The sequence below is a fragment of the Devosia pacifica genome (genome assembly GCF_014652635.1).
Lineage (GTDB): Bacteria > Pseudomonadota > Alphaproteobacteria > Rhizobiales > Devosiaceae > Devosia > Devosia pacifica.
Genome location: NZ_BMZE01000001.1, coordinates 968,867 through 1,022,740, shown reverse-complemented (window position 1 = coordinate 1,022,740; position 53,874 = coordinate 968,867). Strand labels below are relative to the sequence as shown.

The following is a 53,874-nucleotide window of genomic DNA, read 5'->3' as shown; positions in this document are numbered from 1 at the left end:
TGGCAGTGTGAAGTGCGGACTTCGACAGGGAGTAACTGAAATACGCAGGCGCCGGGTGCAGTACCCGCTCATCAATCATATTGACGATGTTTCCAACACATCCGTCCGGTAATTGCGCGGCAAAGTCGCGGCCCAGAAATGACGGGGCTTCGACGTGAACGGCAAAATGGGCGTCCCACAGACCTTCATCAAGGTCGCCAGCGCTGTCGGCGCTGAAGATAGAGGCATTGTTCACCAGAACAGTAATCGGCCCGAACTGTTGAGCCGCGCGCGACATCAGCCCCGATCGCTCGATGCGGTCCGCAAGATCGGCTTGCACCGTGGCTGCGCGACCACCATGCGCTACAATGTGTTCGCGTAGGGCTTCGGCGCCCTCAGCATTCGAGCGGTAGTGGATGACGACCGCATAGCCGGACTCCGCCAGCCGCTTGCACAGTCTGGCGCCGACTCTTTGACCGGCGCCGGTTACCAGCGCCACCTTGTTTCCTATCGAGTCTGGTTGGCTAGAATTCATGGGACTCACATCCGTCTGCATCGACAATTTAGGTGGGAGGATGGCTACCCGCAATGTGGCGTCAGCTCGTGAGCGCGCTCTGAAAGCTCTCCCGCAGAAGGGGCAAGAGCTCGTCATCGAACCAGGGATGCTTTTTTTGCCAGCCGGTGGTTCGCCAGCTGGGGTGCGGAAGTGGCAGGATCTCGGGCAAGAGCCGGCGGAACGCGGCGACGCGTTCTGTCATGGTCTGGCGTTTGGTCTCTGGTAGATACCGGCGCTGCGAATAGCTGCCGATCAGCAGCGTCAGCTTCAACTCTGGCAATAGCGGCATGAGCCGGGGGTGCCATAGCGGCGCGCATTCGGGACGTGGCGGCAGATCGCCGCCTTTCGCGTCGCGTCCCGGATAACAAAATCCCATCGGGATGATGGCGATCTTGGAAGGATCGTAAAAGGTGTCGCGATCGACCTGCAGCCAGTCGCGCAATCTGTCGCCGCTTCTATCGTTCCAGGGGATACCGGTCTCGTGGACCTTTGTGCCGGGTGCCTGCCCGATGATCAGCACGCGTGCGCTGGATTCAGCACGCAGGACCGGTCGCGGGCCCAGGGGCAGCATAGGCGCGCACAGGGTGCAGGCGCGCGCCTCACTCATTACTTCTTCAAGTGTATCGGTCAGTCGAAAAAGCTCGCTATCCAGACGCCGCCGGCGGCGCTGATGGCCGTCAGGGCTGTTCCCCAGGCAATGTCGACCATCGCAACCGTTGGACTGAAGCCGCGAACTGTTGACAGATTGGTCAGGTCATATGTGCCGTATGCCACAAACCCAAGCACCGCGCCGAGGCCCAGGGCTTTAAGGATGTTGCCTTCGGCCGGGCCGGCTACGAGTATGACAAGACCGGCAACATAGGCAGCATAGAACAGGCCTGCAATCACCAGGTTCGGATTGTCCAGCAGCAAGCTGCCCAGCTCGCGCTGGTAAAAGGTCCTGGCGACGGTGCTGAGCCAGATGTAGTCCAGGGGGAAGAATACCGCAGCGCAAGCAAGATAAAGGATGATGTGGCGGGTCATGGTGGTCTCCGATGGCAGCGTTCTTGGTTGTACGCTGAAAGGGGGACAAACGATCATGCCGCGATCGTCGATTTTCGGAAAGGGCTTGAAGCGCGATCTGCATGTCGGCATTTACGAAGCAGCCGAAGGAGGCTTTCATGGGCATTCTAATCCAGATCGCAATCGTGCTTCTGGCGATCGGGGCGGTGCTGACAGGCTTTCAAAGCAAGGCGCGCAATCGGCAATGGGATTCGCTGATGCGGCGTCGGGTGGATGCCTATATCGATACGATCCGGCGGGAGCGGGACAACCCGGAGCTTTCAGCAATGGGCGATTCCGAACTACGTGATTTGCTGCATTCAGGTGCTCTTAACATGAGAGCGGCAAGGCAACGCCGGGGCATGGTAATAACTGCCGGTGGCGCTATCACCTTGATTGCCGCGTCGTTCGCGGGCTCCGAGCAGGGCTGGACGGCGTTTGCGCTCGTGGTCGCCCTCGGCGCTTTGGCCGTCTATGGCCTCAATACCTATCTGGCGCGAAAAGCCCGCGCGCCACTAGAGCGCTACGGTATTGATGTCGAGCGCCTTCGCATTGAATAAAATCCCGGCCGCAGGTGGGCGACCGGGACACTCATAACTAGTTGCCGATGCAGAAATAGCTGTTGCGCCCATCGATGCAGACCTGGGCGCCACCACGGTGACGCGGGTAGTCACGATCCCAGCGGTCCCAACGATCGTGCCGATCCCATCTATCATGGCGATCATGCCTGTCCCAGCGCGGGCGCGGCGCCGGACGTTCCCAACGTCCGGGGCGTCCACGATCCAGATAGCTGGCGGATGCCCAGCCATCGCGACCGGCCTTATTGATGAAGCACCAACTGCCGCGGCAGTATTCGACGTCGACGCGTTCGCCGCGCTGAAGGGTATCGACTACGCGGTAATGTGTCCCCGGGCCTGAGCGGACGTTGAGATGCGTGGTTGCAAAGGCGGGGGCTGCATAGGCTCCGGCGGTAGTGACTGTGAGGGCCAGCGCGGCTAGGGCGCCAGCGACTAATTTGCGGGTGATTGGCATGGCTTGGCTCCGTGTTCAGCTTCGGCGCTCGTGGCCGATGCCTGACAGATAAGGCCGGTACGGCTGAACGGTGCCTGAATGGCTGGTTCAGAGGCGCAAAAGAGCAGTGAAGCGCTCTAGAAGCTCTGACAGTCTCTTGCGTTGTTTTTTCTTCAGGTCGCCGAGAAGCGCTTCTTCCAGTTCCGCCCAATGCTCCGCCAGAACGTTCCGTATGCGGATGCCCCGCTCTGTCAATGCAAGTCCGGGCAGAAGCTCGGGCCCGACAGCCTGGCGTCTGACAAGCTCACGTTCAAGTAGACGCTGTATTCGAGGCTCCATATGCTCAAGCGGCAATCCGAGTTCTTCGCAAAGCTGAAGCTCGCTCATTCCGGCCCGCCCGAGAGCAAACAGGATCGCATCGTCACCGGGCTCAAGGCCGCGCTCACGCACAGGAACGACAAGGGCGCGATGGGCTAACTGACCGGCCTCGATCAGCCGGTAGAGCGTGGAGTGGGAGGAGGGCTTGGCCATGGGCGGGAAAATAGTCCGAACTCCGTCTGATAGTCGATTGCGCCGTTATCCTATCGTTAATCACTGAACGGCCAAGCCACGTTATTGTTCGTTGCTGGCGAATGCGGTATCGATCGAGCTCATCGTGGTCGTCAAAGGCCGCCTCCGGTATCGCGTGGAGTGTGTGTTGACCACCTTCTTCGCTGAAGAGCTCACTGCCCCCGAATTCGCGGAATTCGTGACAGCGGAAACCATCGGTGTTCTGCCGGTTGCCGCTATTGAACCGCACGGTCCGCACCTGCCTTTGTCGACGGACTGCGATATCGCTCGGGGCCACCTGATGCAGATTGAAGAGCATGTTGACCATAACGTCGACGTGCTCGTCCTGCCCATGCAGACGACTGGCCACAGCCTTGAGCATGCAGGCCAGCCGGGTCTTTTCACCCACAGCGCCGAGACGCTGCTGTCCGTTTGGTTCGATATCGTTGCACCGTTTGCCGCAGCTGGCGGCCGTAAGCTCGTGGTGATTTCGAGCCATGACGGCAATGCCGAGGTGGTCGGGCTGCTGACCAGACGGCTGCGTGTAAGTTTCGAAATGATAGCAGTAGGCGCCTCTTGGCTGCGATTCGGGCAGCCAGATGGCGTGTTTGCTGAGACGGAACTGGCCTATGGTCTGCATGGAGGAGACATCGAAACCTCGTTGATGCTGCATTACTGGCCAGAAGCGGTACGGCGCGATCAGCTGGCTTCTTTTCGCTCGGAGGCAGAACAGTGGGACAGCGAATCTTCGCACATGACGGTGCACGGCCAGTTTCGGCCTGGTTGGCTGACAGCTGACCTCAATGTCTCTGGCGCCCTGGGCGACGCCGCGGCAGCAAGCGCTGACAAAGGCGCTTTGAGCGCTGAACGCGCTTTGCGCGGCTTGGCCGAGTTGATCGTCGATCTCGATCGGTTCGATATCCGCAGATTGGCGCAAACGCGGATGGAGACAGACGGATGAGTCAGGATCTGGGCCGCATCAGGGCGTTCGTGCAGGTCTTCGATTCAGGAGGTTTCTCCTCTGCTGCGCGAGCCCATGGCCGCTCGAAGGCGCTTCTCAGCAAGTATGTGACCGATCTCGAGGATTATCTCGGGGTGCGCTTGATGAACCGCACCACGCGAAAGCTCAGCCTGACAGAAGCGGGCGAAGCCTATTACCGCGAGGCCAGCGCTTTGCTTCAGCAGCTCGACGAACTCGATGCCTCGATCGCCGACCAGACATCGGCGCCGCGTGGTCTGCTACGGGTCTCGGCGCCAAGAAATTTCGGCGAAAGCACGCTCGCGCCCGCCATATTCGAGTTCCTTTCGCTCAACCCGGAAGTCAGCATCGATCTGCGTCTCGAGGACCGGTATGTCGACCTCGTCGATGAGGGTATCGATCTGGCCCTGCGGATCAGCACACTTGCCGATTCCTCACTCATTGCCCGCAAGATTGCTGACATGCAGGCGCTGATGGTGGCGTCGCCCGGCTTTCTCGACAGGCATGGGGTGCCTGAGCATCCCGAAGCGCTGCGCAACCTAGACTGCATCGTCGATGTGAATCTGCAGACGCAGGCAAACTGGCGGTTCCTTGTTGAGGGCAAGACGCTCTCGATTCCGGTCAATGGTCGCGTGCGGGTCAACTCGCCGTTGGCGGCGGCGCAAGCTGCTGAAGCCGGACTCGGAATTGCCACCTTGCCGTCATATCTCGCTGATGCCGCCATATCGCGCGGGACACTGAAATCGATTCTTGGGCCCTACATGCTGACCGGACAAACCCTGCAGGCCGTTTATCCCCACCGCCGGCACCTTGCAGGCAAGGTGCGGGCGTTGATCGATCATCTGGTGGCATGGTTCGTAAGAAACCCGATCTCTTGAACACGTCAATGTCGCGGAGTCTCAAGGCGCTTTTCCTGTGCGGGCTGTTTTGTCTGTTCGCATGTGGTCGAGCGGCGGCGCATCCACACATTTTCATCGACGCCACACTGAACGTTAAGTTTGACGAGGCCGGGCGGGTGAGCCGCCTCGACCACGCTTGGACTTTTGATCCTTATTTTTCCTCATGGATCGTGCAGGGCCTTGATGCCAATGGCGATGGGGTTACCAGCCCCGACGAGCTACAGCCTCTGGCGAACGAGAACCTCGTCGGATTGGCGGAATATGGGTTCTATACCTTTGCGACTGTCGATGATCGGCAGATTGAGTTCTCCGCTGCTGGCGAAGCCGGCATGCGATACGACTCCGATCAGGTAACGCTTCGGTTTTCTGTCGTGCCCGATACGCCAGTGGCCATGGCAGATGGACCTGTCGAGCTGGCCATCAGTGACGACGAATACTACGTGGCCATAACCTTTGAGGACGAGGATTCAATAACGCTCGAGGACGCGCCCGCCTCCTGTGAAGCGAGACTGCGACCACCGCAGCCGCTTTCTTCCGAAATCGAGCAGCAACTGTTCTCGCTTGGTGCCGATGTGCGCGAATTGCCGCCGGAACTCGCAGCTGCAGTACGCGGCACCCAGGGAACGGTTCTGGTTTTCTGCGGAAACGTACCAGCGGCTTCGACGGCATTGGAGGCGGCAACCGAGGTGGCTGAGCGTCGGCCCGCTCCATTCGGCGGTCCTCCAGTTGAGCCTTCGTTAGGTCCGACCGCCGGCGCTTTGCCGTGGTTGCGGGAGGCGCAGCGTGACTTTTACGCCGCCATGACCTCAGCGCTTGGCAGTTTGCGGGCGGACCCTGGTGCGTTCTGGCTCCTTGGCGGACTGAGTTTTCTTTACGGCGTGGTGCATGCGGCGGGACCAGGGCACGGAAAGCTGGTGATCTCTTCCTACGCGCTCGCAAGCACCAACAGGGTGAGGCGCGGAATTCTGCTCAGCTTTGTCTCGGCGCTGGTACAGGCGCTTGTCGCGATCGCTTTTGTGCTGATTGCGGTGGCGGTGTTGGGCCTGACTGGCACGGCACTGGGCGATGCCTCGGGGCTGATGATCACGGGGTCCTATCTACTGGTCGCGCTGCTTGGTGCATGGTTGGTCATACGGCATGTGATGGGGTGGGGGCACCGGCATTCCGAAGAAACCGACCTTGCTGCAAAAGCGCATGCGCATCTGCACGACCAAGAAGAGCAGAAACCCCACGATCATCACCACGACCATGATCATCACGGGCACCACCACGACCATCATCATATCGTGCCGCCGGATGCAGCGGACAAGTCGTGGCGTGAGCAACTGGGCCTGGTGCTGGCCGTTGGGTTGCGCCCCTGTTCAGGAGCGCTGGTTGTTCTCGTCTTCGCATTGAGTCAGGGGCTGCTGGCTGCAGGCATTGCGGCGACACTGCTGATGGGGCTCGGCACCGGCATCACCGTCGCGGTGTTGGCGGTGCTTGCCGTGAGCGCCAAAGGGCTGGCGGCACGGTTCGCCGGAGCCAGCGGCAGCAAAACAGCAGCGCGACTGGTGTGGTGGCTGGAACTGGTGGGTGCGCTGATGGTGTTCGGCCTCGGAGCGGCGCTGCTGGTGGCGAGCGTTTAAGCGCGACGTGTCGCCGCCTTGCGCGCGCGGGCGTGAAAGATATGGTGCGGCGGTTGAGAAAAGCTGCAGACCGAGACACATGACAGACCAAAGCCACTTGCCGCCGGACCATCCGCCTGTGCCGAAGCAGAAGGTGGGGGTGCTGCTGCTAAACCTCGGGACGCCCGATGCGACGGATTACTGGAGTGTCCGGCGCTACCTCAAGGAATTCCTGTCGGACCCACGGGTGATCGAGACCAACAAGTTCCTGTGGTGGCCGATCCTCAACCTGGTGATCTTGTCGGTGCGGCCGCAGAAGAGCGGGCACGCGTACGAACAGATCTGGGACAAGGAGCGCGACGAGAGCCCGCTACGGACGATCACGCGGGACCAGAGCGAGAGCCTCGCGAAGCGGCTTTCCGGCGACGATGTTGTCGTTGACTGGGCGATGCGGTATGGGAATCCGTCGACGGCGAGCGTGCTCGAAAAACTGCAGAAACAAGGTTGCCAGAAAATCCTGCTGGTGCCGCTCTACCCGCAATATTCCGCCACCACCACGGCGACGGCGAACGACCAGGCGTTCAAGGCGCTGCGCGACATGCGCTGGCAACCGGCGGTGCGCACCATGCCGGCCTATTTCGAAACGCCCGAATATGTCCGCGCGCTGGCGGAGAGCATTCGCACGGGGGTCGAAAAGCTCGACTTCGACCCGCAACTGGTGATCACCAGCTACCACGGCATGCCGGTGGAATACCTGAAGCGCGGCGATCCGTATCACTGCCAGTGTTATAAGACGACGCGGCTGGTGCGGGAATATCTCGGCTGGCCGGAGGAGAGGCTGATGGTGACGTTCCAGAGCCGGTTCGGGCCGACGGAATGGCTGCAGCCCTACACCGACCGGACGCTCGAGGCGCTGCCGAAACGCGGCATCAAGCGGGTGGCGATCCTGGCGCCGGCATTCTCGGCGGACTGCATCGAAACGCTTGAGGAGATCAATATCGGCGGGCGCGAGACCTTCCTTGAGGCCGGAGGCGAGCAGTTCGGCTATATCGATTGCCTCAACGCCTCCGAGCCGGGGATGGAGATGATCGAGGCGCTGGTGCGCCGCGAACTCTCCGGCTGGGTCTAGCACCGCCACTCTTCAGGCCAGGGAGGCCAGAGTTTACGGCTCTCCCTTATGTGAAGCCTGACGGTCCCAGGCTCTAGCAGATCAGCGCTACATGCTGACCTTCTCGTTGTCGCCCATGTCGGGGCGGCCACCGGTTGCGGCGGCGGCGAGCATCTTGACGGTCGCGACGGGGCCGCCGGGGCCATCCCAATATTCGGCATCTTCCGGGGTAACGCGAATGACGCGGATCTCCGGGTCATCGGCGCTCTCCCACCAAGCCTTGGCGAAGGGGTTGAACAGCTCGCGGATCTTTTCGCGATCGTTCAACACCTCGGCGCGGCCGGTGATCGAGACGTAATCGTGCTTCGACTTGTCGATAAAGGCGAGGGTGACGGTTGCGTCATGCTCGGTCTGGTGGGTCTTGGCGCTCGCGACATCGGTGAGGAAATAGATCGCATCCTCATCGCGGCGCACGGCGGCGGACATCGGGCGGGCGCGGTGGCGATCGCCATCATGGGTGATGTACATGCAGATGCCGATATCGTCGGCGAGGCTCCAGACCTTGTCGGGATTACTCATGGTGCAAACTCCTTAAAGTGTTCGGGATTTGCTGACCCAACGAGGCCCGGACATGCGGGGTTGCCCCACAGCGCAAACGTGATGAGGCGTGATCTTCGGAAGAGCAGGCGCGCCAAGGCGCCGGCACGCCAGAGGCGCCCGGTGGCTGGAAATGCACGGCACGGGGCGGGTAGTCGCCTCAATGGTGCAAAAAAGAACAGGCAACAGCCCGCCCCGCACGACAAGGGTTTTTCGGCGGAACGGGCAGGGCGCCGTCTTGCCGGGTGGCAGAGACAGGGCCGGTGCACCGCCACACGCCGCGAGGCGGAGCGACCTCCACCTTCCCGCTCCCCCGCCCGGCGCCTCGTCAGCGCCGCGTGCAGCGACAGGAGATGGCCGAAGACTAGCAGGGTGCAACTGGGCGCGGAGAAACGGCAGGAGATGAATGGCGCTCAGAACGGATCGCCGGCATCGATATCATCATCCGTCGGGGCATGGCGGGTTTCGAAGGCATCAAGAGCGATCTCGATTTCGGCAAGGCTCGCCAGCAGCTGCGTGGCGGTGGCGCTGCGCTGAGGCGGCAGCAGCGCGTTGCCATAACGCTCGCGCGAGAAGACGCGGCGCGCATCGTGCACCAGCTCGATGACAATGGCGGCATGCACCGGCCCCGCCGGCAGGGCCGGCTCGACCTCGCGCCGCCGGAGGAGCGCGAGGCGTGCCGCATCGACACGCGGCCTGAGGCGCAGGCACGCCAGAAGCTGCACATAGGGCGTTGAGGCATAGGCGCGGGACATTGCGGGCTCCAGAGCGTGTGGAGGCGCAAGTCTAACGCTGCGGCGCGGGCCGGGGAGTGATTGCGGGCGTTTTGCCGGCGGTCACGGGCCAGCACGGGACGCAGCGCGCTGGATCACCCGGACACGCCCGGTGAACGCGGCGGGGGCGGTGGGCCTCAGGCGCGGCGGCGCGCAGTCCAGGTCCTATGGCCTAGAAGGGCCAGCCCGTGGAGTCATCGTCGTCGCCAAACGGCCCGCGCGGGCGGAAGATCGGCGGATCGACGAGGAAATCGGGCGGGGTTACGCGGATCTTGGCGCTCTCGCCCACCAGATAGCTCGCCTGCACCCAGCCGGTATCGGTGACCAAGCACCACTCAACCGGCCCACGCCCGCGGCCATAATCGCGTCGGTCTCGCGCGCAATAGTCGAGCGTCACCGCCGTGCCATCAGGAATGCGGCCGATGATGCGGTAGCCGGTGTCGGGGCCGGTATAGACGGGGATATTGCCGCCGGTGACGGTGGCGGTGGGGGCTTGCGCCATCGCGGGGGTGGCGAGGAGGAGGATAGGGAAAAGTACTCGATACATGCGACTACCCGATTGTACGATAATACCTAAAATCACTATGCACCCCCCCATGCAAAGTTTGTACTGGCATTTAGAATGCATCCCTATCGCCAAGCTGGAAGCGGAACGAGGTTAGGTTGAAACATCAGTCATTGACAACCTTGCAGATAGCAAAGACGTTGATTGATCAGTCTCGGCTTCTTAGTATTGGCAGGGACAAATTTTCTTCGTCCGCATCTATAGTAATTCTACAGGACGCCGTGGAATTGGTATTTATGGCAGTGTTGATAGAGTTGGGTATTGATGAGAAGGTTAGCATCGAAAAGCATTCTTTCGATCAGCTAATTGGTGAATTGAGGCAAGCTGGAATCAAAGTTCCTTCAAGCGGGACGCTGAAAGCAATGAATCGGCAGCGTGTCATAATAAAGCATTACGGCCAACCGTCAGAGGATTTATCTGCTTTTCAGTACTTCCAAAGCTGCTCTCGTTCTGTCGACTCGATTCTTAAAGACGTTTTTGGAAAGACCCTTCAGGAAATCAACCAGAGCGAATATCTGAGAGAGGGACCTGCCCGGAATCATGTAGAAAAAGCGCTTGAATATCTAAATTCGAGCAACCTATGGGATTGTATTTGTGAAATTCGGAAGGCGATTTTTATTGAGATTGAAGTAGATTATGACGTCAAGAAATTTGCAGATCCTAAGAGTAAAAGAGCATTCGGGTTGGTCAGTCGCGGCTGGAAAGCCCCTTACTTTGCAAGAAGCAGTTCTTGGATCTCAGAGAATGTAAGGAATGTTTTTGAGTACGTACAGATTGACTATAGTGAGGTGAATTCAAGTCTTCTTCAGTGGAGTGTGAATACGGAGGATTTCTGGAATTTAAGGCGGCTTACTCCCCATGTTTACCAAGATGAGGATACTAAGGCTTGGTGTATTGAGCGATCCGCCCAAAAAATTAATTACGCCCTCAATCGAGAGAACGTTAACTATTGTGTCGATACCGGTATCAATATTCTTGTACGTAAGCAGAGGCATCAGCAAGTCTCGCGCTATACAGGAAATAACAGCAAGTTTCGGGTGCTAATAAATTCAGAAAAAGTCGCAGTACGGCAGAAAGCAGATCTTTTGTCTGACATTATTGGTTATGTATATAAGAATCGAGAGTATGATGTTGCCGAGGTAGTTCCTGGGTTTGACGGCGATAAGGAATTTGCGAGAGTATTCCATATGGATGGCTGGAACCTAAGTTCACTTATAACTGGGTACGTAGATATTGACGAATGTACCCTGCGCGATAATTTCGATTAAACAGAAATCAAAGCACCGTCGTTTTTATTGAAGGTTTCACTTCCGAAGGACTGTCTACGAAGTTCTGGCTTCTTGAAACTCGCGAGGATTCACGGCATGGCGAGTGCCTTACTTCCTTGCGGTGGAATGCCATTTAGGGTTCCGCAACGACTGTACCTTCGTGAAGAGTGCGGGGGGCTGGTGAAGCTGCGCATACATTTAATGACCGTAATCCGTGCAGCGACAAGTGCTTCTACTTCTGCGATTAGGGGGGGTGGATTGCCGGGACATGCCCGGCAATGACGACGAGAGATTCTCGTGAGACCTGGCATTGTGGCGCTGAAACTGAAGTGGGCCGCCTGCAACTGGATTGGGGCCAAACTGCTTGCCTGTTTCTTTTGAGAGCCCGAAGATGCCGGCGATGGGGGCGTCGTTATGCGGGGGTATGTCTACATTCTGGCGTCGAAGCGGAATGGTACGCTGTATGTCGGCGTAACCAGCAATCCGTCGCGTCGGATGTATGAGCACACGCAAGGTTTGGTGCCGGGGTTTACCGCGCGCTACGGGGTTAAGCGTCTGGTGTGGATCGAGGAGCACGCATGGGTGGCGGATGCCATTCAGCGGGAGAAAAACATCAAGAAGTATCCGCGCCAGTGGAAGATCAACCTGATCGAGGGGATGAATCCCGAATGGCGGGATTTGAGCGACTGGCTGATGGACATGTGAGGGTGTGCGGCGGCACTCTGCGGGGAGAGGTGGATTGCTGGCATGAAGCCGGCAATGACGACGGTGCGTGTGGGGGTAGAACGGGAGGCTGAGCGGAGGCGCGGTAGGATCGGCTGCTGATGGCACTGCATCCTCAGTCGTCTTCACCGAGCCTGTCCCGGTGATCCATACGTGGCTTCGGCGGGCGCTAAAGGGTGGGTTGCCGGGATAAAACCCGGCAATGACGGGGGTGTGGGGGGTAGAACAGGAGGTCGCGCGGAGGATCGCTGGGCTCAGCTGCTGATGCCACTGCATCCTCGGTCGTCATCACCGGGCCTGTCCCGGTGATCCATATGTGGCTTCGGCGAGCGCTGAAGGGTGGGTTGCCGGGATAAACCCGGCAATAACGACGCGGGTGGAGGGGTAGGCCGGGGCTGAGCGGAGGATCGCTGGGATCAGCCGCTGATGGCATTGCATCCTCGGTCGTCATCACCGGGCCTGTCCCGGTGATCCATGCGCGGCTTCGGCGGGAGCTGAGGGGTGGGTTGCCGGGATAAACCCGGCAATGACGACGCGGGTGGAGGGGCAGCCCGGGAGGCTGTGCGGATGCGCGGTGGATTGCCGGGACGGGCCCGGCAATGACGACGGAGAGGTGAGCGCGAGTGGCGGCTTGCTTGGATTTCGCGCCTAGCTCACCTCGCCCTCGAGCGTATCCAGCTCCATCTCCTTGAGCCGCTTGACCTCATCCCTAAGCCGTGCGGCCTTTTCAAACTCGAGGTTTGTCGCGGCTTCGCGCATCTGGCTTTCGAGATCCTTGATGACCGCTGCGAGGTTGGCGCCGACATGGGCGGCTTCCTTGCCGTCCCTGGTTTTGCCCGCCGATACCGTGACGTGATCGCGTTCGTAGACGCTGTCGGCGATATCGAGAATGTTGGAGCGCACGGACTGGGGCGTGATGTTGTGCCGCTCGTTATAGGCGAGCTGCTTTTCGCGGCGGCGATTGGTTTCGGCCAGCGCCCGCTCCATCGAGCCGGTGGTTTTATCGGCATAAAGGATCACCCGGCCATCGACGTTACGGGCGGCGCGGCCAATGGTCTGGATGAGCGAGGTTTCGCTGCGCAAAAAGCCTTCCTTGTCGGCATCGAGAATGGCAACGAGGCCGCATTCGGGGATATCGAGACCCTCGCGCAAAAGGTTGATGCCGACCAGCACATCGAAGGCGCCGAGGCGGAGATCGCGAATGATCTCGATGCGCTCGATGGTATCGATATCGGAGTGCATGTAGCGCACCCGAATGCCCTGTTCGTGCAGGTATTCGGTGAGGTCCTCGGCCATCTTCTTGGTGAGGGTGGTGACGAGGGTGCGGTAGCCGGCCTTGTTGACCTGGCGGATCTCGTCGACCACGTCATCGACCTGGGTGCCGGCGGGGCGGATTTCGACCGGCGGATCGATGAGGCCGGTGGGGCGGATGACCTGTTCGGCGAAGACGCCGCCGGTCTGCTCCATTTCCCACGAGCCGGGGGTGGCCGAGACATAGACCGATTGCGGGCGCATGGCGTTCCACTCCTCGAAGCGGAGGGGGCGGTTATCCATGGCGGAGGGCAGGCGGAAGCCGTATTCGGCGAGGGTGGCCTTGCGGCGCAAGTCGCCGCGATACATGGCGCCGAGCTGGCCGACGGTGACGTGGGATTCGTCGACGAAGACTAGCGCGTCATCGGGCAGGTATTCGAACAGGGTGGGCGGCGGCTCGCCCGGCTTGCGGCCGGAGAAGTAGCGCGAATAGTTCTCGATGCCGGCGCAGGAGCCGGTGGCTTCCATCATCTCGAGATCGAACAGGGTGCGCTGTTCGAGGCGCTGGGCCTCGAGAAAGCGTCCGGCGCCATTGAGCTCCTGCAGGCGCGCATCGAGCTCGTGGCGGATCGACTTGATCGCCTGAACGATGGTGGGGCGCGGCGTGACATAGTGCGAATTGGCGTAGACGCGGATGAACTTGCGATCGCCGACGGTCTTGCCGGTGAGCGGATCGAACTCGACGATCTTTTCGATCTCGTTGCCGAACATGGTGATGCGCCAGGCGGCGGAATCATAGTGCGCGGGGAACAGCTCGATGGTGTCGCCACGCACGCGGAAGGTGCCGCGGGTGAAGGCGGATTCGTTGCGCTTGTATTGCAGGGCGACGAACTCGGCGAGGAGCTGGCGCTGGTCGATCTTCTGGCCCTGGGCGATATCGATGATCATCGCCGAGTAGCCCTCGACCGAGCCGATACCGTAGATGCACGAGACGGAGGCGACGATGATGACGTCGTCGCGTTCCAGCAGGGCGCGCGTCGCCGAGTGGCGCATGCGGTCGATCTGCTCGTTGATGGTCGACTCCTTCTCGATATAGGTGTCGGTGCGCGGCACATACGCTTCCGGCTGGTAGTAATCGTAGTAGGATACGAAGTATTCGACGGCGTTTTCGGGGAAGAAGTTCTTGAACTCGCCGTAGAGCTGGGCGGCGAGGGTCTTGTTGGGGGCGAGGACGAGCGCCGGGCGCTGGGTGCGCTGGATGGTCTGGGCGACGGTGTAGGTCTTGCCGGAGCCGGTGACGCCGAGCAGAACCTGGTCAGTCTCGCCGTTGTCGATTCCCTCGACCAGCTCGGCGATGGCGGTGGGCTGGTCGCCCTGCGGCTCATACTGGGTGTTGAGCTTGAAGGCGCGGCCGCCCTCGGTCTTTTTCGGACGCTCGGGGCGGTGCGGGACCCAGGGCGAGGAGCCTTCGACCTCCTTGCGGCCATTGAGGATGATGTCTTCGAGCGCCTTGACGGTGGCGGAGATGCCGACGCCCTGGGCGCCCGCGATCGACTTGCCGTCGCCGCCGGTGACCTTGGACTTGCCGCGTGAGGGGACGTGGCCGAAGCCGGCCTGCGGCGCTTCGCCGAGGCCCTCGAAATCCGGGCGCTCGACGGAGTTGGCCTTGGATTTCGGCGCCTTTTTCGACATGCCGGTGACGGTGTCGTGGCTCGACTTGGTGGTGCGGCGCTTTTCGAGCGGCGTCTTCTGCTTGCGCGACTCGGCATCGGCGACGCGTTCGGCAGCCTCGCGCTCGGCTTTTTTCTCGGCTGTGTCGCGGGCGACTTTGTCTGCCTCGGCTGCAGCCTGGCGATCGAGGGCGCGCTTGTTCTTCAGGCGCTCCTGCGGCAGCCGCTTGTTGAGCTGTTCATCTTCGGCCTTTTCGATCTCGCCGATGAAGTCGTCGATGGAGAAGTCCGCCTTGCCGGGACGCGAAGAAGCCATGAGCGCACCACTGGTTTGTGAGAGATCGGTATGTGGGGAACGTCGACTGGCGATGCAACGTTGCCGGCAGCCTATCAGCATCGGAACACAGTGTGAACGGGGCCACTGACAGAGGATGTCAGCATGGCATGCGCGGGGGGAAGGCGCAGCGAGGTCGTCGGAGTTTCGGGCGAGAGCTGGCAATATGCCGCCTTGCATACATACCAATCGTACGGTATGTATCGCTTATGCCAAGACCGACCAAGACATCGCCAGAACGCGGAGACGCCCGACAGCGGCTGCTGGAGGCGGCGCGGGACGTTATTCGCCAGAAGGGGTTTGCCGCGACATCCGTCGATGATCTCTGCCGGGCGGCAGAGGTGACGAAGGGCGCGTTCTTTCACCAGTTCAAGAGCAAGGACGCGCTGGGCGTTGCGGCGGCGCAGTTCTGGTCGGAAACGACCGGGGCGCTGTTTGCCAGCGCGCCGTTCCATGAGCATGAGGACCCGCTGGAGCGGGTGCTGGCCTATCTCGAATTCCGCCGGTCGATCATCGGCGGCGAAACCTACGAATATACCTGCCTCGTCGGCACGATGACGCAGGAGGTGCACGCCACGACCCCAGACATTCGCGAGGCGTGCGCGGAGAGCATTTTCGGGCACGCGGCGACGCTCGAGTTCGATATCGCCGCAGCCGCAGAAAAGCGGGGGCTTGCCGGCGACTGGACGGTCGAGAGCCTGGCGCGCCACACCCAGGCGGTGCTGCAGGGAGCGTTCATTCTCGCCAAGGCTTCAGGCGATCCGGAGATCGCGCGTGAGAGCGTCGACCATCTGATCCGCTATGTGCGCCTGCTGTTCGGTGTCGAGGGTACGGCAGGAAATTCATCATCACCATAATCCAGGAGGGACTGAAGAATGGAGCATTCGGCAAAGGTACGGACGTGCCTGTGGTTCGAAAAGGGCGGGGTGGAGGCTGCGCGCGAATATGTGGCGTTGATCCCCGACAGCGAGATCGAGGCGGTCCGCGATAGCGGGCACCCCGAGGACCCGATGATTGTCGAGTTCCGACTGGCGGCTGCGCCAATGATGATCCTGACTGCAGGGCCGTACCAAAAGCTTACACCCGCCGCGTCGATCAGCGTCCTGACCGAAGACCAGGCGGAAACCGACCGGCTATGGAGCGCGCTGACCGAGAATGGCGGCAAGGAGAGCATGTGCGGATGGCTGGAGGACCGGTTCGGCGTCTCCTGGCAGATCGTGCCGAAGCGCCTGCCAGACCTGTTGGCCGATCCCGATCCGGGCGTAGTGCAGCGCGTGAGCCAGGCGATGATGCAGATGCACAAGATTGATATCGCGGCGCTCGACGCGGCAGCAGCCAAGGAAATGGCGGATGGCTGAGACCACGCAACTCGCCTGCCGTTGCGGCAGAACGAAACTGGCGGTCGAGGGCGCGCCAATTGCCAGTGTCGAGTGTTGCTGCTCGTCTTGCCGGGAGGCGGGGCAAAGACTGCACCGCCTCGAGGGTGCGCCTGATGTGCTGACTGACTATGGCGCAACGCCATTTGTGATGTACCGCAAGGACCGGGTGCGGTTTATTGCAGGCGCCGAGGGGCTGCAGGCATTTCGATTGAAGCCCGACGCTTCGACGCAACGCGTGATTGCCGGCTGCTGCAACACGCCGGTCTATCTCGAGTTCAAGGGCGGGCACTGGCTGAGCCTTTATGGCGCGCTGTGGCCGGAGGGCACACTGCCGCCGCCGCAAATGCGCACGATGGCATCCGACCTGCCGGATGGCATGACGCTTCCCGACTACATTCCCAACGCAAAGACACAGAATTTCGGGTTCTTTGCCAGGCTGCTTGGCGCATGGGCGGCGATGGGTTTTCGGAGCCCGAAAATGCCGAAGACGGAGGAGATCAATGTCTGAGGCCGAAACAATTGAGGTCGAGAGCATTACGACGCCGGGGACCAAGCGGGTCAATCGCGCCAAATACGTGGCGATGCGCGAGGCACTTTTGCCGGTGCTGCCAAGCGAGCCGCCGGGCATGACAGTGGCAGACGCAAAAGCGGCGCTGCTGCCGCATCTGTCCGAGGCGCTGTTTCCGGGCGGTGACACCGCGGGCTGGTGGCTGAAAGCGGTGCAGCTCGACCTTGAAGCCAAGGGGGTGATCGAGCGGCGCACGGGGCCGGTGCGATTGTTCCGGACGGGGCGGGGGTAGGGAGCTAGGGCGTTCGGCAGAACGATCAAGGGGTGACATTCGTCCGCTGCCATGATGAGACCTCCCGGCTAGGTGCATCGGCAGGCCGAGTGCCGATGAAAACCTGCGGCAAACCAACTGGAGCGTATCGTCATGTCTGAAACCACTGGCTCCTGTTTGTGCGGCGCGGTGAGATTTGAAATCTCCGGGGCGTTTCAGAGCTTTTTTCTGTGCCACTGCTCGCGCTGCCGAAAGGACACCGGGTCTGCCCATGCGGCAAACCTGTTCGCGCCGGCTGCAACGCTGAACTGGGTTTCCGGTCAGGCAAGCGTCAAGACCTACCGGGTGCCGGACAGCCGACACGCCAAAAGCTTTTGCAACATATGCGGGTCTGCGCTGCCGAGTATCCAAGCCGAAGGCGCGATGGTGGTGGTGCCTGCCGGCAGCCTCGATAGCGCGATCGCTATCCGGCCCAATGCGCATGTGTGTTTCGCAAGCCGGGCAGAGTGGGACGGTGATCTGGAGGCTTTGCCGAAACTGGATGGCTTGCCGGGGTGAGCTTTTTTCCCACTGGCTGAAAAAGTGCGCCGTTAGAGGTCGCGATGCTCGGTTTGAGCTGCCCCTGATCGGCCCTTCAACACATTGATCGGTACTCGGCAACGGGCTGGCTGACGTCTGCTTGTCGCGGTCGCACGTCCATCGCTCGCTATAAAAAGATCTATCCGATGCGTTGATATGTTATAAGATTACATATAGAGCGACGCGGTCGGCGTGGCGATGGTGCTGCGCCAACGAGAGAAAGCGGAGCTTGCTTATGAGATTGTGTGCGCTGAGGGCTTTGTCGGCGAGTGTGCTGCTGATGGCTGTGCCTAGTCTGGCGGATGACTCGGAAACGCATTGGCGTGTGTTTGTTGCCGATCAGGCAGATGGGGGCGTCACGGCGCTCGACCTCGATGCGCCGGAGAACCGGTGGCAGTTCGAACTGGCAGGGCCGGCGCGGCTTTACCCGTCGCAGAGCGGTGCCGCCTTGCTTGCGGTGCAATCCGACAACGACCAGGTGAGCGTGTTCAATTCCGGCATCAGCCTCGACAGCCACGGGGACCATGCCGATATCGCGGTTTCAGAACCCGAGCAGATCGACGGGGCGCTGGAAGGCGCTCGCCCGTTCCATGTGGTGTCGCACGGGCCGGAGATGTCCATCAATTTCGATGCTGGCGGCTACGTGCTGACGCTTGAGGAAAGCGATCTGCTTGAGGGGCGTCTCGATGGGACGAGTTTTGAGCAGAACACCGCGCATCACGGTTTTGCAGTTCCCATCAAGGACTATGTGATCAGTTCCGTCGCGGCCGAGCCGGAAGACGATGCCGAGGTGTTGCCGCCAAGGGTCGGGCTTGCGGCCTTCTCGCCGGATGGTGAGATGATTGGCGATCTTCACACCTGCACGGACCTGCACGGCGAGGCGTTCTCGGGCAGTTATCTTGTTGCCGGATGCGCCGAAGGCATTGCAGCACTCGACACCAGTGGATCCGAACCGGTCATGCAGATGCTGGCCTATCCGGATGACCTGCCGGCGGCGAAGACCGGGACGCTATTGGGATCCAAGGCGATGCAGGTGTTCCTAGGCAATTACGGTGCGGATGCGCTGGTTGTCATTGACCCCGCTGAGGAGCCGCATCTGCGCCATATCGCACTGCCATACCGCTCGGTGGATTTCATTCTTGATCCGGCCAAGCCGCAGTTCGGCTATGTGCTGACAGAAGACGGCACGCTGCACCGGATCAATCTGCTGACGGCCTCCATCGAAGACTCTGCCGGCGTGAGCGAGCCATACTCGATGGACGGACACTGGCGCGATCCGCGCCCGCGGCTGGCGATTGCCGGTGGTGACGTGCTGATGACCGACCCGCTCAATAATGCTGTCAAAGTGATCGATGCTGAGACTCTGGCGGTCAGCCGCAGCATCGAGGTTGAGGGGCTTCCCTACAACATCGCGGTGGTCGGCGGCAGCGGACTGACGCACTAGGCGCTGACACCTTGCGGTGACCTCAGGCGGTCTCGGCGCGCGAACAGCATCCGATCGATACTGAACGCGCCGGGGCCGCTATGCATGAGGACGAGGGCCATGGCGGCCCAGGGGAGGTGGAAATTGGCCCAGCCGGAGGGGATGGTGAGCTGGATGATGGCGGTCATCACCAGAATGCCGAGGGCGGCGAAGCGGGTGCCGAGGCCGAGGACCAGAAGGATCGGCAGGATGATTTCGCCGAGGCCGGCGAGAAATGCGGCGGCGGTCGGCGCCGGGTAATCATAGGCGGTGCCGAGAATGTGCAGCTTGAACTCGTTGGCGAACAGATAGGCCTGGCTGGGGGCGAGGGTGAGGAACCCGTCCCATTTGGTGAGGCCCGAGCGAAAGAACGGTACGGCGAGCGCGACGCGCAGGGCGAACAGCGCAAGGGCTGCTGGTACGAGTGCGAGGGTTTTTTCGGCGCGGGCGATAAGGCGCGGGATCATTGGGCTGTCTCCGGGGATGCGAACGCACCGGCGCCGATGAGGCCGACCAGTGCGGTACCGGGATCGAACTCCGGCGCTTCGTTGCGGGCCGCCGCATCGCCGATGCTGGCACCATCGAGAAGGGCGCGGGCGAAGGCGTAATCGTGAGGCGGCAGGACGGTGAGCCGGACTTCGTGATGCGGGCGGGTGACGAGGACGGATTGAGCCGCGCCCGTATCGAGCGGCGCAGGCGGTGTTTGCTGATGCGCTGACCAGATGGCGCCGATGGGCGAGGATGACGCGATCAACGCGGCCGCGGGGTGCGGCGCGAAGGACTGTTCGGGCAGGGTTTCGGACGGGATGCCGGAGAGATGCGCGAGGGTCAGCGGGGGACGATCGGCGGCGTGGTAGGCCTGGCGCCAGGCGTATTCGAGGCGCGCCACATCCGGCAGGTAGGCGAGTTTTTGCGCCGGCGGGAAGCTGGCGATGAAGGCCGCGAAGCCATCGCCATAGTGGAGGAGGACCGGCGAGCGGGGGCGGTTTTCGGCGACGTAAGCGCGCGCCATGGCCTTGAAGAATGGCTCACCGACAAGGGCGGCGACCACCGGAAACCCTTTGAGGAGCGCCGAAACGAGGCTGACATGGACATTGTTGCGATAGACCGCGAAGCGCAGCGGATCATTGGCACCGGCGACGCTCGACAGGCCGCGGGGCGGCGGCAGATCGGGATTGGCGATGGCGGCCGCGAAGCTTTCAAAGGTGCTCATTCGGCGGCCTTCGGCGTGGCGTCGGCGACGCGATCAACGACCTGCTGGGCGAGGCGGGCTTCGTTGAGCAGGGTGGGGAAATCGGGAATGTCGTTGTCCCACTCGACCAGCGTCGGACGCGGGCCGGTGCGGGCCAGGGTGTGCTCGAACAGGCGGAACACATCAGGGCGGACGGCGGAGCCGTGGGCATCGATCAACAGGCGGGCGCCGGCGCTGTCCTGAGTTTCGTCGTAGCCGGCGAGGTGCAGTTCGCCGACGCGGTCGACGGGGAAGCGATCGATATAGGCGACGGGGTCCCAGCCGTGATTGACCGAGGAGACCATGACATTGTTGACGTCGAGCAAGAGGCCGCAGCCGGTGCGCTCGGCAATGGCGGCGAGGAATTCGATTTCGTCGATGGTGCTGTCTTCGAACAAGACATAGGTCGAGGGATTCTCGAGCAGCATCGGCACGCCGAGGGCTGACTGGACGGTATCGACATGGCCGCAGATGCGATCGAGGCTTTCGGCGGTATAGGGCAGGGGCAGCAAATCGTTGAGGTATTCGCTGCCATGGCTCGACCAGGCGAGGTGTTCGGAGAACGAGGCCGGGCGATAGGTGTCGATCAGATGCCGGAGGCGGGCGAGATGCGTCGGATCGAGCGGGCCTTCGCCGCCAATGGAGAGGCCGACGCCGTGCAGCGATAGCGGGTAGTGTTCGGCAATGGCTTCGAGATAGCGATGCGGCGGACCGCCGGCACCCATGTAGTTTTCGGCGTGGACCTCGAAAAAGCCGAGCGCCGGGCGATCCGCGAGAATTTCGCGATAGTGCTCGGGCTTGAGGCCGACGCCGGCGCTGGCGGGCAGGGTGTTGTAGCGATGGGCCATGGCAGAACTCCTCCGAAAGGCGCAGGGCGCGGTGGTGCGCCCTGCTGTGTTCGATCAGGCGGGCAGGTCGCGATCGAGCGCTTCGAGGCTACCCATGCGATCGCCGGGCAGATCCATGGTTTCGCAGGTGCCGGAGGGGACGAGGGTCCAGGCATTGCCCTGGTAATCGACAGTGGAGGTGCCGGCGCAGGTGGTGCCGGGGCCGGCGGCGCAATCGTTCTCGCCGGCAAGCGAGACGCCATAGCATTTGACCATGTCATCCTGGGCGACGGCCGGCGCAGCGGACGCGGCACCGAGGGCGGCGGACAGGGATGCGGCGAGCGCGAGTGAATTCAGGGGGCGGTTCATGAGCGAAAGTCTCCTCGTGTTGACGAGATGCAGCGGCGCATCTCGACCACAGTTCGTCGCGGACGGCGGTGGTGTTACAGCTGGCGTGAAAAAATTGTCGGGGCGCGGTGGGCGTGCAAAAAATCCTGGAAGGCATGTAACAATCGGCGATGCGCGGCGAACTGGGAGGGAATGGTGACGCTGCTTCACGAGGACCGGATGGCAGGGCTGCTGCGTGCTGCGCTTGGCGGCGACGCGGTGGCCTATGAGTCCTTTCTTCGCGACGCGGCAGCGTTGGTGCGCAGCGTCGCCCGCAACAAGCTGGGGCCGAACAGCCCGATCGACGCCGAGGATATCGTGCAGGAAACGCTGCTCGCCATTCACCTCAAGCGCCACACCTGGCGCACCGATGCACCGGTGGCACCGTGGATTTCGACAATCGCGCGGCACAAGGTGATCGATGCATTCCGCAAGCGCGGGCGGCGCGTCGAGGTGGACATTGCCGAGTTCACCGAGGTGCTGCAGGCCGAAGAGGATGAGAGCGCGCACCCCGCAGATGTCGCCAAGGCGCTGGCGGGACTGACGGAAGTGCAGCGCAATGTGGTGTCAGCGATCTCGATCGACGGGCACTCGATTTCGGAGACATCCGAGCGGCTGGGGATGAAGCAAACGGCGGTGCGCGTAGCGCTGCACCGCGGGCTTGCCGCCATCAGCAAGAGATTTGGAAAGCCATGATGAAGACCGATGCCCTGATCAACAGCCTTGCGGAAGACGCCGGCCCGGCCCGCTACAGCATGCAGGGACTCTGGATGCTGGTGTGCTGCGGCGCGGTGCTGACGGCGGCAGCGGTGTTTCTGGTGGCACTTGGCCCGCGCCCGGATCTCGGGCTTGCGGTCCAGAGCCTGCGGTTCGACGCCAAGTTCGTGTTCACCGGGGTGCTGGCGGTAAGCGGCTTTGCCGTCTTGCGGCGCATGGCGCTGCCCGGTGCCGGAAAGCGGGGCTGGCTGCTGCTGTTGGCGCCATTGCTGGTGGCCATCGGCGTGTTGCTGGAACTGGCGGTTCTGCCCTCGGATATCTGGCTGACAACGGCGAAAGGCAGCAATGGCTGGATCTGCATGACATTCATTCCACTGATCGGCATCGCGCCGTTGCTGGCGTTTATTGGCGGACTGCGCCACGGCGCACCGACGCGACCGACCCTTGCGGGCGCGGTCGCGGGGCTGGTGGCCGGTGGGGTCGCCGCAACATTCTACGCGGCGCATTGTACCGATGATTCACCGCTCTTTGTCGCGTTCTGGTATCCGCTGGCGATCGGCCTTCTGGTGATCGCCGGCGGTGCACTCGGCCGTTTGCTGCTGCGCTGGTGATCAGGCGGCGATCGCTGCGGTTGCGGCGGGCGTCGGATTGAGGATGACGGCCCCCGTCTTGTGGCGGCTTTCGACCTTGCGGTGCGCGTCGGCGACGGCTCCGAGCGGATAGGTGCTGTCGATGACGGGCCGCAGGGAACCATCGGCCAGACGTTCGGCGATGTGCTCGAGATCGACGCGCTTGTCGCTGGAAATGCGTAAGAGCAGGGACTTCTTCGAGAACAGCTTGCTGCCGAGCGCGGCCAGCATTTCGGGAAGATCGAATTCTACCGGCGCGAAGCGCCCGCCCGGTTTCGTCAGACGCAGCGCGACGCGCGGCTTCAGGGTGCTGGCGGTATCAATGACGCGATCGAACCGCTCCGCGATGCGCGCGAGGTCCTGCTTGCGATAGTCGATAACGTGATCGGCGCCGAGGCTGGTGACGAGTTCGATATTACCGGTGCTGGTGATGGCTGTCACTTCTGCGCCGAGCTGCTTTGCAATCTGTACGGCGAAGATACCGACGCCACCCGACGCGCCGGCAACCAGAACCTTTTGCCCCGGCAGGACTTCGAGAAAGTCACGGACAAAGCCGAGGGCGGCAAGGGCGCCGAACGGGGTGGCGGCAGCCTCGTCGTAAGTGATGCCTTCCGGCTTTGCGACAACAGGGCCGTCTTCTGAAAGCGCGACGTACTCGGCGTGGGCGCCCCAATCGGAAACGCCAAAAACCGGATCACCGAGGCGGAAGCGTTTGACGTCTGGACCGACGGACACGACGCGGCCGGCAAAGGTGCTGCCGAGGACGGGTTTGCGCGGGCGGAACGCTCCGGCCATCAGCCGTCCCGGCAGCCACATGATGCCGGGAAAGTCTGACGCGCGAAACCGCCAGTCTGCGGTGGTGACGGCGCTGGAATACACCTGAACGAGGATCTGGTTGCCGGAGATTTCGGGACGCGGAACATCGGACACAGTGACGACATCGGCGTTTCCGTAACGGGTATGAACTGCAGCTTTCATGGTTTTACTCCCCTCAGAGCTTCAATACTTGCGAATGACTGAGACGACTTTAGCCAGCGACTTCCTCCTGCGGAATTGACTAAGTTTCTCCATTTGATATGCGAATTTGCATGGATTGGCGCTCTGTGAAATTCGACTGGAACCGGGCTCGGGCGTTTCTTGTAACGGCCGAGGAAGGCTCGCTATCGGCGGCGGCGCGGGCGCTGGGGATGGCGCAGCCAACGCTGGGGCGGCAGGTGGATGCGCTCGAGGACGAACTCGGGGTGATCCTGTTCGAGCGGGTAGGGCGCGGGCTGACACTGACGCCAAGCGGACTGGAGCTGCTCGATCATGTGCGCGAAATGGGCGCGGCGGCCGGCCGGGTCTCACTCGCCGCTTCGGGCCATGCCCACGCGATCGAGGGCAGTATCTGCATTACAGCGAGTGAGATCTATTCTGCGCATCTGCTGCCGCCGATCATTGCCAAGCTGCGACAGCAAGCTCCGGGCATCGAGATCGAGATCGTCGCTTCGAATGCGGCGATCGATCTGCGGCGACGCGAGGCGGATATTGCCATTCGCAACTTCCGGCCGACGCAACCGGATCTGATTGCGCGCAAGATCAGGGATGATACCGGCACGCTTTATGCGGCCCACACTTATCTTGAGCGGATGGGCAATCCCTCGACACCGGAGGCGGTGAGCAAGGCGGATTTCATCGCCTTCGACAATACCGACAGCTATATCAACGCGCTAAACGGGCTCGGCCTCAGCGTGACGGCGCGCAACATGACGGTGCTGACATCGAGCCACGCGGTCCATTGGCAATTGACGCGCGCCGGGGTGGGGATCGGCACGGTGCCGCATTCAGTCGGCGACGCCGAGCCATTGGTACGCCGCGTGCTGCCGGATATGGCGCCAATCACTTTTCCGATCTGGCTGACGACGCACCGGGAACTCAACACCAGCCGGCGGGTGCGTATGGTGTTCGATATGCTGGCCGAAGAACTTGCGGTGGTGCCAGAGGCAGTGGGTTAGGCGCGGCTGCTGCTGTGGGAGAAGCAATGAAAAAGCCAGTTTCTTACATCATCTGCGGGACGCCGCGGACCGGGAGCACGCTGCTTTGCGAGCTTCTTGCAGCCACGAATGTCTGTGGTTGCGCTAATTCCTATTTTCGAGAGCAGGATGTGACGTGGTGGGCGAAGCGCTGGGGCGTCCTGCCGGGCGCGAGACTTGATGATCCACGGTTCGACGCGCTTTATCTGGCAGCCATGATGCGGGCCGCAACGCGCGGAAAGGTGTTTGGCCTCAGGGTAATGCATGCAAGCCTTGATGACGCAGCGCGGCGGCTGGGCAATGCGCTTGGCTCTCGGGAGCGGCTGGTGGTTCAGTTTGAGCGAGCGTTCGGCCCTGTGAGCTATATCCATCTGCGTCGTAAGGACAAAGTCGCGCAGGCGATTTCTCGCCTGAAGGCAGAGCAGAGCGGGCTTTGGCACCTCAATGCGGATGGCTCGGTGATGGAGGGGGAAGAGCGCCGAGCACCCGTGCAGTATGACGCTGCGCAAATCTCCACCTTTGTCGAGGAGCTGGAAAAAGACGAGGCGGGTTGGGACGCATTCTTTTCCGAACAGCAGATAGAGCCATACCGCATCACCTATGAAGACCTGACGGCTCGGCCGCACGACACGATAGCAGAAGTGCTGCGCTTGCTGGGGCGGGATCCTTCGCTGGCCCATGATCTGCCTCTGCCGACAGCCAAGATGGCGGACGCGACCAGCCGCGAGTGGGCGGAACGGTTTCGGCAGGAAAGGCCAGCGCTGGCCTAAGAGCTCTGATCAGGGATCGAAGACACGCAGCACGATCTTGCCCTGAACCTGGCCTGAGCCGAGGCGGCGGAGGGCTTCGGCGGTTTGCTCGAGCGGGTGGACGCTATCGATCAGGGGGCTGAGGTCGCCGCGCTGACAGGCGTTGCCGAGGGTTTCGAGATCGGCGGCATTTGGTCGGTACATCAACAGGCCGAGCGATTTGCCGGAGAGCCGTGACAGGGCGGGACCCGCCAAGGCGCCAGCGAAGATGGCGCGGGTGGTGCCGCCAATCATCACCATGCGTCCGCGCGGGGCAAGGGCATGGCGCCAGGCGGCGACGGGCCGGCGCGTGACGCAATCGAGGATGACATCATAACGGGTGCCGGCGCGCAGATAGTTCGTCTGGCGGTAATCAAGGACATGGTCGGCGCCGGCGCGGCGCATGATCTCGGCTTTCTCGGCACTATCGAGCCCGGTGACTTGAGCGCCTGCGGCCTTTGCCAGCTGAATGGCGAAAGTACCCACGCCGCCGCCGCCACCGACCATCAACAGGCGCTCGCCGGGCTGTGGCGCAGCCTTGGCGATGGCCTGCAGCGCGAGGCTGCCGGCCTGGGGGATGGCGGCTGCCGCGACGAAATCGAGGTGCTCGCCGATATGCGCCACGAGCTCCGCACGGACAGTGGCGTATTCGGCAAGCCCGCCCCAGCCATGATCGGACAGATCGGCAAAGACGCGGTCACCGACCGAAAAGCCGGTGACACCAGCACCGACGGCGCTGACGGTGCCGGCGATATCGGCACCGAGCACCCGCACCACAGGACGTTGCCAGCCGGCCTCGATGCGCGCCAGCAAAGGACGACCACAAAGCCGCTCCCAATCCCACGAGTTCAGCGAGACGGCGTGGACGCGCACCTGCAGTTCGTGATGGGCCGGCTCCGGCCGCTCCTGCTCCTCGAGGCGCAGATTGTCCGGCGGGCCGTATTTGTCATAGGCGACAGCTTTCATTGCGCGCGGTCGACGGGCAGGCGGGTGCAGACGAGTTCGGTGTTTGTGGCGTAGCGCATGGTTTCGGCTTCGATCCCGGTGAGTTCGATCGGGGTCATGACTTCGCGCAAATGCAGCCGGTAGCCAGCGGCCGTCTGCTCTATTTCTTCGATCTTGATGGCCTCATCGCCATTATCGAACAGTTTCTCGCCGAAGCTGAAGATGTGGCCGCCGCACTCCCATGTGCCGAAGAATGGCGGTGACCGCTCCAACTCGTAAAGCCCGGCCCCGTAGCCGGCAACCGTGAAGATAGCCCCCTCTGGGACCAGCAGAACCTCGGCGCGCTGCAGGGTGGTCAACGTTTTGACCTGGCGATAGGAAGCGCCGCCGACCGGCAGCTCGGCGCCCGGATGATAGCAGGGTGTGGTGAACTCGATGGTCTGCCCGGATGCTAGGTCGCCCTCATATACCTTGGTGACGATCGCCTCTAGCAGACAACTCCCGTCGGGCCGGTCGGGGGTCTCGACCGAAAGGATTTTTACCTCGATGTCGATGGGGGCTTCGGCAAGCATATAATCAACGACACCCGGCGGCAGTGCGGCGTGCGCCGGAATGGCCGAGACACTGATGATCGCCCCTGCGAGCGCGGCGGCGAGAGCCCTGATCTGCTGCACGATGTCCCCCAAGGACAATGCCCGAGGCGGCAAGGTGCGCGCTTATTTTCAGATTGGCAATATAGTACATATAAATGACGGGCAGGCCGCAGCCCGCCCGTCTTATTCGCTCTCGATGGATGCGCTTTTAGCGAACGCGGATCGAGGAAATGATGTCGTTGTTGCGGCCCTGAAGGCGTGGGCGGTCATCGCTCACCACAGCGCAGCGGCCATTGTAGTTGTAGTCCTCGCAAACCTGCGCCTGCGCATTGCCGTAGACGCGGATCGAGGAGATCCGGTCGTTGAAGTTGTTCAACTGGCTGTAGCGCTGGCCGGGGCGCACGCAGAAGCTGGAGCCCCGGTAGTTCCAGTCCTCGTAAAAGCAGACGCGGCCGCCACGGTCGCGGTCGGGGCGCTGACGGAAATCGGCGCCATTGCCGATGGAAAACTCGAAGCCTGGCAGTTCGACCGAGAAATTGACGTCCGGACGACCATCGCGGTCGCTGCGGCGGTCACGGTCACGGCCGCGATCACGGTTTTCGTCCTGGCGCGCGAGATAACGCGAGGATGTCCAGCCATCGGGGCCCGGCTTGATGACATAGCACCAATTGCCGGAGCAGCGGTCGATTTCGACCCGCTGGCCCGATTGCAGCACATCAACGACGGAGTAATTGGTGCCGGGACCGGAGCGGACATTGACCGCAGTGGTCGCCTGGGCAGGGGCTGCATAGGCAGCGCTCGTCGCCAGCATGGTAACCGCCATTGCTGCGGCGCCTGTGAAGACCTTCGTAAAGTTATGCATGTTCGTCGCCTCCTTATGCCGGCGGTCTGTGCCGACGGCTTGGTTTTGACTGACTGGCAAACGGGGGTGTCTGCCAATCGATGCAACAAAACCTAATAAAGGGGACTTGAACCTCGGCTGAATGATGGGTTCAGCAAAGTCATATGTAAGTGGCTTACAGAATATTTTTGTGGTTAGTCGCCGTATGGGCCAAGGCCGAAATCAACACGATCACGTGCGACCCAGCCTTCAGGATCTTGTTTGCCGCCAATCAGGCACCATTGTGCCTCACAGCTGTAAACGACTATGCGTGCGTCTTTTAATACTTCGCCGATGACGGGATAGCCCATGCCTGGACCTTGCCGGACAATCGAATCCCAGCGCGCCCAGGCGAGCGAACCGTAGACGGCATGGGCCGGTGCTGTTGCTGCCGCGGCGCCCACCAGAGCGAGCGCGGCGGCGAGGAAAACCCTGATCGGTCGGCGAGCGTGGTGTTTTGACATGCGTTAACCCCGAGACTGCGTGTGCAGCATACAAATCCATGATGCCGCTTAAAAGAGCGTTGCGACACTGCCAAGTCAGAAAGCAAACGCAAGTCACAATAAAAAGGGCCCGGCGAACCGGACCCTGAAGACTTAAGTTGGAAAGCGTTTAGCGGACGCGCACGCTCTCGACATAATCACCGAAGCGGCCAAGCGAGCTGGCGCTTGTGGTGTAGGTGCGGCAATCGCCCGGGGCGGCGCAGACTTCGACGCGATAGCCATCGGGGTTGTCGATCGAGGCGACGCCATCGGAGTAGCGCGGCAGGCGGGCACGCTCGCCCGGCTCAAGGCAGAATTCTTCACCGCGATAATTCGTGCGGTCATAGAAGCAGACTTCAGTGACGCGCGGTGCCGGACGGCCGGTGCCGATCTGTACATCCGGGCCATCCGGGCCGATCGAGAAGCCGAAATTGATACTCGGGCCGCTGCCACTGCTGCTTCCACCAGTGCTGCCGCCGCCAACACCGCCGAGATAGTTCGAGGAGACCCAGCCATCCGGGCCCGGCTTGACGACATAGCACCAGCTGCCCTGGCAGCGGTCGACCTCGACGCGCTGGCCGCGCTGGAGGACATCAACGACGCCATAGCTGCCGCCCGGGCCGGAGCGGACATTGACGTTCGCCGAAGCCGTTGCAGGCGCGGCCTGTGCGGCAGGCAGGAAGACAACGGCCGCCGTTGCGGCAACAGCCATGCCAGTGAAGAGGTTGAGCAGCATTTTGCGGGTCTGTCGCCTCATGGGACGCTCCTGTAATGACAGCCGGATGACCCCTCGCAGAACTGCATGTGGCATGCGGCGACTTGTTGTTGTTTGGCTGTGAAACGGAGAAGCGGGAGGAAAGTTCCGCGCTGGACCTATTCGCAAGCCGTTGCGTGGGGAAATACTGGGAGCAGCAAGTCTTGCCACAGATGGCTGCTCTGGGCCGCCGACTAACCGGAATCGGTTAGTTCGGGCACTTCGAGCACGACTTGACGCTCCATAGCATTCGCCTACGCCGCCATAGTAGGCATCCCGGCAATGAACGCTAGCTGAACGTCCACAAAGGCTTACTCGCTGATGACTCGCTTGCTGCCATCTTCGCCCAGCGCCACATAGACCCAGCGACCCTGGGTGACCTGTACACGGTCGTCGACCCGGTTGCGGCGGGCCCAGGCTTCGATGGCGATGGTGATCGATGTGCGCCCGATGCGCTCGACGCTGGTATAGACGCAAAGGACATCGCCGACCTTGACCGGGGCGATGAACGTCATCGCTTCGACGGCCACCGTCACGACGCGGCCACCGACGGCCTCGACGGCGGCAATGGCGCCGGCGATATCCATCTGGCTCATCACCCAGCCGCCGAAGATGTCACCGGCCGGATTGGTATCTGCGGGCATGGCGAGGGTGCGGATGGTGAGAGAACCGTGCGGCTCTGGCGGAAAAGCGGCGTCTGTTGGTTGCTCTGTCATTGTTGCGATCCTTTCACCGGCCAGCGCGCAAGACGCTATGGCGATGTTATCGGCGGAATCGCTGCACGGTGCGAGGCTATTACGGCGCGGTCCACAAAAAAGGCCGCCAGGCGGCGGCCGAGCCGACATGAGCCGGAGCGGGGCAAAGACCCGCAGTTGGGGCGCGGACCTGAAGGGACCGCATGCCGGCAGGACGCCAGCGATCTACGCCTAGCGTCACGAGGTGACATGCATGTGACGGTACGCGCTCAGCGCAACTCGTGCTCCAGCGCCTCGATCAGCCGATCGATCTCTTCGGGCGTAGTGTAGTGGACGAATGACAGGCGCAAAACGCCATGCTCCGGCGCGATGCCGAGCGCTTCCAGAAGGCGCCAGGCGTAAAAATGCCCGCCGCCAGCCATGATGCCGCGCTCAGCGAGACGCCGGGCAACGACGGCGCCCGGCTCTGTGGTGGCGAGGGCGATTGTGGGCGCGCGATTTTCGAGCGTCGCGGGACCGATCAGCCGAAGATCATTGCGCTGGCGGAGGTAATCGAGCAGCGGCGCCAGCAGCGCGGTTTCCTGCGCACGCATTGCGGCGTGGGCGCGCTTGAATGGCGTGTCGCCCTCGGCAGAGGTGCCAGCGATTTCGGCTACATATTCGAGATAATCGGCGATGCCTGCAGTGGCCGCGATCTGGGCATGATCAGGCCCGGCAGGAGAAAGGCGATAGCGCGGCTTTGCGTCGTTGAAGAAGTGCCCCTGGTTGGGCAGTTGCGCTGCGAGTTCCGGGCGGATGGCAAGCACACCCTGATGCGGGCCGTAGACCTTGTAGGTTGAAAAGAACCAGGCATCGACGCCGAGTTCTTCGAGATCCGGCAAGCCGTGCGGGGCATAGCTGACGCCATCAACGACGACGACAGCGCCGGCGGCATGCGCGAGCCGGGCGATATCGGCAACCGGATTGATCTCGCCGACGATGTTGGAGCAATGCGGCACGGCGACAAGGCGGACCTTGTCATCGAGCAGGGCTTCAAGGTCGGAGAGAGCGAGACGACCGGTCTGGCTGTCCACCGTCCACTCGCGCACCTCGATGCCATTGGCCGCGAGCTTGCGCCAGGAGCCGGTATTGGCCTCATGATCCTGATTGGTGACGATGATCGCATCACCGGATTTCAGCCAGCCGGCGAAGGCATGGCCGAGCGTATAGGTGTTGGCCGAGGACGAGGGACCGAAAACGATCCATTCCGGCGAGACATTGAGTGCCGCGGCAATGCGCTCATAGGCGAGATCCATCGCCTCGCCAGCGGTACGAGAGGCGGCGAAGTGCCCATAGGGCTGCAGCCTGTTCTGCGTGAGATAGGTGTCGAGCCGCTCGAGCGCATGGCGTGAGATGTAGGAGCCACCGGCATTTTCGAAGAACGCCTGATCCTTAAGCCCGGGCTCGGCAAAGGCAGGGAAGGCGGCGCGGATGCGGGCGGGGTCGAGCGGGAGCTGGGGCTTTTGCGACATGGGGCGTCTTGGCTCACTGTGTATTGTGACCCCATGGTGGTAGCGGCGATGCTGGCACGGTGCAAGGCGGTGGTGCGCGCCGCAACGCGCGCCACCACACCGAACGTGTCGTGCTGGCAGGGTCAGCCCTGCGGTGCGGCATCCGAATCCGACGGAGCGGCGTCATTGGCATCGGGCCGGGCGTTGGTGCCGTGACGTTGCTCATGACGCCCGCCGCGCTGTGGACGGAGCTTGTTCAACTGCTCATCCGTCAGGCTGTTGATGAAAGCATCGAATGATGGCTGGATGGCAGTCATCGCATCGAGCTGGGCCTGCTGCATGGCGATGCGGCGATCGAGCATGTCAGCTAGGTTAAGCTCTTGTTCGCTGTCCGGGCTCAGGTCCGAGGTGTCCGCAACAAAATTGGTATGCGCGGTCATGAGCTCGTTGCGCAGGGTTTCGAACAGATCCTTTTGCTCGTCGGTCAGGTCAGCGGCGTAGGCGAGGCGCACCAGCGCGATCTCGAGGGCCTCGGGGCCACGATCAAAATCCAGCATGTCGCCGCCGCGCATCGGGGCGCGTATGGCAAACCAGTAGCCATTCTGCGGAGCCCGGCCCAGCCAGCGGAGGTGGTGGCCGCCGCCGCGATTTGCCGGCATTGCCGACTCTCCGCTTGGGGCGGAATTCTGCTGAGCGGGTGCCGCAGGCTGAGCCTGTGCAGGCGCCAGGGCCATGCCGCCCATGGTTGCGCTGAGGACGAGGGCGATTGCGGTACGCGTGAGTTTCATGATGATCACCTATTGGTTCGATCTGCAGAAGCGGCAGAACGAGAAGAGGTTAGGCCCCTCAAATTTTCCGGAGGGTGGCGGGCGGATGAACCTTTGGTAGGGTTGGTAAGCCTTTGACTTTGTGGAGCCTTCAATGCCCGACTACCGGATCGACCCGTTCCCGCCCGAAATTGCGATGCGCGGACTTTGGCGGCGCGCCTGGGGCGAGGAGGGCCCCGAGCGGTTTGCCGATATCCTTGAGCGCAGCCTCGTGCACGTCGGGGCGTTCGAGGGCGATGAACTGATTGGCTTCGTCAATGTGGCGTGGGATGGTGGCCAGCACGCGTTTCTGCTCGACACCTGCGTTTTGCCAGTCTTTCGGCGGCGGGGCGTTGCCACGAAACTGGTGAACTTGGCAACAGACGCGGCAAGATCGCGCGGCGTGACCTGGCTGCATGTCGACTTCGAGCCGCACCTGACGGCTTTCTACCGGGTCTGCGGGTTTTCGGCGACGGCAGCCGGACTGATCCGCCTGAAGGGGTGATGGTATGACTGAACTCAGCGGCGACAACGAGAACCAATACGGCACGAGCAAGAAGCTGGAGGCACGGGCGCGGCTGCAGGGGCGCTACACAATTGCCGAGATCGGCTGGTTCCAATGGGTGGCGCAGCACATGGGGCTGCACGGTGGTGAGACGGTGCTGGATATTGGCTGCGGGCCAGGCTGGTTCTGGGCAAACACCGCCGATCAACTGCCCGAGGGATTGTCGCTGACGCTTGCTGACAAATCGCCGGGCATGGTGCGCGAGGCGCTGGAGCGTTGCGCGGCGCTTGGCTTTGACCACATCGAGGGCATGGAGGCCGATGCAGCGGCATTGCCCTTCGCAGACGCGCGCTTCGATATCGTCGTCGCAATGCACATGCTCTACCATGTGCCGGACCCTGCGGCGGCGATCGCCGAATGCTTTCGCGTGATGCGCCCCGGCGGGCGGATGGTGGTGACGACGAATGGCGCCGGCAATATGCCAGAACTTTACGCTCTGACCACGGCCTTTGGCGGCACGCCGATCGAGCCTGTGGCGGACGTCTTTGGCATTGACATCGCGGAGCGGCTGTTGCGCGAGCGCTTCGGCAATGTCGAGCTTGCGGTGCACCCTGCGCGGATGCGGATTACCGACAAGGAGGACGTCTTCCTGGCGCTTACCTCACACCCGCCCGGCGAGACAGCGAAGGCGGCTGAACTGGCGGATTTTCGGGCGCGGATCGAGGAGGCGTTTGCGCGCGGGGGCGGAGTGCTGGAGGCGAAAAAGGAGATGGCGGTGCTGGTGGCGGAGAAGGGGTAGGGTGTCCTTCAATCCAGATGCCCGCCAGAAGCCAAAGGTGTGCAGATGCACGCGATACGCCGCGAATATTCCGGTTGTTTGGCCAGGAAGCCGGGATGCCCGGCTTCCTGGCATGTTCGCTACTGAACCACGACGATTTCAGCGCCCCAGGTGACCCGCTCGTAAAGATCGATCACATCCTGGAATAGCAGCCGCACGCAACCGCTTGAGACCGCCTGGCCAATTGACCGGGCGTCCATGTTGCCGTGCAGGCGGTAGAGTGTGTCTCGGTTGCCTTGATGGATGTAAAGTGCCCGCGGCCCGAGCGGGTTCTCGAGGCCCGGCTCCATGCCGTTTCGGTAGGGCTCCAGTTCAGGCTGACGAGCAATCATTTCTGCTGGTGGCGTCCACACCGGCCATTCGCGACCATAGGCGATATGACCTCGACCCTGCCAGGCGAAACCCTCACGCCCGATGCCGACGCCGTAGCGCATGGCTCGTCCATTTGGCATGGTCCAGTAAAGGAACCGGTTGGGCGTATCCACCACGACCGTGCCGGCCTTTTCGCCAGTCTTGTTCTCAACCTCCTGCCGCCAATAGATGGGATCGACAAGGTGGATATCAGCTGCGGGAATGAAGAAACGCTCATCCGGTACTGCTGCATACATGGCCAATATGTCCGAAGGGATTTCGGGCACAGCCGGTGCTGGGGACAGAGCAGAGGGCCCTGGTGTCGTGGACGCGCAGCCCGCTAGAGCGATGGCGGCCAGGCTCGATGCGCCCAGCATCATCTGCCGGCGCGACATTGTATTGGAAATCATAGGTGCTCGCGGCAGTCGTTGTGACTGCCTCTCAAATAGACTCGATCATTGCTGGAATTGCCGAGCTTTCGGGCGCCGGCGGCCTAGGCCATGCGGGGCGGTCGAAAGTACCTGCCATCGGCAGGATCCACGACCGCGTCATCAGCGAGCCGGACGAAGTCGGCAGTGATTGATGCAATCATGCCTATAGCAATTACCGGCAAAATGGCTGCGGGCTGCGGACAGAAAACGGCGTGACCGTTCAACTTTTTTGAGCAGGGCCGAAGTTCTGCAGCTTCCGCATGGGTGGACGAGGGCTCAAGACAAAGGTTCGATTCCGCCACGGACCAGAAATGTCCACTCGCGACATTGGCAGCCATACTCGGTCCGGTTATGGAGCCGAGACCGAACAGAATGATCGCGATGAGAACCAGAATTCTGTTCATGGGGGAGCTTCTAGTACAAAAGGAGCGTCCGCGCGAGATACGCCAAGGCTGAGGTTTTTGCGTGTTGCAGCGCCACAACAGGGGGCGGTGCGAAGCGCGGGCCAGCAGCGTTGTCGTTCTTACGTTCGCCGCTCACGCAGAAGGCGCTGCCTCATCATCACCAATGCTCCTGCGATAGATCTCACCCTTGCGGGCGAGGGCGCGCCAGGGGCGGGCCTTTTGGAGGGGGATCTGGTATTTCGGGTCACCGCGGTCGAGCGTTGCGATGGTGTAGGTTGCGATATTGCCGGCGGGGCAGCGGGCGGCCCAGTTTCCATCTGGGCCAATGATGCCGGCGGGCCCCTTTGGTGATTCCTGCGCCGGAGTGGCGGCGGCGATCCACAGGCAGTTCAGACTGGCATGCGCGCGCAAGGCGATCTGGAACTGTTCGGGAATGCCGTAGGATGCGAACAGCACCGCATCGACGCCCAGTTGCTCGTACTGCATGAAGAGTTCGGGAAATTGAACTTCGATGCAAATGGCGCAGCCGAAAACGAAACCGTCGACCTCGAAACAGACTGGCTCGGTTCCGGGGGTGAACCAATCGGTGATCTCGGTATGCGAAAGGAAGCGCTTGTCGTAGCGGGCGCGCAAATCGCGATCTGCCGAAACGATATAGAGGCAGTTGTGCGGGCGTGCTGAAGGCGCAAAGCGGTGAACGCCACCTATCGCGGCGCTGACACTCAGGCTTTTGCATAAATCGGCAATGGCTGCGAGCTCCTGGTCCTGCAGCGTCCAATCGAAAGCGTCCCATCGGTCCGGTTCCAGAATCTGGTTCTTCACGTAGCCGGATAGCGCGCCCTCGCAGAAGAGGATCAGCCGCGCGCCATCTTCTGCCGCAGCGAGAATCACGCGACGGATCTCGGCGGCATTGCGTGCGATATCCGGGGTGAGGGGGATTTGCGCCGATGCAAGCTTCACGTCATGTCCCCGGGCCGGATCAAGGGGGGCGAGCGTACAGGTGCTGGAGGGGCTGTCCAGAGGGGCGAGTGTTTGTCCGGTGCGTTGCCGGGTCGGGGCGCGGGGGTTATGCTCTTGGCGAACCTGAGCGCGCTGGATGAGATTTGAACAGCTCCGACCTCTTCGTTATCGCGCTCGGCATTTTCGCCTTTGCGTTGCTCTCGCGGCGGGCTGAATCCGGCTTCATCACGGCGCCGATGGTGATCACGCTATTCGGGCTGGTGGCGGGGGCCTCGGTGCTTGGGCTGATCCGGCTGCCGATCGAGAACGCGGCGATCAACACTATCGCCGAGATCACGCTGGTGCTGGCGCTGTTCACCGACGCATCGCGGATTGACGTCAAGCGGCTCGATACCAGCCACGACGTGCCGCTGCGCCTGCTGGGCATCGGGCTGCCGCTGTGCATGGTGCTGGGTACCGGCATTGCCTATTGGCTGTTTCCGCATCTTGGCCTCGCGATGGCGGCGATCATCGGCATCATCCTTGCACCGACCGATGCAGCTCTGGGGCAGGCGGTGGTGACGAACGAGAAGGTGCCGCAGCGAATCCGGCAGGGGCTGAATGTCGAAAGCGGGCTCAATGACGGGCTGGCGTTTCCGGTTCTTCTGATTGTCGTGTCGCTGGGGATGGCGAGCGAGGCGGGGACGGGCCGCACGGCGACGGAGTGGGGACTGTTCATCGCCGGACAGCTGGTGCTGGGACCGATCGTTGGCGTCGGCGTGGGCTGGGGCGGCGCTTGGCTGGTGGAGCGGTGCGCCGACCGGCAGTGGATGAACCATGTGTTCCTGCAGATTTCGGTGCTGAGCCTGGCGCTGCTGGCCTATGCGGGAGCGGAACTTGCCGGCGGCAACGGGTTCATCGCCGCGTTCGCATCCGGCATGGTGGTTGGCACACGCTCACGCCATCTGCTCGAGGCGATCGAGGATTTCGGCGAAACCGAAGGGCAATTGCTGAGCCTGATCGTGTTCCTGCTGTTCGGCGCGGTGCTGTTGCCGGATGCTCTTGCCGATCTTGGGTGGCAGCATGTGCTTTATGCCGTGCTGTCGCTAACGGTGATCCGGATGGTGCCGGTGGCGATCAGCCTGTTCGGCACGCGGCTGATGCCGGTCACCGTGGCGTTTCTCGGCTGGTTCGGGCCGCGCGGGCTGGCCTCGATCCTTTATCTGCTGCTGATCCTCGAGGGCGATACGGCAGAGGGGCAGATCCCGAGCGATATCAGCACAACGATTCTGGTGACGGTGGGGCTGAGCATCATGTTGCATGGCGCAACAGCAGCGCCACTGGCGCGGGCTTATGCGCGAATGCTGAAACGGGCCGAAACTGACGAGACGACGGCAGAGCATCAGCCGGTCTTTCCGTTTCCGACGCGGTTTCCGCATTTTCGAGCCCAAGCGAAGCCAGCGCCGCAGCCGCACGGTGGGCGACAGCGCGACGCCGACCAGTAACCGGCTGGTGGTGGATGGCCTTCACCGCGATGCGGCGCCGATGCCTTCGATAACGATGCGGATAAGGTTTGCGATTTCAACCTCGGTGATGGCGCCGCTTTCGAGGGCAGAGAGCATCGCCTGGCCGTAAATGCCGAGCAGGATGAGCGCCATGAGGTCAGCATTCTCATCGGCGCGGATCGCGCCCTGCTGCTGGCCGAGAACGAGAATGTCGCGGACGAGGCGCTGAAACGAGGGGCGACCGGGGGGCGGGGCGAGGCGAGGGCGGTCGACCGGCGCCAAGGCCAGCCGCGCGAGTGCCGGATTTGCCAGGCACCAGCCGGCGCTATCAAGGAGCACGTCAACAAGCAGGGACCGCATGTCTTCGTTTGCCGCAATGCGATCGCGGTAGGGGGCATCGACCGCTTCGACGCGGGCAATAAGCTGTGTCGCGATCGCATCCTTCGAGGCGAAGAGATTGTAGACGGTTTTGCGCGTCAGACCGGCGCGCTGAGCGATCTGCTCCACCGAGGTCGCGGCAAAGCCGTTTTCCCGGAACAGTTCATCGGCAGCATCAAGGATAAGGGTGCGGGAGCGCTCCGTGCGCTTTGCTATTGCCATACTTACACAGTTGTATAATTTTACATCTGTATAAATCATAAAGTGGCGCATGCGATGCTGGAAGTGTTCGGAGAGGAAATCTGGACTGTCGAGGGGCCGACGGTGACTGGGGCAGCCGGCTTTCAGTATCCGACGCGGATGGTGATCATCCGGCTGAGCCATGGTGAGCTTGTCGTCTGGTCTCCGATCGCTCTGACGCGCGATTTGCGAGAGGTGGTTGAGAGACTAGGAATTGTGCGTCATCTGGTGCCGCCGAATTCGCTTCACCACGTTTTTCTCGGCGAGTGGCAGAGCGCTTTTCCGGATGCGGTGGTTTATGCGCCGCCCGGCCTGCCGGAGAAGCGCCCGGACATCCGGTTCGATGTCGATTTCGGCGAGCAACCGATCGCGGCTTGGGCAGGCGAGATCGAGCATGCGGTTATTCGGGGGAACCGGATCACGACAGAGGTCGCGCTGTTTCACCGCGGGAGCCGCACGGCCGTGTTTGGAGATCTGATCCAGCATTTGCCGCGGGGTTGGTTCCGCGGCTGGCGGGCAGTGGTGGCCCGGCTCGACCTGATGACGGCTGACGCGCCGGCAGTGCCGCGAAAGTTCAGGGCGGCGTTTCGAGACCGGCGCGTCGCGCGCGATGCAATCAGTCCGGTGTTGGCGTGGCCGACGGACAAGGTGATCATCGCGCACGGCCAGCCGGTGACGGCGAATGGCCAGGCATTCCTGCACCAAACGTTCCAGTGGCTTTTGCGGTAGTCGGGGCGTTAAATCAGAACGGTGCCGTCACTCGGTGGCGGAGCGCTCGTCCTCATGAGCCTGCTTCGGCATCTCCTTGATGAGCACGTTCTGATAGGCATAAGGAATTTCGATGCCGGCGGAATCGAAGCGCTTTTTCACGGCTTCCAGCACGCTATTCTTGACCCCCGCAGCGATACCCGAATCCGCGCACCAGACGCGCAGACTGAAATCGACACTCGAGGCGCCCAGATTGGTCACAGGGCACCCAACCACCTCTTCCACGTCAGGCACTGTCCCGGCAATCTCAAGGATCAATGCACGTGCGGCATCGATGTCGGAATCGTAGCTGATCGAGATGGGAACGAGGGCCATGGTCCGCTGTTCCTTGGTGGACAGGTTGATCATCGTGGTGCTCGAAATGGAGGAGTTCGAGATGATCACCCGCCGATTGTCGAAGGTTTTGAGCATCGTGTAGCCCAGCGACACATCCTCAACGACGCCGGTCTCGACGCCGCCTGGGGCATTGATCTGCAATTTGTCACCGAGACGGAACGGGCGGTAAAAGATCAGGCTGAAGCCTGCCACAAAGTTCGACAGGGTCGATTGCGCGGCCAGACCGAACACAACGGAGGCGACCGAAACGCTTGCAAGCAGAGCGGTGGCGAGCTTATCGAGCGCCGGGATCAGGTGCGCGTAGAGCATGACAATCATGATCCAGACAAAGGCGCTCGCGACTTTCGAAAGGAACCCGACCGACATCTTGTCAAGACGGTTGTCATGATCACGCTCGACGATAAGGCGGATCATCCGCCTAAGCAGATATGACAGCAGCAACCCGGCTATCAGGAACAGCGCAAGGATGATCAGTGCTCCCGACCATTTGTCAGGATGAAGATAAGTCAACCAGGTCTCGACCGTGTCCCACGTCATATGGTTTCCCGCACTCAGCCAAAAGCAGCAGGAGGCCTTTTAGGTCGAGGTGTTGTTGCGGTCACCAAGATTCGCGCGCGGATTCTCAACGATGCGGTGGGGCTTTTCGTGATTTGCACCTACCTGCAACGGTGATCAAGGCTTGGCTCTGCTGAACACGGACGTGCCGCAAGCGTTTGGCATCGGCGTGTTTATCCAAGGGGATGCTGCCCCGGCGGCGCAGAGGCTTATGGAGGGTACTGCCGTCGGTCTCTGCCTCGGGGCCACCTGGGCGCACGGCAGCACTGTATGTGTATGGAGCCTCACATCTTCCCCTGCGTTGAGAGGCAGCAAAGAGGTTTTCATGAGCAACAGCAAAGACAGTTACACCGGCAAATGGCTTCACTCCGGCGACCGTAAAGGCAAGGCGTTCTCGCACGAGCACGCCGAATACGACCATGACGAAAGCCCGGGGGCCTCGGGCGTAACCCGCATGCGTCATGCGGTCGTTGAGCAAGAGGGTCAACAGGTCGGTGTCTGGGTGCCGGCAGATTGGACGGACGAGCAGGTTGAAGAAGCCATGGCGACCGATTGGTGAGGATGGCTGAGGCTATTTCGAAATGATTTGCGAACCGGCGACGAGCGGTTCAGCAATTGGCTCATCGGGTATTTTCGAAGTGCTTTGTCGGCGGACGATGAGCCGGTTTAGGGTTGAGAGCCGCCTTACCGCTTCTTACTGTGACCATCGGTGAGCAAACGCTCGTGGTTGCGCATCTTGGTATTCCGATGAACTTCCAAGATCAGCCGCTGTACTGCAGGTGCATTGGGCATATCTACGTAGCGGTCATGGACAAAGCCGGTAGCAGCGTAGAAGCCGAGCGCCAGCGGATTGGCCAGAACCGAGATCCTTGTTGCCCCGGACTGAGATGCCATTGCGACGAGGACGTCAACGAGCGCGCTTCCAACACCAGTTCTCCAGTGAGCTGGTTCTACGAACAGGCCAGTTATTTCTCCCTCATGAGGGCCGGCTCGTTCTAGGACCGCGAAGCCGACAATGTGATCCCCCTTCGTCGCTACTCTTACCTGATCAGCAGTGAACCACTCGTGCCGGAAGCTCTGCACAATGAGTTCAGGCTGGGAGGCCAAAAACCCGCGAATTGGCTCAGGATAGCCGACGAGCGCAGAGCGGCGCTGGAGATCAACGAGCACCGGCAGGTCTTCGACCCTACCTGCACGGATCCACATTTCAGGATCAGACGTGATCTGCGTGTCCCCCCTGGCAATTCAGAGCCGGATGTTACCATCAGAAAGGCGGACGGCGTCAGCTTCTGCAACCAGCGGCAGTGAGGTGGTGGTTTTCTGCCACACCGCTTATGGTCATCCTGCAGCACAACCGGACACTTTCGCTTCCTGTGAGATAATGCCGTCTGGCCAAGACACTTGGAACTGTGCCTATTTCCAAGCTTAATTCAGTTCTTGTGGTGGAGCGTCGATTGCCTACGGATCCCGTCAACTTCTACGATGCAAACGCTGTAGCTTACGCAGCCGATGGCAGCGTGAATTCGCGATTGTTGCCCTTCCTGTCCAAGGTTCGTACCGGAGGCTCCATCCTGGAACTGGGTACAGGGAGTGGAAAAGACGCGAAGGTGATGATTGAGAGAGGTTTCGTGGTAGACGCCACGGACGGCTCAACGGAGCTTGCGGCCATTGCATCAAGTTATCTTGGCCAGACTGTTCGAACTATGCGCTTCGAGGAGTTGGCAGCTCAAGAAGCATATGACGGCATCTACGCCGCTGCGTCCTTGCTTCACGTTCCCAGAACGGACCTCCCTTCAGTGTTACGTAAGATATATACCGCCATTCGCTCGAACGGCGTGGTGTGGGCAAGCTTCAAGGTGGGATCAAACGAAGGCGTGGACAGCCTAGGACGGTACTACAATTACCTTGATACCGCAGAGCTGACAGCTCTTTGGGAATCTGCTGGACCGTGGGCTCAGATAGAATTGGAAGAGTGGCTTGGTTCGGGGTTTGATGATCAGCCTACCAACTGGGCAGCGATAACTGCGGTCCGCTGACGGCTAACATTCAGTCCGCTTTGGACGCGGCGATCGAGACGCTAATAGACCACAATGGGGTCGGAACCGGCCAAGACCTTTCGGCGCCCGCTTCCTTGTTTCTCAATGGCGAGGATGGCGTGGGTAGCGCACGGTCGGCTACGGAGCAGCACGTGGAGTGAGCCGACATTCGACTATAGACAATAGCGCCCGTCTCCTGCACTTTCCAGATGGACCTGCACTCGGTACAGTTCGGGGTAATCTACGTCACCCAACGGAAATAGCATGGAAGCTGAACCACATCCGTTGCAGTCACAGCGACTTCAAGCGCTCCATTCCTATGAAATACTCGACACTGATCGGGAGAAGGATTTCGACGATATCGTTGAACTCGCTTCTGCGATTTGTGACACGGCAATATCGGTGGTCAACATTATCGACATGGACCGCCAATGGTTCAAGGCCGAAATAGGGTTAGGCGTACGCGAGACACCCCTCGCCACTTCCATTTGCTCGCATGCCATTCTTGAGGCCAAGTTTGTCGAAATCAACGACACGCTGGCTGATCCGCGCATGAGGGATAACCCGCTATGCACGGCCGAGCCGGGTTTGCGCTTCTATGCCGGAGCGCAACTTCTAACCCCAGATGGTCTTCCCCTCGGCACGCTTTGCGTACTCGACTACCAGCCCCGATCCCTAAGCCCTTTGCAACGCGACACCTTGCGCGTGTTGGCGCGGCAAGTGATGGCTCAACTCGAGATGCGCAGGGCGCTCAAGGCGGCAAAGCTGCTTCGGCAGGAGGTGGATCATCGCGTAAAGAACTCGCTGCAATCGCTTTCCTCCTACATCCAGCTTCAAGCCCGCGCGGCAAAATCAGACGAAGCACGCAGCGCCCTTTCGGCTACAGACAATCGGATTTCGGCTGTAACAACGCTGCACGAACAGCTCTACCTCGCGGATGCCGGGCCGAACGTTGCTCTAGACCGTTATGTGGACAGCCTCTGCGATCATCTTCGATCGGCCGCCCCTGAGAATGTAAAGCTATCGGTGTCGATAGCCCCTGTGACTACGGGTTCGCGTCAGGCGGTGGCGGTTGGGACACTGATCAATGAGTTCGTTACCAACTCATACAAGCACGCCTTTCCTGACCAAAAAATTGGCACGATTTCTGTAACCATCGACACTGAGGCTGATGGGCTTGTTCGCCTTCACTGCTGCGACGACGGGGTTGGGCTTGGCCACAGCACCAATGCACACTCAAGCGGGCTAGGCATGCAAATCGCCAGAATTATATGTCTGGAACTGGGGGCCGACTTAGCATTCGAACCCGCGGAACGCGGGGTTTCGCTCAAGATTGCCTTTGCGGCTCAAGATATTCAACGGACCTGATCCCTCGCCGAGATGACATCAGGCATTCGGCCCCATGGACAGTCGACGCTCCCCCTAAATTGCGGTCAGGCTCAAACGCTGTCCCTAACGGTCTGCGGAACAATCAATTCATGAGCACCAATTTCGAACTTCGACGGCAGACTGATGATCTGGTCTACAGTTTTGCCAGAGCGGATCGTCCTGATGGCCTACTGGGCTTTAAGCGGGCGGACCGTGATTTGTGGATCGTTTTTAAGGGCCGACTTGGCTGGGTGGCTTGGGATGACGAAAATCAAGTCGTCGCGGGCCGGCCTTGGAATGTCCTGCCCGAAGATCAACCGGCCGACTGCCCACCACAAGGCGACTGGGTGAGCAAGAAAGGCAACAGGTCGTATGTGTACGAACTTGTGCACGTCAATCCGAGTGATCCGTGATCGCGGAGGCTTCGTGAGTTGCTCGATCGGCTCCGGTGACCGAAACGAGGACGAATTCAGCCATTCGGCTTGCACAAAAAAGGCCGGCATTGCTGCCGGCCGTAGTCACTTCGGTCAGGAAACCACTCTTTAGGAGAGGGGACCCTCGCCGCCCTGGGAGTGCCAAGGGCGACGAGGGGTGCGGCGGATGGGGGTTTCCGCCGGGAGGCTGTCGCGGAAGGCAAAGCGCGCAACCTCGAACAGGACCGCGAAGACGAGAAGGGTCAGCGGGACCATGAACGCCATGATCTGAGCGTCCGGGTCGCGGGCAATGGTGGCGGCGGCTGCCGCGGGCGTTACGCCCGACAGCAAGGCGGCGGCCGCACCAAAGCCGGCAATCGTGGAGGTGCCGATTGCCAGAACTCTGAAACTTTTCCGCTTAGGTGACGTAGTCTTTTGCATGGGATCGTCGCCAGGTCCTCGTCGTCTGCGATGAAACTGAGTTGACCACCGGAATGCGCGCGCAATTCGGACGAAACGCGGAGATGGCAGTACCATTTGGCGGCGGGAATGTGGCACCGAGGGGGTGCCGCACCCTGCAGCGGGAGAGAGCCATGCGGTGGCTGTCAGTTGTTTTCATTGCAATTTTGATGAGTGTGAGCGCCTTCGCCCAGGAGGCAGAGCCGGCGAACGAGACGCCGTGGCAGGCGACGATTACCGGCCAGCTCGAGGCATTCCGGTCGGCGGATGCCGAGGCTGCGCTTGAGTTTGCGGGAGCCGGGTTCAAGGCCCAGTTCGATGATCCGGAGTTGTTCTACAGGGCGATCCTGGCCACCGGCTATGAGCCGCTGGCACGATCGCGCTCGCACACGTTCGGCAAATTCACCCAGATCGGCGAGATTGGTGCCTTGCAGGAGGTGCTGCTGGTGGGACCGGAACTTGGGCTGTTCAGCGCCATCTACGAAATGCGGCTGGAGGAGGATGGCTGGCGGGTGCAGGGCGTGGCCCTTCGCATCCAGCAGGGCATCGGCGCCTGACAGATCCTGACGCCGCGTTGCGCCGAACGCTGACGCATTCTATCACTGCTGCGTTCAGCAGTGGAGGATACGCATGGCTTTTCTGTCGCAGGCTTTGGGGCGTGTCGCGCCATCGGCCACGGTCGCGATCACCCAGAAGGCGCGCGAGCTGGCGCGGTCCGGAAAGGACGTGATTGCGTTGTCAGCCGGTGAGCCGGACTTCGACACGCCGGACAACGTCAAGGCGGCGGCACGCCGGGCGATGGACGAGGGTAAAACCAAGTACACCAATGTCGACGGCATTCCGGAACTGAAGGCGGCGGTGGCGGACAAGTTTCGCCGTGACAACGGCATGGACGTGACGGCGGCGGATTGCTTTGTCTCCTCGGGCGGCAAGCAGATCATCTTCAATGCAATGCTGGCGACGCTCGATGCGGGTGACGAGGTGGTGATACCGGTGCCGTACTGGGTGAGCTATCCGGAAATCACAAGGTTGTGCGGCGCCGAGCCAGTGTTTGCGCATGCCGATGCCTCGACAGGCTTCAAATTGACGCCAGAGGGGCTCGATGCGGCGATAACGCCGAAGACGAAATGGGTGCTGCTGAACACCCCTTCGAACCCGAGCGGCGCCGCTTATAGCGAAGACGAGCTGCGTGGGCTGGCGGACGTGCTGATGCGGCATGAGCACGTGCACATCCTGACCGACGATATCTACGAGGCGCTGGTTTATGACGGGCGCAAGTTCGCGACCGTTGCGCAGGTGGAGCCGCGGCTGATGGCACGGACTTTGACGATGAATGGGGTTTCGAAATCGCACGCAATGACCGGCTGGCGCATTGGCTATTGCACGGGGCCGCGGCCGCTGCTGAAGGCGATGACGACGCTTCAGGGGCAATCGACCACGAACCCGAGTTCGATCTCGCAATGGGCGGCGGTCGAGGCGCTGAACGGGCCGCAGGGCTTTCTCGATGAGTGGCGTGCGGTGTTTCAGGCGCGGCGAGACATGGTGGTGGCCGGGCTGACCGACGGCACCGGGCTCGAGTGCCTGACGCCGGAGGGTGCGTTTTACGCTTTTCCCTCGATCAAGCGCCACCTTGGGCGGACGAGCGGGCAGGGCACGAGCCTTGCGACCGACACCGATTTCGTGATGGCGCTGCTCGAAGAGACGGGCGTGGCCCTGGTGCCCGGTAGCGCATTCGGGCTCGAAGGACACATGCGGTTGAGCTATGCGGCTGCCAATGCCGAACTCGAGGCGGCCGTGGCGCGCATCCAGGCGTTCTGTGACGCCATTCGGTAGGCGAAAAAAGACCCTGTCCAGCGGGCTGGACAGGGTTCTCTGGAGGTCTGCCGGTAAGGCTGACCTGCGAGGTCGAGCGGGGCAAACCGCCCGGCATCCGGTCGCCTCTAATATGGAACCGCACCGCCACGGCGACAAACGCGTGGAGGGCAGGGCAGCCATGCAAATCCGGCATAAAAAAAGCCCCAGCCGAAGCTGGGGCTGATGATAGGGCCGAAGCCAAATCGAAAGTGGTGGCAGACTTCGCGTGGGAGGAGGATACGCTGGTCTGCCGGGGGGTGTTCACCGAGGGAGGAGGATTCGGTTAGCACCCGGTTGTCAGCGGCTGGTCCGGGGGAGGAGGATCCGGGGTCACCGCAGCGACACGTACAGATATAAATTTTGACCGCCTGGTCAGCAATGCATCTTCCGTCATGTCAGCCATGCGTATAATGCAGCGGCATTCTGTCCGGTTGCACACAAAAGCAGCATAGGTGGTGAAAAAAAGGCCCCAGCCGAAGCTGGAGCCTTGATGATCGGGCTTTCGCCAAATCGAAAGTGGCGGACAGGGCACGAGGGAGGAGGAGTTCGCGCCTGTCCGTACGAGCATTGACCGTGGGAGGAGGATACGGTCTCAACTCAGTCATCGCGAGAGCAGGAGCTCTTGGGAGGAGGAGGTAAGAACTCCGTCTCAGCGACAGTTGGAATATGCTGGCGGCAGCCGGGATTCACAAGAGACGGGTTCACATGCCAGCCATGCGCCATGCGCACGTGCTCGGTGGCAGAGCAGATGCTCGCGTCGAACGGAAAAGGAACCGGAAAGAAAAAAGGCCTCGCTCGAGGGGAGAGCGAGGCCCAAAGGTGCGAGGCAAAAGCCTCACAAGGAGGGAACGCAGGGAGCGCCAGGGAGGGAGGAGGAGAGCGCTCGCTGTGTTGATGCGTAAATATTCACGACTCGCCCGGTATGCAATCCCGCGAGTAACATGCCAGCCATGCACTGTTCGGGAAGCTTCACCATTTCATGAATAATATCAATGACTTGTTGGTTTTGTTCTAGCGTGAAAGCAGCGCGATTTTGCTGATTTCTTGGGCTTGGTGCGCCTAGTTTCAGCACGTGCAGCTTACGGGTTGGGCGAATCCTGCCTTCGCGGGGCGATTCCGAGCGGCAGAACCCGGGCGCTTCGGCGTCCTAGTGTTGCGGCAGAACGGTCGAGCAGGTTTGCCTAGAAGCTCCACTCGCGCGATTTGGCGACGAGGAAATCCCGGAAAACACCGACACGTTTCGAGCTCTTGAGCGCCGGCGGATAGACGAAATACGTCTCGTATTCGGGGATCTCGATTTCCGGCAGCACCTGCACCAGCCCGTCTGCCTTCTCGGTCACGTAATCGGGCAGCATGGCGATGCCGATGCCGGCATGCGCAGCCTGCATCATGCCGTAAATGGCATTGACCTTGAGGGCGGCACGGCGCGGCGTGCTGTCGCTTCGTCCGAGACGCTCGAGGAAATTGATGTCGCCGAGATAGGAAGGGACAGGCTCGCCGAAACTGATGATGCGATGATTATCGAGATCATCGATGCTCTTCGGCGACCCGTGCTCCTTGATATAGCGCTCCGACGCATAGAAGTGGTTGTGCACCGTGAACAGCTTGCGCTGGATCATCTCGGACTGGTTGGGCCGGTGCAGCCGGATGGCGACGTCTGCCTCGCGCATGGCGAGATCGAGCTCGGAATCGTTGAGACGAATCTCGAGCTGGATGAGTGGATAAAGCGTCAGGAACTCGTCGATGCGGGAGGCAAGCCATGTGGAGCCGATGCCCACCGTTGTGGTGACGATCAGGGGGCCGGTCGGCACATCCTGACTCTCGGACATCTGGGTTTCGACCTGCTGCAGTTCCCAGTGCATACGGTGGGCGGTGCCGAACAGCTGTTCCCCGACCTCCGTCAACACAAGGCCGCGGGCATGGCGGATGAACAGCTTCAGCCCCAGATCATCCTCGAGCGCGGAGATCTGGCGGGAAACGGCGGATTGGCTCATGCCGAGCTTTTCAGCCGCATGCGTGAAACTGCCGGCTTCCGCAGCCGTGTGAAAAATGCGGAGCTTGTCCCAGTCGAGCATGGCTGGACGCTTTCTATGTTTATTGGAACCGGGGCCGCCTCCTCAAACGACCGTCGGTTCGTCCCCTCTATTCCGCAGCTTCGGCCAGTTCGTGTTCGGCCAGAAACCGTTCGGCCTCCAATGCCGCCATGCACCCCATTCCGGCTGCAGTGACCGCCTGGCGGTAAACATCGTCGGTCACGTCGCCCGCAGCAAAAACACCCGGGATATTCGTCTGGCTGGTGCCGGGCACCACTTTGAGGTACCCGCCGGGCTTCATGTCAAGCTTACCCTCGAAAATAGACGTGGCGGGGGCATGGCCAATGGCGATGAAAACACCGTCGACGGGCATTTCCGTGGTCTCGCCGGTGACCCGGTTGTGCAGCACCGCAGCCTCGACCGAGCGCGGCATGTTGGCCCCGCGCACTTCCTGAAGCTCGGTGTCCCACAGCACTTCAAACTTGGGATTGCGGAACAGGCGATCCTGCAGGATGCGTTCAGCGCGGAAATGATCGCGGCGATGAACGACGGTTACCTTGGAGGCGAAGTTGGTCAAGAACAGCGCTTCTTCGACCGCGGTGTTGCCGCCGCCGACAACGATGACGTGTTTCTCGCGGTAAAAGAAGCCATCGCACGTCGCGCAGGCCGACACGCCGAAGCCCTGGAAATGCTCTTCCGAGGGCAGGCCAAGCCATTTTGCCTGTGCGCCGGTGGCGATGATCAGGCTGTCACAGGTATAGGTCTCGCCGCCGTCGCCGGTGAGGACGAAAGGGCGCTTGTCGAGATCGACCGACACGATGACGTCGTTGATCATCTTCGTGCCGACATGTTCCGCCTGCAGCTTCATCTGCTCCATCAGCCAGGGCCCCTGGATGACATCCGCGAAGCCAGGGTAGTTCTCGACATCGGTGGTGATGGTGAGCTGGCCGCCAGGTTCGAGACCCTGAATCATCACGGGCTCCAGCATGGCACGGGCTGCGTATATTGCCGCCGTGTAGCCGGCAGGTCCTGAACCAACGATGATGACCTTGGCGTGCATGCTGTGGCCCTCGAATTGCGACGCGCATTTGGCGTTCATTATGAAGGGTGCCGACTGCGATTCAAGGCAAACCGGCACACCGCGACACTATGCCGAAGCGGCATTGGTGAACCGGTACCCAGGCCGGTCCACCAGCCGATCAGATATAGGCGACCTTGATGATTTCGTAGCTGTGGGCGCCACTGGGCGCAGCAACTTCAAAAGTGTCACCTTCTTCCTTGCCGATCATGGCGCGCGAAATCGGCGAGGAGATGGAGATCTTGCCTGCCGATGCGTCCGCTTCCGGATCGCCAACGAGCTGGTAGGTCTTTTCCTCTTCGGTTTCCTCGTTAAGGAACGTGACCGTGGCACCGAACTTGACGGTCGGGCCGCCCAGCTTCTTAACGTCGATGACATCGGCGAGCGCAAGAATTGCCTCGAGCTCCTGGATGCGGCCCTCGTTGAGGCTCTGCGCTTCCTTGGCAGCTGAATACTCGGCATTCTCGGAAAGGTCGCCATGGGCGCGCGCTTCCTGAATTGCCTCGATGATGCGTTTGCGCTCTTCGGACGTGCGCCGCTGATACTCCGCGCTCAGCGCAACATGGCCGGCGGTCGTCATCGGGATCTTGTCCATCGTTTGCCTCCGTAGGCTTCGGCATACAAAAGTTTCCCGCCTGGGGCATCAGCTCCAAGTCAGGCAAACTTTCAGGGAATTGACTTAAACTGCCCCGCGTGGGCACGGCGGTCAAGCGTGCCCGCCTTCGAGATAGGACATTCGCACCGCTTTGCAAGAGCGCGCCCCTATGTGGCGGCGAAGGTCCGTGTGTCAGGCGAGGGGGAAACGTGCCTTCCTCCTCGCCAATAGCGCGCCTCCGACTACATTGCCGACAAATTATCAGCTGTGGATTTGCCGGTGCGCTTATCCTCAACGATCTCGTAACTCACCTTCTGGCCTTCATCGAGGCCCCTCAGCCCCGAGCGTTGCACTGCGGTGATGTGCACGAAAACGTCTGCTCCACCTTCATCCGGCTGGATGAAGCCGAAGCCTTTTTGACCGTTGAACCATTTCACGGTGCCAGATGCCATTCTGCGTCCCTCGTCTAGTCCTCAAGCATCAGGAGCGTCCCTCACGCTCCAAATGATCGACTGCGTGTCAGTGTGACCGCCGCAATATTCGATCGCAAAGTACTAGAGCGAAAAGTTTCGGGCCGCAATATGGCGCGGGCGTACTAGTCTCGACGGTGATTTGCACTGTCAACTCAAATCAAAAAGGGCGCCCTCCAGCGGAAGGCGCCCCTTGAAAAACCGGTCGCGGAGCGATCAGGCGGCGGTGAGATTGTCCGCTGCCGACTTGCCCGTGCGCTTGTCCTTGACGATCTCGTAATTGACCTTCTGGCCTTCGTCGAGGCCATTGAGGCCGGAGCGCTGAACGGCGGAGATGTGTACGAAAACGTCCGCACCACCTTCATCGGGCTGGATAAATCCGTAACCCTTCTGACCGTTGAACCACTTTACCGTACCGCTTGCCATGATGTTCGTATCCTTTGGCGTCTGCTGTTGCGAGGCCGGCAGCGCGCCCGCCTCATGCTATCGAATTATCGGATAGTGACGTCAGCAGTCGGCAAGATGCCAAGGCAGTTCAGTCGGCCGTAATATTCGATGCCAAACATTAACCCGAAATCAGAAGGTGTACAACTGGCGATTCGCAGCACAAAACGCCCGCGCTGAAGGGGTGCGCAGCCGGGGTGAGGTCGTGGTCGGATATGTGGATTCCGCTCTGGGCGGAACATTAGAGAAGCCGTCAGGCTACAGGAAAGCAGCCTACAGAAAAAAGTCGATCCGGCCAGCAGTGATTTTGTCGCAGCAGGCATGCAAGAAGGTGATTGTTGCGTTTGCCTGCGATGAAAGTGGTGCTGGCGTGCGCTTGCGTGGGGCGCCGATTGCCGAAGAGCCACGACCACATTGAGGCTGGTGGGCTGCCAGTGCTATGGCAGTGCGACCAGCCGACAGAGGTGCACCGTGACCGATATTCTGCATGATTTCCGTTCCGATACCGTGACCCGGCCCGACGCCGGGATGCGCGAGGCGATTGCTAAGGCGCAGGTGGGCGACGACGTGTTCGGCGATGATCCAACGGTCAATCGCCTGGAGCGCCATGTTGCCGGCATGCTGGGCAAGGAGGCGGCGCTCTATGTGCCGTCCGGCACGATGTCGAACCTGTTGGCACTTGTCAGCCATTGCGGCCGCGGCGATGCCTTCATCGCCGGCGCAGAGGCGCATTGCTACAAATATGAGGCCGGGGGCGCGGCCGTTCTTGGTTCATTGCAGCCGCAGCCGCTGCCGCATCTGGCGGATGGACGGATGGACCTAAAACTGATCGAGGCCACGATCTCGGGCGGAGACGATCCACACTTTGCCGAAACGAAAGTTATCGCGCTCGAGAACACGATCGGCGGGCGGGCGCTGCCAATGCGCTACATGGACGAGGTGGCAGCAATCGCGCGGAGACACAAGATTGGCCTGCATCTCGATGGCGCGCGCCTGTTCAATGCGGCGACGGCGCTGGGCGTGAGTGCCAAGACGCTGACGGCGCAGTTCGACACCGTCTCGATGTGCCTGTCGAAGGGGCTGGGGGCCCCGGTGGGGTCGGTGCTTTCCGGCTCGGGCGAACTGATCGGCAAGGCGCGGCGCATGCGCAAGATGCTTGGCGGAGGCATGCGCCAGGCGGGGGTGCTCGCCGCAGCCGGGCTTTATGCGCTTGAACATAATGTCGAGCGGCTGACGCATGATCATCGGCGCGCCCGGACGCTTGCCGAGGGACTCGCCAGGCATCAGCAATTGCGGGTGACGATGCCCGATACCAACATCATCTTTGTCGACGCCGATGCTGCCGTGGGGGATGGACTGCGCGCCTATCTCGATAAGCAGGGTGTTGCGATTACCGGCAGATACGGGCAGCAACGCTGGGTGACGCACCTCGATGTCGGCGACGCTGACGTCGCTGCCGCGCTTGAGCATGTGGATGCATATTTCGCCGGGGCAGAGCGGGCGGCAAAGCCTCTGCGCAACGCCTCTTAAGGTTCTGATTCAGAATCCGGTGATGCCGGCAAGTGCCTGATCGAGACTGTTAAATCCGCTTGGAGTGGTGTGTGCCTCAGGCGATGAGCAGGCGAATGCCGACTACGGCCAGCACGGTGCCGAGCAGCAAGCGCAGTATCAGATCGTTGGCTCTGGGCGCGAAGTGACCGGCGATCAGGACGCCGGGAATGGAGCCGACCAGCAATGATGACAGCATCGGCCAATCGATCGAGCCGATGATCCAGTGGCCGGCGCCAGCGACGAGGGTCAGTGGCACGGCGTGGGCGATGTCGGACCCGATGACGCGCACCGTCGACATCTTCGGGTAGAGCAGCAGAAGCACCGTAACGCCGATGGCGCCGGCGCCGATCGAGGATATCGAAACCAGAACGCCGATGACTGCGCCGGTGAATATGGTGAGACCGAGCTGGCTGGTTTCACCCGGTTCGCTCCGGCGGTGCGCGAAGGCGACGATCTGCGGGCGCAGGAAGGTAGCGAGGGCCGTGACGACCAGCATAAACCCGAGGACAGTCGAGATGATGTGGGATGCAGCGCTGCTGTCGACGCCGGTCATCGACAAGAAGCCGACCGTTATTGCAGCGGCAGGAACGCTGCCAGCAGCGAGAAGCGCGACGACCCGCCAATCGACCGCACGATTGAAGCCATGCGCCAATGTGCCGGCACCCTTGGTGGCCGCCGCGTAGAGCAGGTCGGTGCCAACGGCAGTCGCGGGATGAACGCCGAACATCAGGATCAGCAGGGGGGTCATCAACGAGCCGCCACCCACACCCGTCAGCCCCACGATTGCGCCGACGAAAAGGCCGGACAGGGCATAAAGCGGGTCAAAATATTCGGCTAGCGGCATAGGCGCTCCGGGCTGGCGGACAGCAGAGGCTAGCACAGAGGGCGTTTCGCGCCAGTTGCAAATGCGAAAGCCGATTGTATGGGAGGCGGCACAAGGGGAGTATTGGTGCGCGGATGAGGCTTCAGACGGAATCCGGCAAGCGGCGCCAATGGGCGGGAGCGTGGGCTGTATAGCCCTCCATCAGAAGGCCACCATGGGGAGCGAGGGCCGTCTCCACGACGCGTTGCAGATCGCTCATGCCGCGAGATGCCAGCACCTCTATGGTGGCGGTTTCGAGGGCGGAAGCAAACTGGGCATCATGCGCAGCAAGGGCACGGGCGATGCCCTTGCCATTTCCGCCGTACTTGCCGGCAGCACGCAGGACGAAGTCGGCCAAGGCCCTATGAAGTTCGGTGGCGATCGCAAGGCGCTCATCGGAGGGGCGCTGACCGGCGAGATCATCCAGCAAATTTGTGATCAGGTATCGCCTGCGGTCGATCGCCTCGCGATCAATGGCTGGCGGACCGAGGGCAAGCACACGGTCCGCCATTGCCTTTGCGTCTGACAACAGACGTTGCGGCATGCCGGGGACCGGAAGACCGTCCCGCACCAAGTTGGCTAGCGTCGACAGCCCGGAGGCGCGGTCGAGGTCTTCGAGGAAATAGGCGAGAGTACCGAGGTCGTGGACGAATGCTTCAATCAGGACGCCGTCGGCCCGCTCGGTGGTTCGCCATGCACCGGCATCCAGCTTCGGGTAGACGATAACGAGATCGAGGTCCGAGCCCGGCTGGGCGGTGCCAGTCGCTGTCGAGCCGGCGAGAAGCGCCGTATCTGCGTCCGGAAAGCGATGCGGGACGTAATCGGCGAGGAATGCCAGCGCGGCCTCTGGGCTCATGGCTCGAGGAACGATCGTGGTTTCTGCGCTACTCATGATTGCGCCTCCCGCCAGTGTTGTAGCGGGAGGCGCTTGAGGGGGGCAAGCAGGCAAAGGCTTGCCGGGTTTCGCTTTAGGCCGCGAAGTAGTCCTGCAGCGAACGAACGCCAAGGCTGCCATCGCTGTAAGCTATGATGCCTTCGACAGCAGCGACGGCGCCGGGGACCGTGGTATAGTACGGGATCCGCGAGTGCAGCGCCGTGCGGCGGATATCGCGGCTGTCG

At 61.5% G+C, this 53,874-nt stretch carries 65 protein-coding genes (2 of these 65 only partly in view); 28 read left to right on the top strand and 37 right to left on the bottom strand.

Translation table 11 applies throughout. The annotated features are described in order from the left end of the window. The 3 genes from IE127_RS05200 to IE127_RS05190 form a co-directional block, all read right to left on the bottom strand. Positions 1 to 514, bottom strand: the 5' portion of a protein-coding gene (locus tag IE127_RS05200; RefSeq protein ID WP_189424027.1) for an SDR family oxidoreductase. Its footprint begins 269 nt before the window's first position; the window shows 514 of its 783 coding nt (coding positions 1-514); the start codon lies at positions 512 to 514; its stop codon lies beyond the left edge, outside the window. 61 nt (positions 515 to 575) lie between these two features. Then, positions 576 to 1,142: a uracil-DNA glycosylase family protein gene (locus IE127_RS05195; RefSeq protein ID WP_189424026.1), complete on the bottom strand. Its 567-nt coding sequence runs from the start codon at positions 1,140 to 1,142 to the stop codon at positions 576 to 578. A gap of 20 nt (positions 1,143 to 1,162) precedes the next feature. Further along, a complete protein-coding gene (locus IE127_RS05190; RefSeq protein WP_189424024.1) occupies positions 1,163 to 1,558 on the bottom strand; it encodes a DUF2177 family protein in 396 nt (131 codons plus the stop codon). A gap of 137 nt (positions 1,559 to 1,695) precedes the next feature. On the opposite strand from IE127_RS05190, the gene IE127_RS05185 reads away from it, so the two are divergent. Continuing rightward, the gene (locus tag IE127_RS05185; RefSeq protein WP_189424022.1) at positions 1,696 to 2,136 is read left to right on the top strand and encodes a hypothetical protein; all 441 of its coding nucleotides are present in this window, start codon (positions 1,696 to 1,698) and stop codon (positions 2,134 to 2,136) included. 37 nt (positions 2,137 to 2,173) lie between these two features. Here the strand turns inward: IE127_RS05185 and IE127_RS05180 are convergent, their stop codons facing one another. Both IE127_RS05180 and IE127_RS05175 read right to left on the bottom strand, forming a co-directional pair. After that, a complete protein-coding gene (locus IE127_RS05180; protein ID WP_189424020.1) occupies positions 2,174 to 2,608 on the bottom strand; it encodes an SH3 domain-containing protein in 435 nt (144 codons plus the stop codon). A gap of 87 nt (positions 2,609 to 2,695) precedes the next feature. Beyond that, the gene (locus tag IE127_RS05175; protein WP_189424018.1) at positions 2,696 to 3,118 is read right to left on the bottom strand and encodes a winged helix DNA-binding protein; all 423 of its coding nucleotides are present in this window, start codon (positions 3,116 to 3,118) and stop codon (positions 2,696 to 2,698) included. Between the two features lie 166 nt (positions 3,119 to 3,284). Between IE127_RS05175 and IE127_RS05170 the strand changes: the two genes are divergently transcribed. The 4 genes from IE127_RS05170 (at position 3,285) to hemH (ending at position 7,747) form a co-directional block, all read left to right on the top strand. Next, on the top strand, positions 3,285 to 4,097 hold the full coding sequence (locus IE127_RS05170) for a creatininase family protein (RefSeq protein ID WP_189424016.1): 813 nt from the start codon (positions 3,285 to 3,287) through the stop codon (positions 4,095 to 4,097). Continuing rightward, complete coding sequence (locus IE127_RS05165) at positions 4,094 to 4,993, top strand: LysR family transcriptional regulator (RefSeq protein ID WP_189424014.1); 900 nt, start codon at positions 4,094 to 4,096, stop codon at positions 4,991 to 4,993. Before IE127_RS05170 ends, IE127_RS05165 begins: the two co-directional genes overlap by 4 nt. Before the next feature lie 8 nt (positions 4,994 to 5,001). Beyond that, positions 5,002 to 6,639, top strand: coding sequence for a HoxN/HupN/NixA family nickel/cobalt transporter (locus tag IE127_RS05160; RefSeq protein ID WP_189424012.1), 1,638 nt, complete (start codon positions 5,002 to 5,004; stop codon positions 6,637 to 6,639). Positions 6,640 to 6,718: 79 nt separating this feature from the next. Then, a complete protein-coding gene (gene hemH / locus IE127_RS05155) occupies positions 6,719 to 7,747 on the top strand; it encodes a ferrochelatase (protein ID WP_189424010.1) in 1,029 nt (342 codons plus the stop codon). Positions 7,748 to 7,834: 87 nt separating this feature from the next. Here the strand turns inward: hemH and IE127_RS05150 are convergent, their stop codons facing one another. From IE127_RS05150 to IE127_RS05140, 3 genes are all read right to left on the bottom strand, one after another. Then, positions 7,835 to 8,305: a pyridoxamine 5'-phosphate oxidase family protein gene (locus IE127_RS05150; RefSeq protein WP_189424008.1), complete on the bottom strand. Its 471-nt coding sequence runs from the start codon at positions 8,303 to 8,305 to the stop codon at positions 7,835 to 7,837. 431 nt (positions 8,306 to 8,736) lie between these two features. Then, positions 8,737 to 9,078: a hypothetical protein gene (locus tag IE127_RS05145; protein WP_189424007.1), complete on the bottom strand. Its 342-nt coding sequence runs from the start codon at positions 9,076 to 9,078 to the stop codon at positions 8,737 to 8,739. Positions 9,079 to 9,268: 190 nt separating this feature from the next. Continuing rightward, positions 9,269 to 9,643: an SH3 domain-containing protein gene (locus tag IE127_RS05140; protein ID WP_189424006.1), complete on the bottom strand. Its 375-nt coding sequence runs from the start codon at positions 9,641 to 9,643 to the stop codon at positions 9,269 to 9,271. Between the two features lie 254 nt (positions 9,644 to 9,897). Between IE127_RS05140 and IE127_RS05135 the strand changes: the two genes are divergently transcribed. Then, positions 9,898 to 10,929, top strand: coding sequence for a hypothetical protein (locus tag IE127_RS05135; RefSeq protein WP_189424005.1), 1,032 nt, complete (start codon positions 9,898 to 9,900; stop codon positions 10,927 to 10,929). A 414-nt stretch (positions 10,930 to 11,343) separates the two neighbouring features. After that, positions 11,344 to 11,634 (top strand): GIY-YIG nuclease family protein, encoded by a 291-nt coding sequence (locus IE127_RS05130; RefSeq protein WP_189424004.1) that lies wholly within the window; start codon positions 11,344 to 11,346, stop codon positions 11,632 to 11,634. A 666-nt stretch (positions 11,635 to 12,300) separates the two neighbouring features. Here the strand turns inward: IE127_RS05130 and uvrB are convergent. Beyond that, positions 12,301 to 14,889: an excinuclease ABC subunit UvrB gene (uvrB, locus tag IE127_RS05125; RefSeq protein ID WP_189424003.1), complete on the bottom strand. Its 2,589-nt coding sequence runs from the start codon at positions 14,887 to 14,889 to the stop codon at positions 12,301 to 12,303. Positions 14,890 to 15,116: 227 nt separating this feature from the next. Here uvrB and IE127_RS05120 point away from each other — a divergent pair, with 227 nt between their 5' ends. The 6 genes from IE127_RS05120 (at position 15,117) to IE127_RS05095 (ending at position 19,088) form a co-directional block, all read left to right on the top strand. After that, complete coding sequence (locus IE127_RS05120; protein WP_189424002.1) at positions 15,117 to 15,764, top strand: TetR/AcrR family transcriptional regulator; 648 nt, start codon at positions 15,117 to 15,119, stop codon at positions 15,762 to 15,764. Between the two features lie 18 nt (positions 15,765 to 15,782). Beyond that, positions 15,783 to 16,265, top strand: coding sequence for a VOC family protein (locus tag IE127_RS05115; RefSeq protein WP_189424001.1), 483 nt, complete (start codon positions 15,783 to 15,785; stop codon positions 16,263 to 16,265). After that, entirely contained in the window at positions 16,258 to 16,794 is a 537-nt protein-coding gene (locus tag IE127_RS05110; protein WP_189424000.1) for a GFA family protein, read from the top strand. The genes IE127_RS05115 and IE127_RS05110 overlap by 8 nt, the downstream gene beginning before the upstream one ends. After that, positions 16,787 to 17,086 carry a DUF6958 family protein gene (locus tag IE127_RS05105; protein WP_189423998.1) on the top strand — a complete coding sequence of 100 codons (300 nt, stop codon included), beginning with the start codon at positions 16,787 to 16,789 and terminating at the stop codon, positions 17,084 to 17,086. The genes IE127_RS05110 and IE127_RS05105 overlap by 8 nt, the downstream gene beginning before the upstream one ends. 132 nt (positions 17,087 to 17,218) lie before the next feature. Beyond that, the gene (locus IE127_RS05100) at positions 17,219 to 17,623 is read left to right on the top strand and encodes a GFA family protein (RefSeq protein ID WP_189423996.1); all 405 of its coding nucleotides are present in this window, start codon (positions 17,219 to 17,221) and stop codon (positions 17,621 to 17,623) included. Positions 17,624 to 17,924: 301 nt separating this feature from the next. After that, positions 17,925 to 19,088 (top strand): metallochaperone AztD, encoded by a 1,164-nt coding sequence (locus IE127_RS05095; RefSeq protein ID WP_189423994.1) that lies wholly within the window; start codon positions 17,925 to 17,927, stop codon positions 19,086 to 19,088. On the opposite strand, the gene IE127_RS05090 is transcribed toward IE127_RS05095, so the two are convergent. From IE127_RS05090 to IE127_RS05075, 4 genes are read right to left on the bottom strand one after another with little or no spacing between them, the layout of a single operon-like run. Next, positions 19,085 to 19,573, bottom strand: a complete 489-nt coding sequence (locus IE127_RS05090; protein ID WP_189423993.1) for a DoxX family protein — start codon at positions 19,571 to 19,573, stop codon at positions 19,085 to 19,087. The genes IE127_RS05095 and IE127_RS05090 overlap by 4 nt on opposite strands. Then, entirely contained in the window at positions 19,570 to 20,319 is a 750-nt protein-coding gene (locus IE127_RS05085; RefSeq protein ID WP_189423991.1) for an HvfC/BufC N-terminal domain-containing protein, read from the bottom strand. The genes IE127_RS05090 and IE127_RS05085 overlap by 4 nt, the downstream gene beginning before the upstream one ends. Further along, on the bottom strand, positions 20,316 to 21,185 hold the full coding sequence (gene bufB, locus IE127_RS05080) for an MNIO family bufferin maturase (protein ID WP_189423989.1): 870 nt from the start codon (positions 21,183 to 21,185) through the stop codon (positions 20,316 to 20,318). Before bufB ends, IE127_RS05085 begins: the two co-directional genes overlap by 4 nt. A gap of 54 nt (positions 21,186 to 21,239) precedes the next feature. Then, positions 21,240 to 21,533: a BufA1 family periplasmic bufferin-type metallophore gene (locus IE127_RS05075; protein ID WP_189423987.1), complete on the bottom strand. Its 294-nt coding sequence runs from the start codon at positions 21,531 to 21,533 to the stop codon at positions 21,240 to 21,242. A 171-nt stretch (positions 21,534 to 21,704) separates the two neighbouring features. Between IE127_RS05075 and IE127_RS05070 the strand changes: the two genes are divergently transcribed. Further along, the gene (locus IE127_RS05070; RefSeq protein ID WP_189423985.1) at positions 21,705 to 22,247 is read left to right on the top strand and encodes a sigma-70 family RNA polymerase sigma factor; all 543 of its coding nucleotides are present in this window, start codon (positions 21,705 to 21,707) and stop codon (positions 22,245 to 22,247) included. Next, complete coding sequence (locus IE127_RS05065) at positions 22,244 to 22,879, top strand: NrsF family protein (protein ID WP_308430292.1); 636 nt, start codon at positions 22,244 to 22,246, stop codon at positions 22,877 to 22,879. Before IE127_RS05070 ends, IE127_RS05065 begins: the two co-directional genes overlap by 4 nt. Here IE127_RS05065 and IE127_RS05060 read toward each other — a convergent pair whose 3' ends face one another. After that, positions 22,880 to 23,875: an NAD(P)-dependent alcohol dehydrogenase gene (locus IE127_RS05060; protein WP_189423981.1), complete on the bottom strand. Its 996-nt coding sequence runs from the start codon at positions 23,873 to 23,875 to the stop codon at positions 22,880 to 22,882. Positions 23,876 to 23,985: 110 nt separating this feature from the next. Here IE127_RS05060 and IE127_RS05055 point away from each other — a divergent pair, with 110 nt between their 5' ends. Together IE127_RS05055 and IE127_RS05050 are read left to right on the top strand one after the other, a co-directional pair. After that, positions 23,986 to 24,891 (top strand): LysR family transcriptional regulator, encoded by a 906-nt coding sequence (locus IE127_RS05055; protein WP_189423980.1) that lies wholly within the window; start codon positions 23,986 to 23,988, stop codon positions 24,889 to 24,891. Between the two features lie 26 nt (positions 24,892 to 24,917). Beyond that, on the top strand, positions 24,918 to 25,679 hold the full coding sequence (locus tag IE127_RS05050) for a Stf0 family sulfotransferase (protein WP_189423979.1): 762 nt from the start codon (positions 24,918 to 24,920) through the stop codon (positions 25,677 to 25,679). A gap of 9 nt (positions 25,680 to 25,688) precedes the next feature. Here IE127_RS05050 and IE127_RS05045 read toward each other — a convergent pair whose 3' ends face one another. From IE127_RS05045 to IE127_RS05010, 8 genes are all read right to left on the bottom strand, one after another. Next, positions 25,689 to 26,663, bottom strand: a complete 975-nt coding sequence (locus IE127_RS05045; protein ID WP_189423977.1) for an NAD(P)-dependent alcohol dehydrogenase — start codon at positions 26,661 to 26,663, stop codon at positions 25,689 to 25,691. Further along, a complete protein-coding gene (locus tag IE127_RS05040; RefSeq protein ID WP_189423975.1) occupies positions 26,660 to 27,316 on the bottom strand; it encodes a hypothetical protein in 657 nt (218 codons plus the stop codon). Before IE127_RS05040 ends, IE127_RS05045 begins: the two co-directional genes overlap by 4 nt. Positions 27,317 to 27,443: 127 nt before the next feature. Then, positions 27,444 to 28,097, bottom strand: a complete 654-nt coding sequence (locus IE127_RS05035; protein WP_189423973.1) for an SH3 domain-containing protein — start codon at positions 28,095 to 28,097, stop codon at positions 27,444 to 27,446. A 173-nt stretch (positions 28,098 to 28,270) separates the two neighbouring features. Further along, entirely contained in the window at positions 28,271 to 28,579 is a 309-nt protein-coding gene (locus IE127_RS05030) for an SH3 domain-containing protein (protein WP_189423971.1), read from the bottom strand. A 148-nt stretch (positions 28,580 to 28,727) separates the two neighbouring features. Then, a complete protein-coding gene (locus IE127_RS05025) occupies positions 28,728 to 29,354 on the bottom strand; it encodes an SH3 domain-containing protein (RefSeq protein ID WP_189423970.1) in 627 nt (208 codons plus the stop codon). Between the two features lie 308 nt (positions 29,355 to 29,662). Then, positions 29,663 to 30,067, bottom strand: a complete 405-nt coding sequence (locus tag IE127_RS05020) for an acyl-CoA thioesterase (RefSeq protein WP_189423968.1) — start codon at positions 30,065 to 30,067, stop codon at positions 29,663 to 29,665. A 248-nt stretch (positions 30,068 to 30,315) separates the two neighbouring features. Next, a complete protein-coding gene (locus IE127_RS05015; protein WP_189423966.1) occupies positions 30,316 to 31,557 on the bottom strand; it encodes an aminotransferase class V-fold PLP-dependent enzyme in 1,242 nt (413 codons plus the stop codon). Positions 31,558 to 31,679: 122 nt separating this feature from the next. Next, positions 31,680 to 32,324, bottom strand: coding sequence for a Spy/CpxP family protein refolding chaperone (locus IE127_RS05010; RefSeq protein WP_189423964.1), 645 nt, complete (start codon positions 32,322 to 32,324; stop codon positions 31,680 to 31,682). Between the two features lie 133 nt (positions 32,325 to 32,457). Between IE127_RS05010 and IE127_RS05005 the strand changes: the two genes are divergently transcribed. Together IE127_RS05005 and IE127_RS05000 are read left to right on the top strand one after the other, a co-directional pair. Further along, entirely contained in the window at positions 32,458 to 32,847 is a 390-nt protein-coding gene (locus IE127_RS05005) for a GNAT family N-acetyltransferase (RefSeq protein WP_189423962.1), read from the top strand. A 4-nt stretch (positions 32,848 to 32,851) separates the two neighbouring features. Beyond that, a complete protein-coding gene (locus IE127_RS05000; RefSeq protein ID WP_189423960.1) occupies positions 32,852 to 33,646 on the top strand; it encodes a class I SAM-dependent methyltransferase in 795 nt (264 codons plus the stop codon). Between the two features lie 119 nt (positions 33,647 to 33,765). Here the strand turns inward: IE127_RS05000 and IE127_RS04995 are convergent, their stop codons facing one another. From IE127_RS04995 to IE127_RS04985, 3 genes are all read right to left on the bottom strand, one after another. Next, on the bottom strand, positions 33,766 to 34,446 hold the full coding sequence (locus IE127_RS04995) for a L,D-transpeptidase (RefSeq protein ID WP_189423958.1): 681 nt from the start codon (positions 34,444 to 34,446) through the stop codon (positions 33,766 to 33,768). 83 nt (positions 34,447 to 34,529) lie between these two features. Continuing rightward, entirely contained in the window at positions 34,530 to 34,871 is a 342-nt protein-coding gene (locus IE127_RS04990) for a hypothetical protein (RefSeq protein WP_189423956.1), read from the bottom strand. Between the two features lie 132 nt (positions 34,872 to 35,003). Further along, entirely contained in the window at positions 35,004 to 35,831 is an 828-nt protein-coding gene (locus tag IE127_RS04985) for a carbon-nitrogen hydrolase family protein (protein WP_189423954.1), read from the bottom strand. Positions 35,832 to 35,974: 143 nt separating this feature from the next. On the opposite strand from IE127_RS04985, the gene IE127_RS04980 reads away from it, so the two are divergent. Next, a complete protein-coding gene (locus IE127_RS04980; protein ID WP_189423952.1) occupies positions 35,975 to 37,315 on the top strand; it encodes a cation:proton antiporter in 1,341 nt (446 codons plus the stop codon). Between the two features lie 21 nt (positions 37,316 to 37,336). On the opposite strand, the gene IE127_RS04975 is transcribed toward IE127_RS04980, so the two are convergent. Then, a complete protein-coding gene (locus IE127_RS04975) occupies positions 37,337 to 37,915 on the bottom strand; it encodes a TetR/AcrR family transcriptional regulator (RefSeq protein WP_189423950.1) in 579 nt (192 codons plus the stop codon). Positions 37,916 to 37,969: 54 nt separating this feature from the next. Here IE127_RS04975 and IE127_RS04970 point away from each other — a divergent pair, with 54 nt between their 5' ends. Then, positions 37,970 to 38,662, top strand: a complete 693-nt coding sequence (locus tag IE127_RS04970; protein WP_189423948.1) for a DUF4336 domain-containing protein — start codon at positions 37,970 to 37,972, stop codon at positions 38,660 to 38,662. A gap of 27 nt (positions 38,663 to 38,689) precedes the next feature. Here the strand turns inward: IE127_RS04970 and IE127_RS04965 are convergent, their stop codons facing one another. Next, on the bottom strand, positions 38,690 to 39,574 hold the full coding sequence (locus IE127_RS04965) for a mechanosensitive ion channel family protein (RefSeq protein WP_189423946.1): 885 nt from the start codon (positions 39,572 to 39,574) through the stop codon (positions 38,690 to 38,692). 343 nt (positions 39,575 to 39,917) lie between these two features. On the opposite strand from IE127_RS04965, the gene IE127_RS04960 reads away from it, so the two are divergent. Next, positions 39,918 to 40,151: a hypothetical protein gene (locus IE127_RS04960; protein WP_189423944.1), complete on the top strand. Its 234-nt coding sequence runs from the start codon at positions 39,918 to 39,920 to the stop codon at positions 40,149 to 40,151. 125 nt (positions 40,152 to 40,276) lie between these two features. On the opposite strand, the gene IE127_RS04955 is transcribed toward IE127_RS04960, so the two are convergent. After that, positions 40,277 to 40,798, bottom strand: a complete 522-nt coding sequence (locus IE127_RS04955) for a GNAT family N-acetyltransferase (RefSeq protein ID WP_189423942.1) — start codon at positions 40,796 to 40,798, stop codon at positions 40,277 to 40,279. A gap of 248 nt (positions 40,799 to 41,046) precedes the next feature. Here IE127_RS04955 and IE127_RS04950 point away from each other — a divergent pair, with 248 nt between their 5' ends. From IE127_RS04950 to IE127_RS04940, 3 genes are all read left to right on the top strand, one after another. Beyond that, positions 41,047 to 41,628, top strand: coding sequence for a class I SAM-dependent methyltransferase (locus IE127_RS04950; protein WP_189423940.1), 582 nt, complete (start codon positions 41,047 to 41,049; stop codon positions 41,626 to 41,628). A 264-nt stretch (positions 41,629 to 41,892) separates the two neighbouring features. Further along, positions 41,893 to 42,996: a sensor histidine kinase gene (locus IE127_RS04945; RefSeq protein WP_189423938.1), complete on the top strand. Its 1,104-nt coding sequence runs from the start codon at positions 41,893 to 41,895 to the stop codon at positions 42,994 to 42,996. 110 nt (positions 42,997 to 43,106) lie between these two features. Next, a complete protein-coding gene (locus IE127_RS04940; RefSeq protein WP_189423935.1) occupies positions 43,107 to 43,409 on the top strand; it encodes a hypothetical protein in 303 nt (100 codons plus the stop codon). Between the two features lie 129 nt (positions 43,410 to 43,538). On the opposite strand, the gene IE127_RS04935 is transcribed toward IE127_RS04940, so the two are convergent. Further along, entirely contained in the window at positions 43,539 to 43,850 is a 312-nt protein-coding gene (locus IE127_RS04935) for a hypothetical protein (RefSeq protein ID WP_189423933.1), read from the bottom strand. A gap of 152 nt (positions 43,851 to 44,002) precedes the next feature. On the opposite strand from IE127_RS04935, the gene IE127_RS04930 reads away from it, so the two are divergent. Next, the gene (locus IE127_RS04930; protein WP_189423931.1) at positions 44,003 to 44,425 is read left to right on the top strand and encodes a DUF4864 domain-containing protein; all 423 of its coding nucleotides are present in this window, start codon (positions 44,003 to 44,005) and stop codon (positions 44,423 to 44,425) included. Positions 44,426 to 44,498: 73 nt separating this feature from the next. Continuing rightward, positions 44,499 to 45,701: a pyridoxal phosphate-dependent aminotransferase gene (locus IE127_RS04925; RefSeq protein WP_189423929.1), complete on the top strand. Its 1,203-nt coding sequence runs from the start codon at positions 44,499 to 44,501 to the stop codon at positions 45,699 to 45,701. A 1,202-nt stretch (positions 45,702 to 46,903) separates the two neighbouring features. On the opposite strand, the gene IE127_RS04920 is transcribed toward IE127_RS04925, so the two are convergent. The 5 genes from IE127_RS04920 to IE127_RS04900 all read right to left on the bottom strand — a co-directional run bounded on the left by IE127_RS04920 (position 46,904) and on the right by IE127_RS04900 (position 50,324). Then, entirely contained in the window at positions 46,904 to 47,797 is an 894-nt protein-coding gene (locus IE127_RS04920; protein ID WP_189423927.1) for a LysR family transcriptional regulator, read from the bottom strand. A 67-nt stretch (positions 47,798 to 47,864) separates the two neighbouring features. After that, positions 47,865 to 48,815: a thioredoxin-disulfide reductase gene (gene trxB, locus IE127_RS04915; RefSeq protein ID WP_189423925.1), complete on the bottom strand. Its 951-nt coding sequence runs from the start codon at positions 48,813 to 48,815 to the stop codon at positions 47,865 to 47,867. Between the two features lie 139 nt (positions 48,816 to 48,954). Beyond that, positions 48,955 to 49,428: a transcription elongation factor GreA gene (gene greA, locus IE127_RS04910; protein WP_189423923.1), complete on the bottom strand. Its 474-nt coding sequence runs from the start codon at positions 49,426 to 49,428 to the stop codon at positions 48,955 to 48,957. 242 nt (positions 49,429 to 49,670) lie between these two features. Then, positions 49,671 to 49,880: a cold-shock protein gene (locus IE127_RS04905; protein ID WP_189423921.1), complete on the bottom strand. Its 210-nt coding sequence runs from the start codon at positions 49,878 to 49,880 to the stop codon at positions 49,671 to 49,673. A gap of 234 nt (positions 49,881 to 50,114) precedes the next feature. After that, positions 50,115 to 50,324, bottom strand: coding sequence for a cold-shock protein (locus IE127_RS04900; RefSeq protein WP_189423919.1), 210 nt, complete (start codon positions 50,322 to 50,324; stop codon positions 50,115 to 50,117). Between the two features lie 489 nt (positions 50,325 to 50,813). Between IE127_RS04900 and ltaE the strand changes: the two genes are divergently transcribed. Then, complete coding sequence (gene ltaE / locus IE127_RS04895) at positions 50,814 to 51,872, top strand: low-specificity L-threonine aldolase (RefSeq protein WP_210310419.1); 1,059 nt, start codon at positions 50,814 to 50,816, stop codon at positions 51,870 to 51,872. Positions 51,873 to 51,948: 76 nt separating this feature from the next. Here ltaE and IE127_RS04890 read toward each other — a convergent pair whose 3' ends face one another. The 3 genes from IE127_RS04890 to carB form a co-directional block, all read right to left on the bottom strand. Then, complete coding sequence (locus IE127_RS04890; protein ID WP_189423917.1) at positions 51,949 to 52,737, bottom strand: sulfite exporter TauE/SafE family protein; 789 nt, start codon at positions 52,735 to 52,737, stop codon at positions 51,949 to 51,951. Between the two features lie 121 nt (positions 52,738 to 52,858). Then, positions 52,859 to 53,647 (bottom strand): nucleotidyltransferase domain-containing protein, encoded by a 789-nt coding sequence (locus IE127_RS04885; protein WP_189423915.1) that lies wholly within the window; start codon positions 53,645 to 53,647, stop codon positions 52,859 to 52,861. Positions 53,648 to 53,723: 76 nt separating this feature from the next. Further along, positions 53,724 to 53,874, bottom strand: the final stretch of a protein-coding gene (gene carB, locus IE127_RS04880) for a carbamoyl-phosphate synthase large subunit (protein WP_189423913.1). The gene runs 3,167 nt beyond the window's last position; only the last 151 of its 3,318 coding nucleotides appear in the window; the start codon falls outside the window, past its right edge; the stop codon is at positions 53,724 to 53,726.

Coding starts and splice junctions, on each gene's coding strand:
- greA (WP_189423923.1), bottom strand. CDS start 49,428: ATGGACAAGATCCCGATGACGACCGCCGGCCATGTTGCGCTGAGCGCG.
- IE127_RS04905 (WP_189423921.1), bottom strand. CDS start 49,880: ATGGCATCTGGCACCGTGAAATGGTTCAACGGTCAAAAAGGCTTCGGC.
- IE127_RS05115 (WP_189424001.1), top strand. CDS start 15,783: ATGGAGCATTCGGCAAAGGTACGGACGTGCCTGTGGTTCGAAAAGGGC.
- IE127_RS05065 (WP_308430292.1), top strand. CDS start 22,244: ATGATGAAGACCGATGCCCTGATCAACAGCCTTGCGGAAGACGCCGGC.
- IE127_RS05110 (WP_189424000.1), top strand. CDS start 16,258: ATGGCTGAGACCACGCAACTCGCCTGCCGTTGCGGCAGAACGAAACTG.
- IE127_RS05130 (WP_189424004.1), top strand. CDS start 11,344: ATGCGGGGGTATGTCTACATTCTGGCGTCGAAGCGGAATGGTACGCTG.
- IE127_RS05050 (WP_189423979.1), top strand. CDS start 24,918: ATGAAAAAGCCAGTTTCTTACATCATCTGCGGGACGCCGCGGACCGGG.
- IE127_RS05145 (WP_189424007.1), bottom strand. CDS start 9,078: ATGTCCCGCGCCTATGCCTCAACGCCCTATGTGCAGCTTCTGGCGTGC.
- IE127_RS05175 (WP_189424018.1), bottom strand. CDS start 3,118: ATGGCCAAGCCCTCCTCCCACTCCACGCTCTACCGGCTGATCGAGGCC.
- IE127_RS04960 (WP_189423944.1), top strand. CDS start 39,918: ATGAGCAACAGCAAAGACAGTTACACCGGCAAATGGCTTCACTCCGGC.
- IE127_RS05185 (WP_189424022.1), top strand. CDS start 1,696: ATGGGCATTCTAATCCAGATCGCAATCGTGCTTCTGGCGATCGGGGCG.
- IE127_RS04995 (WP_189423958.1), bottom strand. CDS start 34,446: ATGATTTCCAATACAATGTCGCGCCGGCAGATGATGCTGGGCGCATCG.
- IE127_RS04970 (WP_189423948.1), top strand. CDS start 37,970: ATGCTGGAAGTGTTCGGAGAGGAAATCTGGACTGTCGAGGGGCCGACG.
- IE127_RS04945 (WP_189423938.1), top strand. CDS start 41,893: ATGGAAGCTGAACCACATCCGTTGCAGTCACAGCGACTTCAAGCGCTC.
- hemH (WP_189424010.1), top strand. CDS start 6,719: ATGACAGACCAAAGCCACTTGCCGCCGGACCATCCGCCTGTGCCGAAG.
- IE127_RS05120 (WP_189424002.1), top strand. CDS start 15,117: ATGCCAAGACCGACCAAGACATCGCCAGAACGCGGAGACGCCCGACAG.
- IE127_RS05150 (WP_189424008.1), bottom strand. CDS start 8,305: ATGAGTAATCCCGACAAGGTCTGGAGCCTCGCCGACGATATCGGCATC.
- IE127_RS05010 (WP_189423964.1), bottom strand. CDS start 32,324: ATGAAACTCACGCGTACCGCAATCGCCCTCGTCCTCAGCGCAACCATG.
- IE127_RS05165 (WP_189424014.1), top strand. CDS start 4,094: ATGAGTCAGGATCTGGGCCGCATCAGGGCGTTCGTGCAGGTCTTCGAT.
- IE127_RS05000 (WP_189423960.1), top strand. CDS start 32,852: ATGACTGAACTCAGCGGCGACAACGAGAACCAATACGGCACGAGCAAG.
- IE127_RS05075 (WP_189423987.1), bottom strand. CDS start 21,533: ATGAACCGCCCCCTGAATTCACTCGCGCTCGCCGCATCCCTGTCCGCC.
- IE127_RS05055 (WP_189423980.1), top strand. CDS start 23,986: ATGGATTGGCGCTCTGTGAAATTCGACTGGAACCGGGCTCGGGCGTTT.
- IE127_RS05135 (WP_189424005.1), top strand. CDS start 9,898: ATGGCAGTGTTGATAGAGTTGGGTATTGATGAGAAGGTTAGCATCGAA.
- IE127_RS04925 (WP_189423929.1), top strand. CDS start 44,499: ATGGCTTTTCTGTCGCAGGCTTTGGGGCGTGTCGCGCCATCGGCCACG.
- IE127_RS05035 (WP_189423973.1), bottom strand. CDS start 28,097: ATGCATAACTTTACGAAGGTCTTCACAGGCGCCGCAGCAATGGCGGTT.
- bufB (WP_189423989.1), bottom strand. CDS start 21,185: ATGGCCCATCGCTACAACACCCTGCCCGCCAGCGCCGGCGTCGGCCTC.
- IE127_RS05045 (WP_189423977.1), bottom strand. CDS start 26,663: ATGAAAGCTGTCGCCTATGACAAATACGGCCCGCCGGACAATCTGCGC.
- IE127_RS04965 (WP_189423946.1), bottom strand. CDS start 39,574: ATGACGTGGGACACGGTCGAGACCTGGTTGACTTATCTTCATCCTGAC.
- IE127_RS04920 (WP_189423927.1), bottom strand. CDS start 47,797: ATGCTCGACTGGGACAAGCTCCGCATTTTTCACACGGCTGCGGAAGCC.
- IE127_RS05090 (WP_189423993.1), bottom strand. CDS start 19,573: ATGATCCCGCGCCTTATCGCCCGCGCCGAAAAAACCCTCGCACTCGTA.
- IE127_RS05060 (WP_189423981.1), bottom strand. CDS start 23,875: ATGAAAGCTGCAGTTCATACCCGTTACGGAAACGCCGATGTCGTCACT.
- IE127_RS05160 (WP_189424012.1), top strand. CDS start 5,002: ATGTCGCGGAGTCTCAAGGCGCTTTTCCTGTGCGGGCTGTTTTGTCTG.
- IE127_RS05195 (WP_189424026.1), bottom strand. CDS start 1,142: ATGAGTGAGGCGCGCGCCTGCACCCTGTGCGCGCCTATGCTGCCCCTG.
- IE127_RS05140 (WP_189424006.1), bottom strand. CDS start 9,643: ATGTATCGAGTACTTTTCCCTATCCTCCTCCTCGCCACCCCCGCGATG.
- IE127_RS05015 (WP_189423966.1), bottom strand. CDS start 31,557: ATGTCGCAAAAGCCCCAGCTCCCGCTCGACCCCGCCCGCATCCGCGCC.
- IE127_RS04990 (WP_189423956.1), bottom strand. CDS start 34,871: ATGAACAGAATTCTGGTTCTCATCGCGATCATTCTGTTCGGTCTCGGC.
- IE127_RS05020 (WP_189423968.1), bottom strand. CDS start 30,067: ATGACAGAGCAACCAACAGACGCCGCTTTTCCGCCAGAGCCGCACGGT.
- IE127_RS04940 (WP_189423935.1), top strand. CDS start 43,107: ATGAGCACCAATTTCGAACTTCGACGGCAGACTGATGATCTGGTCTAC.
- IE127_RS04900 (WP_189423919.1), bottom strand. CDS start 50,324: ATGGCAAGCGGTACGGTAAAGTGGTTCAACGGTCAGAAGGGTTACGGA.
- trxB (WP_189423925.1), bottom strand. CDS start 48,815: ATGCACGCCAAGGTCATCATCGTTGGTTCAGGACCTGCCGGCTACACG.
- IE127_RS04955 (WP_189423942.1), bottom strand. CDS start 40,798: ATGTGGATCCGTGCAGGTAGGGTCGAAGACCTGCCGGTGCTCGTTGAT.
- IE127_RS05025 (WP_189423970.1), bottom strand. CDS start 29,354: ATGAGGCGACAGACCCGCAAAATGCTGCTCAACCTCTTCACTGGCATG.
- IE127_RS05190 (WP_189424024.1), bottom strand. CDS start 1,558: ATGACCCGCCACATCATCCTTTATCTTGCTTGCGCTGCGGTATTCTTC.
- IE127_RS04935 (WP_189423933.1), bottom strand. CDS start 43,850: ATGCAAAAGACTACGTCACCTAAGCGGAAAAGTTTCAGAGTTCTGGCA.
- IE127_RS05180 (WP_189424020.1), bottom strand. CDS start 2,608: ATGCCAATCACCCGCAAATTAGTCGCTGGCGCCCTAGCCGCGCTGGCC.
- IE127_RS05095 (WP_189423994.1), top strand. CDS start 17,925: ATGGCTGTGCCTAGTCTGGCGGATGACTCGGAAACGCATTGGCGTGTG.
- IE127_RS05100 (WP_189423996.1), top strand. CDS start 17,219: ATGTCTGAAACCACTGGCTCCTGTTTGTGCGGCGCGGTGAGATTTGAA.
- IE127_RS05030 (WP_189423971.1), bottom strand. CDS start 28,579: ATGTCAAAACACCACGCTCGCCGACCGATCAGGGTTTTCCTCGCCGCC.
- IE127_RS05005 (WP_189423962.1), top strand. CDS start 32,458: ATGCCCGACTACCGGATCGACCCGTTCCCGCCCGAAATTGCGATGCGC.
- uvrB (WP_189424003.1), bottom strand. CDS start 14,889: ATGGCTTCTTCGCGTCCCGGCAAGGCGGACTTCTCCATCGACGACTTC.
- IE127_RS05085 (WP_189423991.1), bottom strand. CDS start 20,319: ATGAGCACCTTTGAAAGCTTCGCGGCCGCCATCGCCAATCCCGATCTG.
- IE127_RS04975 (WP_189423950.1), bottom strand. CDS start 37,915: ATGGCAATAGCAAAGCGCACGGAGCGCTCCCGCACCCTTATCCTTGAT.
- IE127_RS05105 (WP_189423998.1), top strand. CDS start 16,787: ATGTCTGAGGCCGAAACAATTGAGGTCGAGAGCATTACGACGCCGGGG.
- IE127_RS04885 (WP_189423915.1), bottom strand. CDS start 53,647: ATGAGTAGCGCAGAAACCACGATCGTTCCTCGAGCCATGAGCCCAGAG.
- IE127_RS04890 (WP_189423917.1), bottom strand. CDS start 52,737: ATGCCGCTAGCCGAATATTTTGACCCGCTTTATGCCCTGTCCGGCCTT.
- IE127_RS04930 (WP_189423931.1), top strand. CDS start 44,003: ATGCGGTGGCTGTCAGTTGTTTTCATTGCAATTTTGATGAGTGTGAGC.
- IE127_RS05070 (WP_189423985.1), top strand. CDS start 21,705: ATGGTGACGCTGCTTCACGAGGACCGGATGGCAGGGCTGCTGCGTGCT.